General features: G+C 65.1%; 17 protein-coding genes, 2 other RNA genes and 2 pseudogenes. 7 read left to right on the top strand and 14 right to left on the bottom strand.

Annotation, left to right across the window (positions count from 1 at the left end):
- Window positions 1-903: 903 nt before the first annotated feature.
- The 5 genes from RN02_RS27060 to ffs (RN02_RS32845) form a co-directional block, all read right to left on the bottom strand.
- Window positions 904-10,101 (bottom strand): Ig-like domain-containing protein, encoded by a 9,198-nt coding sequence (locus tag RN02_RS27060; protein ID WP_043318253.1) that lies wholly within the window; start codon window positions 10,099-10,101, stop codon window positions 904-906.
- A 1,063-nt stretch (window positions 10,102-11,164) separates the two neighbouring features.
- A complete protein-coding gene (locus tag RN02_RS27055; protein ID WP_043318251.1) occupies window positions 11,165-14,239 on the bottom strand; it encodes an Ig-like domain-containing protein in 3,075 nt (1,024 codons plus the stop codon).
- Between the two features lie 267 nt (window positions 14,240-14,506).
- The gene (locus RN02_RS27050; protein ID WP_043318249.1) at window positions 14,507-25,612 is read right to left on the bottom strand and encodes an Ig-like domain-containing protein; all 11,106 of its coding nucleotides are present in this window, start codon (window positions 25,610-25,612) and stop codon (window positions 14,507-14,509) included.
- 336 nt (window positions 25,613-25,948) lie between these two features.
- The gene (locus RN02_RS27045; RefSeq protein WP_009619421.1) at window positions 25,949-26,578 is read right to left on the bottom strand and encodes a response regulator; all 630 of its coding nucleotides are present in this window, start codon (window positions 26,576-26,578) and stop codon (window positions 25,949-25,951) included.
- 325 nt (window positions 26,579-26,903) lie between these two features.
- Window positions 26,904-27,000: signal recognition particle sRNA small type (gene ffs, locus RN02_RS32845), an RNA gene on the bottom strand.
- Window positions 27,001-27,595: 595 nt separating this feature from the next.
- Between ffs (RN02_RS32845) and RN02_RS27040 the strand changes: the two genes are divergently transcribed.
- The 6 genes from RN02_RS27040 (at window position 27,596) to RN02_RS32840 (ending at window position 38,559) form a co-directional block, all read left to right on the top strand.
- Window positions 27,596-28,177, top strand: coding sequence for a recombinase family protein (locus tag RN02_RS27040; RefSeq protein ID WP_043318248.1), 582 nt, complete (start codon window positions 27,596-27,598; stop codon window positions 28,175-28,177).
- A gap of 150 nt (window positions 28,178-28,327) precedes the next feature.
- Window positions 28,328-31,576, top strand: a complete 3,249-nt coding sequence (locus RN02_RS27035) for a site-specific DNA-methyltransferase (RefSeq protein WP_043318246.1) — start codon at window positions 28,328-28,330, stop codon at window positions 31,574-31,576.
- Between the two features lie 10 nt (window positions 31,577-31,586).
- Window positions 31,587-34,472 carry a BPTD_3080 family restriction endonuclease gene (locus RN02_RS27030; RefSeq protein WP_043318244.1) on the top strand — a complete coding sequence of 962 codons (2,886 nt, stop codon included), beginning with the start codon at window positions 31,587-31,589 and terminating at the stop codon, window positions 34,470-34,472.
- A 1,471-nt stretch (window positions 34,473-35,943) separates the two neighbouring features.
- Window positions 35,944-36,564 (top strand): hypothetical protein, encoded by a 621-nt coding sequence (locus tag RN02_RS27025; protein WP_043318243.1) that lies wholly within the window; start codon window positions 35,944-35,946, stop codon window positions 36,562-36,564.
- Window positions 36,565-36,567: 3 nt separating this feature from the next.
- Window positions 36,568-37,512: a hypothetical protein gene (locus RN02_RS27020; protein ID WP_236695230.1), complete on the top strand. Its 945-nt coding sequence runs from the start codon at window positions 36,568-36,570 to the stop codon at window positions 37,510-37,512.
- A gap of 360 nt (window positions 37,513-37,872) precedes the next feature.
- Entirely contained in the window at window positions 37,873-38,559 is a 687-nt protein-coding gene (locus RN02_RS32840) for a BRO-N domain-containing protein (protein WP_082033903.1), read from the top strand.
- 28 nt (window positions 38,560-38,587) lie between these two features.
- Here the strand turns inward: RN02_RS32840 and RN02_RS27010 are convergent, their stop codons facing one another.
- From RN02_RS27010 to ffs (RN02_RS32835), 3 genes and pseudogenes are all read right to left on the bottom strand, one after another.
- Window positions 38,588-39,571: a site-specific integrase gene (locus tag RN02_RS27010; RefSeq protein ID WP_236695229.1), complete on the bottom strand. Its 984-nt coding sequence runs from the start codon at window positions 39,569-39,571 to the stop codon at window positions 38,588-38,590.
- A gap of 360 nt (window positions 39,572-39,931) precedes the next feature.
- Window positions 39,932-40,000: pseudogene (locus RN02_RS34780) on the bottom strand (hypothetical protein); the annotation flags it as partial.
- Between the two features lie 143 nt (window positions 40,001-40,143).
- An RNA gene (gene ffs / locus RN02_RS32835) (signal recognition particle sRNA small type) lies at window positions 40,144-40,240 on the bottom strand.
- 234 nt (window positions 40,241-40,474) lie between these two features.
- Here ffs (RN02_RS32835) and RN02_RS27005 point away from each other — a divergent pair.
- Window positions 40,475-40,849, top strand: a complete 375-nt coding sequence (locus RN02_RS27005; RefSeq protein WP_009619420.1) for a hypothetical protein — start codon at window positions 40,475-40,477, stop codon at window positions 40,847-40,849.
- A 41-nt stretch (window positions 40,850-40,890) separates the two neighbouring features.
- Here the strand turns inward: RN02_RS27005 and RN02_RS27000 are convergent, their stop codons facing one another.
- From RN02_RS27000 to RN02_RS33525, 6 genes and pseudogenes are all read right to left on the bottom strand, one after another.
- Window positions 40,891-41,268: a cbb3-type cytochrome c oxidase subunit 3 gene (locus RN02_RS27000; protein ID WP_043266688.1), complete on the bottom strand. Its 378-nt coding sequence runs from the start codon at window positions 41,266-41,268 to the stop codon at window positions 40,891-40,893.
- 12 nt (window positions 41,269-41,280) lie between these two features.
- A complete protein-coding gene (locus tag RN02_RS26995; protein ID WP_009619418.1) occupies window positions 41,281-41,559 on the bottom strand; it encodes an HU family DNA-binding protein in 279 nt (92 codons plus the stop codon).
- Window positions 41,560-41,592: 33 nt separating this feature from the next.
- Window positions 41,593-43,977: an NAD-dependent DNA ligase LigA gene (gene ligA / locus RN02_RS26990; protein WP_043318239.1), complete on the bottom strand. Its 2,385-nt coding sequence runs from the start codon at window positions 43,975-43,977 to the stop codon at window positions 41,593-41,595.
- A gap of 110 nt (window positions 43,978-44,087) precedes the next feature.
- A complete protein-coding gene (gene zipA / locus RN02_RS26985; protein ID WP_043266692.1) occupies window positions 44,088-44,984 on the bottom strand; it encodes a cell division protein ZipA in 897 nt (298 codons plus the stop codon).
- Between the two features lie 299 nt (window positions 44,985-45,283).
- Window positions 45,284-48,772 carry a chromosome segregation protein SMC gene (gene smc / locus RN02_RS26980; RefSeq protein ID WP_043318237.1) on the bottom strand — a complete coding sequence of 1,163 codons (3,489 nt, stop codon included), beginning with the start codon at window positions 48,770-48,772 and terminating at the stop codon, window positions 45,284-45,286.
- A gap of 10 nt (window positions 48,773-48,782) precedes the next feature.
- Window positions 48,783-48,897, bottom strand: a pseudogene (locus RN02_RS33525) (GntR family transcriptional regulator); the annotation flags it as partial.

Genomic DNA, 48,897 nt, shown 5'->3' with positions numbered 1-48,897 from the left:
AGGGGGGGAGGGGGGGAGCCTCGGCGCCCCCATGGGGAGCGGTGTTCTGGCCGGCGGCTCCAGGGGCGCATGGTCGTGGCGTGTCCCGCGTTCGTGGGAGTGACGAGGGGGCTGGGAGTTTCAGGATGACTCCGAATTCACCGCTCGCTCCGAACGGCCCCCTCTCCCGCTTGCGGGAGAGGGCTGGGGAGAGGGTGCTCTTTTGCAGAGCCTCAACCTTTGTCCCGACCTCAATCCCCGTCATTCCAGCGCAAGCGCTGTTCGCGATGGAGCCGCGTCCCGCGTTCGCGGGAATGACGAAGTAGAAGAATGGTGCCTGATTTCAACTCCGCTCAGGGCAAGCCCCCTCTCCCTTCAGGGAGAGGGCTGGGGAGAGGGTTGCGGACATCAACACACCTCCGGAGTTGAACTTGACGCCGTTGTTCGCAAATGGAGTTCTGTCGGAACGGCTTGGCGTGGCTTCGAAGAGCGCCCTCTCCCTAACCCTCTCCCTGAAGGGAGAGGGGACCGTTGGGCAGGGTCGGGTATTCTGGAGTCAGCCGGCAGCTCCAGCGGTTTCCAGCTGAAACCATTTCCTCTCTCGGCACGGACAGCCCCCTCTCCCTCCGGGAGAGGGTTGGGGTGAGGGCAACGGACTTCGCCGATGCTCCATCATTGAACCTCCGTCCGCCGGCCAACCATGGCGATGGGTATCGCTTCGCTCAACCCATCCTACGACAGTATTTTCCCAGCGCCGGTAGGAGCGGGCTCTGTCCGCGATTCGCGCGCAGGGCGCGCGCCTACAGGCCAGCTCGATAATGGGCGCAGCGTGTTTTTCAGGCGAAAAAAAACGGCACGGGCTTGCGCCCATGCCGCCTGAAAACCGGGCCGCCCGGCGCCGAAGCGCCGGACGGGCCGGGTCGGTCAGACCAGTTGCTGCTGTTGCAGCGCCAGCAGGTCCTGTTTCACCAGCATGCTGTCGGGCACTGGCGCCTCGGCTGCCGGCGGGGTTGCCGCCACGCCCGGAGCCTGTGCCCCGGCCGGTGCCTGCAGCAGGCCCTGCAACGACAGCGGCTGCGCTTGCGCGACCGGCTCCTGGTGCAGTTCCAGCGCCGCGAACAGCCCGGCCATCAGCGCTTCCTCGCCCCCCAGGGGCTCGGCCAGCACCTGCGGTTGCAGCACGCTGTCCTCGAGGAAGATGGTGAACGGACCGGTGGGCGCCAGCCCTTCGGCCTCGGCCACCAGGCTCACGGAACCGTCGGGGTTGGCCAGAAGGCTCAGGTCGCTGGTGGTGATGTACCAGTAACCATCCTCATCCACCGTCTGCGAGCCCACCGCTACGCCGTTGGCATAGAGCGTCACTGTGGTGCCCAGCGGCGAGGAACCCTTGACCGTCAGAGTCACGTCCTCGGTGAAGTCCTCCTTCTGCAGGTAGACGCCAGCGACGTCGTCGCGCACGTTGATGATCGACGGGTCGGCAGCGATCGGCAGGGCGATGGTGAAGTCCCAGGGCTCGCTGAGCGGGCCCACGTTGCCGGCTTCGTCCACCGCGCAGGCCTGCAGGCTGTGCTTGCCCGACTGCAGCGGCAGGCGCGGTTCGAACGCCCACTCCAGGGTGGTCTGGTTGACCGTGGCCGAGCCGAGGAACTTGCCATCGTCGTAGACGTACACGTACTTCACGCCGAAGGTGTCGACCTGGCCATAGAAGTTCGGCCAGGGGTCGTCGGTCTTCCCGCCCTTCGGCACATCGCCCCAGTCCGTCTCGGGGTTCGGTCCGATCATGTCGTACAGCCCCAGGTTGGTGACACGGCCCGGTGCGGTGACATCCACGGTGAAGTTCCAGCCGACGCTACGCTCGCCTTCGTTGCCGGCCTCGTCCACGGCGGCGGCGCTGAAGCGGTGCACGCCTTCGTAAAGCGCCTCCTCCGGCGTGAAGCTCCAGTTGCCCTCGGCGTCCACCGAGACACTGGCGATCAGCAGGCTGCCGTCGTAGATGTTCACCCACTTGGCGCCGATGGCCTGGCCGCTGAAGGTAGGCGTCGCGTCGTTGGTCAGGCCGCTCTGCTCGATGGTGCCGGTGATCAGCGGCTCGTCGTCGACCAGGTCCAGAGCCGTGACGGCCTCCGGTGCCTGGGTGTCGACGGTGAAGCTCCACTCCAGGCTTTCGCTCGGCGTGCCGCTGGCGGTTTCGGCCACCAGGCTCAGGCTGTACTCGCCGTCGGCCAGTTCCGGCAGCTCGAACTGCCAGTTGCCGTCGCCATCGACCAGTGCGCTGCCCAGCAGCGTCTGGCCGTCATGGATGAGCACCCGCACCGCGCCGTTGCCGGCCGTGCCGGAGAGCATCGGCTGGGCGTCGTTGGTCAGCCCGCCCTGGGCGATCTCGCCGAGGATGCCTTCGACATCGTCGTAGACCGAATCGAGGCTGAGGGTCGGCACCTGGGCCTGCACCGTGAAGTCCAGCGACTCGCTGGGCTCGCTGGCATTGCCGGCCGGATCGGTGACTACCACGCTGAGGCTGTGGTCGCCCTCCTCCAGCGGCTGCTCGGGAGTGAATTCCCACTGGCCGTTCTCGTCGATCACGACCGTGCCGATTACCTCACCGTTGTCGAGGATGCTGACGGTGTCGCCCGGCTCGCCCGAACCACTGAGGGTCGGCTGGGTTTCGTCGGTCACGCTGCCCGGCTCGATGGGACCGGTGATGGCGCCGGTGTTGTCCTCGGCGGTCACCATGCCCGGCTGTTCCGGCGCGGTGGTGTCGAGGATGACGCTGACCGCAGCGGTCTCTTCGCTGTGGCGACCAGCCGGGTCCTGCGCCTTGGCGGTGATGGCGTGCTCGCCATCGCCGGCCAGCGGCAGTTCGGCGCTCCAGTTGCCCTGTTCATCGGCGGTGGTGCTGGCGACCAGTTCACCGTTCACGTACAGCAGTACGAGGTTGCCGGCATCGGCGCTGCCGTTGACGGTCAGGCTGGTGTCGTCGGTGACATCGCCATCGTTCAGCAGGCCGGTGACCGAGCCCAGGTCGTCGCGGATTTCATCGATGACCGGCAGCTGCGGCAGCGGGGTTTCCTCGCCCACCACGGTGAAGCCGATGCTGTCGCTGGCCTCGCCCACTTGGCCAATGGCGTTCACCGGACGGGCGGAGATGCTGTGCTCGCCGCTCTCCAGTTCCGGCGCCTGGAAGCTCCAGTTGCCGTCGCCGTCCACCAGGGCGGTGCCCAGCAGAGTCTCGCCATCGTAGATTTCCACCCAGGCGGCTTCGCCTTCGACATGGCCCTGTACCAGCGGCGCGGCGTCGTCGGTGGAGTCACCGTTGACGATGGCGCCGGTGACGGGATCGACGTCGTCGATCAGCTCGATACGGTCGATGACCATGGCCGGTACGCTGCTGTCGACGCTGAAGTCCAGGGACTCGCCCGGCTCGCTGGCATTGCCGGCTGGGTCGGTGACTACCACGCTGATGCTGTGGTCGCCCTCCTCCAGCGGCTGCTCGGGAGTGAATTCCCACTGGCCGTTCTCGTCGATCACGACCGTACCGATCACTTCACCGTTGTCGAGGATGCTGACGGTGTCGCCCGGCTCGCCCGAACCGCTGAGGGTCGGCTGGGTTTCGTCGGTCACGCTGCCCGGCTCGATGGGACCGGTGATGGCGCCGGTGTTGTCCTCGGCGGTCACCATGCCCGGCTGTTCCGGCGCGGTGGTGTCGAGGATGACGCTGACCGGTGCAGTCTCGTCGCTGTGGCGACCGGCTTCATCCTGCGCCTTGGCGGTGATGGCGTGCTCGCCATCGCCGGCCAGCGGCAGTTCGGCGCTCCAGTTGCCCTGCTCGTCGGCCACCACGCTGGCAGCCAGTTCGCCGTCGACGTACAGCAGCACCAGATCGCCCGCGGCAGCGCTGCCGTTGACGGTCAGGCTGGTGTCGTCGGTAACGTCGCCGTCGTTCAGCAGGCCACTGACCGAACCCAGGTCATCGAGGATTTCGCTGATGACCGGTGCCTCCGGCAGGGCGACCTCCGGGCCCACCACTTCGAAGCGGATGCTTTCGCTGGCTTCGCCGGTCTTGCCGAGGGCGTCCACCGGTACGGCGCTGAAGGCGTGCTCGCCGCTTTCCAGCTCCGGCGCCTGGAAGCTCCAGTTGCCCTGGACGTCCACCGCGGCGGTGCCCAGCAGGGTTTCGCCGTCGTAGACCTCCACGTACTTCGCCTCGCCTTCGACATGGCCCTGCAGCAGCGGCGTGGTGTCGTCGGTCTTGTCGCCATCGGCGATCAGGCCGGTGAGCGGACCGAAGTCATCCACCAGCTCGATGCTGTCGATGACCAGGTTGGCCGCCGCGGTGTCCACGGTCAGTTCGAACGGACGGGTCGGCTTGCTTTCGTTGCCCGCGACATCGCTGGAAGTAACGGTCAGGCTATGGGCGCCATCGGCCAGTTCCGGCAGTTCCAGGCTCCAGTCGCCGTTCTCGTCGGCGAGGGTGCTGCCGACCAGGACGTCATTGTCATAGACCTTGACCAGGCCGTTGGGCTCGGCCTCGCTGCCCTGCAGGGTCGGGGTGGCGTCGTCGGTGGTGTCGCCGCTGGCCAGCGCGCCCTGGATCAGGCCGGCGTTGTCCAGCACGGCGTCGAGGATCGGACGGTCCGGGGCATCGGTGTCGATCAGCAGGCTGAACTCGGCCTGGGCGGTGGCGCCGGTGACGCTCTGCACCTCGGCGGTGTAGTGGTGCTCGTCGTCGGATTGTCCCACCGACAGGCGCAGGCTCCAGTTGCCTTCGGCATCGGCGACCACACTGCCGAGAACGAGCCCGGCCTCGGAGATGATCACCAGCGCGCCCGCGGTAGCGGTGCCCACCAGAGTCGGCTGCCGGTCATTGGTGATGCCGCCGTTGGCCACCTCGCCAGTGATGCTCTCGACCTGATCGAGGGCCATGTCGATGGTGACGAACACGGGCGTGGAATCCACCACGAAGTCCAGGGCCTCGCTGGGTTCGCCGACGTTGCCGGCGGCGTCGGTGATGACCACGCTGATGCTGTGGTCACCGTCCTCCAGCGGCTGTTCCGGGGTGAACGTCCAGTTGCCGTTCTCGTCGACGGTGGCGGTGCCGATCTCCTCGCCGTTGTCGAGGATGCTCACGGTATCGCCCGGCTCGCCCGAGCCGCTGAGGGTCGGCTGGGTTTCATCGGTCACGCTGCCCGGCTCGATGGGCCCGGTGACGGGGCCGGTGCTGTCCTCGGCGGTCACCATGCCCGGCTGTTCCGGCGCGGTGGTGTCGAGGGTGATGGAGACCGGGGTGGTCTCGTCACTGTGACGGCCGGCTGCATCCTGCGCCTTGGCGGTAATGGCGTGTTCGCCATCGCCGGCCAGCGGCAGCTCGGCGGACCAGTTGCCCTGCTCGTCGGCCACCACGCTGGCGGCCAGTTCACCGTTCACGTACAGCAGCACGAGGTTGCCGGCTGCGGCGCTGCCGTTGACGCTCAGGCTGGTGTCGTCGGTGACGTCGCCGTCGTTCAGCAGGCCGGTGATCGAACCCTGGTCGTCGCGGATTTCGTCGATGACCGGCGGCTGCGGCAGATCGGTTTCCTCACCCACCAGGGTGAAGGCGATGCTGTCGCTGGCTTCGCCGACCTGGCCGATGGCGCTCACCGGGCGGGCGCTGATGCTGTGCTCGCCGCTCTCCAGTTCCGGCGCCTGGAAGCTCCAGTTGCCTTCGGCGTCCACCAGGGCGGTGCCCAGCAGGGTTTCACCGTCGTAGATTTCCACCCAGGCGGCTTCGCCTTCGACATGGCCCACCACGGTCGGGGTGGCGTCGTCGGTGGAGCTGCCGTTGGCGATGGCGCCGACTACCGGACCGAAGTCGTCCTGCAGTTCGATGCGATCGATGACCATCGGCGCCACGCTGCTGTCGACGCTGAAGTCCAGGGATTCGCTCGGCTCGCTGGCGTTGCCGGCCGGGTCGGTGACCACCACGCTGAGGCTGTGGTCGCCCTCCTCCAGCGGCTGCTCGGGAGTGAATTCCCACTGGCCGTTCTCGTCGATCACGACCGTGCCGATTACCTCACCGTTGTCGAGGATGCTGACGGTGTCGCCCGGCTCGCCCGAGCCGCTGAGGGTCGGCTGGGTTTCGTCGGTCACGCTGCCCGGCTCGATGGGACCGGTGATGGCGCCGGTGTTGTCCTCGGCGGTCACCATGCCCGGCTGTTCCGGCGCGGTGGTGTCGAGGATGACGCTGACCGGTGCAGTCTCGTCGCTGTGGCGACCGGCTTCATCCTGCGCCTTGGCAGTGATGACCTGTTCGCCATCGCCGGCCAGCGGCAGTTCGGCGGTCCAGTTGCCCTGTTCATCGGCGGTGGCGCTGGCGACCAGTTCACCGTTCACGTACAGCAGCACCAGGTTGCCGGCATCGGCGCTGCCGTTGACGGTCAGGCTGGTGTCGTCGGTGACGTCGCCGTCGTTCAGCAGGCCGCTGACCGAGCCCTGGTCATCGAGGATTTCGCTGATGACCGGTGCGTTCGGCAGGGCGACCTCCGGGCCCACCACTTCGAAGCGGATGGTTTCGCTGGCTTCGCCGGTCTTGCCGAGGCTGTCCACCGGTACGGCGCTGAAGGCATATTCGCCGCTTGCCAGCTCCGGCGCCTGGAAGCTCCAGTTGCCCTGGGCGTCCACCGCGGCGGTGCCCAGCAGGGTTTCGCCGTCGTAGATTTCCACGTAGGCGGCATTCGTCCCTTCGACGTGGCCCTGCAGCAGCGGCGTGGTGTCGTCGGTCTTGCCGCCGTCGGCGATAAGGCCCTGGACCTCGCCGAAGTCGTCGACCAGCTCGATGCTGTCGATGACCAGGTCGGCCACCGCGGTGTCCACGGTCAGTTCGAACGGACGGGTCGGCTTGCTTTCGTTGCCCGCGACATCGCTGGAGGTGACGGTCAGGCTATGGGCGCCATCGGCCAGCTCCGGCAGCTCCAGGCTCCAGTCGCCGTTCTCGTCGGCGAGGGTGCTGCCGACCAGGGTGCCGTTGTCGTAGACCTTGACCAGGCCGTTGGGCTCGGCCTCGCCGCCCTGCAGGGTCGGGGTGGCGTCGTCGGTGGTGTCGCCGCTGGCCAGCGCGCCCTGGGCCAGGCCGGCGTTGTCCAGCACGGCGTCGAGGATCGGGCGGTCCGGGGCATTGTTGTCGATCACCAGGACGAAGTCGGCCTGGGCGAACTCGCCGGTGGCGCAACGGACTTCCGCGGTGTAGGTGTGGGGTCCTTCGGACTGGTTACGGTCCAGGGTGATGTTCCAGTTGCCCTCGGCGTCGGCGACCGCGCTGCCGAGCACCAGCCCGGCCTCGGAAAGGACCACCAGCGCGCCGGCGGTGGCGGTGCCCACCAGGGTCGGCTGCAGGTCATTGGTGATGCCGCCGCTGGCCACGTTCTCCAGGCCCGGCTCGACGTCGTCCAGGGCGTGGTCGATGCTCACCTGCGGCGCCTCGCTCCAGACGCTGAATTCCAGCGCGTCGCTGGGCTCGCTGAGGTTGCCGGCGGCGTCCTGGGCCTGCACGGTGATGCTGTGCGAACCGTCGGCCAGCGGCGGCTCGGGGGTGTAGCTCCAGTTGCCCTGGGCGTCGGCCACCACGCTGCCCAGGGGCATGCCGTTGTCGCTGATGATGACCGTGGAGCCCGGCTCGGCCTGGCCGCTGAATTCCGGGGTGTTGTCGTTGGTGGCGCCATGCTGGGTGATCGGGCCCTGCACCACGCCTTCGTTGTCGTCGGCGCCCACCTGTTCCGGCTTGTCCGGCGCGGTGGCGTCGAGGGTGATGGATACCGGAGCGGTTTCGTCGCTGTTGCGGCCGGCATCGTCCTGGGCCTTGGCGGTGATGACCTGTTCGCCATCGCCGGCCAGCTGCAGTTCGGCAGTCCAGTTGCCCTGCTCGTCGGCCACCACGCTGGCGGCCAGTTCGCCGTTCACGTACAGCAGCACGAGCTTGCCGGCTTCGGCGCTGCCCTTGAGCGACAGGCTGGCGTCGTCGGTGAGGTCGCCATCGTTCAGCAGGCCGGTGAATGTGCCCTGGTCGTCGAGGATTTCATCGATGACCGGCAGTTGCGGCAGCGGCGTCTCGTCACCCACCAGGGTGAAGCCGATGCTGTCGCTGGCTTCGCCCACTTGGCCAATGGCGTTCACCGGACGGACCGAGATCGCGTGTTCGCCGGAAGCCAGCTCCGGCGCCTGGAAGCTCCAGTTGCCTTCGCCGTCCACCGCGGCGGTGCCCAGCAGGGTTTCGCCGTCGTAGACCTCCACGTACTTCGCCTCGCCTTCGACATGGCCCTGCACGAGCGGGGTGGCGTCGTCGGTGGAGCTGCCGTTGGCGATGGCGCCGACTACCGGACCGAAGTCGTCCTGCAGTTCGAGATGGTCGATGACCATGGCCGGTACGCTGCTGTCGACGCTGAAGTCCAGGGACTCGCTGGGTTCGCTGGCATTGCCGGCCGGGTCGGTGACCACCACGCTGATGCTGTGGTCGCCCTCTTCCAGCGGCTGTTCCGGGGTGAATTCCCATTGGCCGTTTTCATCGACCACGACAGTGCCGATCACCTCGCCGTTGTCGAGGATGCTGACGGTGTCGCCCGGCTCGCCCGAACCGCTGAGGGTCGGCTGGGTTTCGTCGGTCACGCTGCCCGGCTCGATGGGGCCGGTGATGGCGCCGGTGTTGTCCTGGGCATCCACCATGCCCGGCTGTTCCGGCGCGATGGTGTCGAGGGTGATGGACACCGGGGCGGTTTCGTCGCTGTGGCGACCGAAGTCGTCCTGGGCCTTGGCGATGATGACATGCTCGCCATCGCCGGCCAGCGGCAGTTCGGCAGTCCAGTTGCCGTTTTCGTCGGCGACTGCGCTGGCGGCCAGTACCCCACCGACATACAGCAATACGAGGTTGCCGGCCTCGGCGTGGCCCTTGAGCGACAGGCTGGTGTCGTCGGTGACGTCGCCGTCGTTCAGCAGGCCGCTGACCGAGCCCTGGTCGTCACGGATTTCCTCGATGACCGGCGGCGACAAGGGCGGCACATCCGGCCCGGCCACTTCGAAGTCGATGGAGGCACTCTTGCCATAGTTCTCGGCGGCGTCCAGCGGGAAGACTTCGAAGCGATGCGCGCCGGAAGCCAGTGCGTCCGGGGTGTACTCCCAGTTGCCCTGCTCATCCACCGGCACCCGTGCCAGGACGTTGCCGTCGAGGCGGATTTCCACCCACTTGACGCCGTTGGCGGCAGCGTTCGCCACCTGGCCCTCGAGCCTCGGGGTGGTGTCGTCGGTCTTGCCGCCGGCGGCGATGACCCCGGTGACCGGGCCGAAGTCGTCGTGCAGGGTGAAGCTCACCACGGCATCGTCACCGGGCGGGGTCATGTCGAGCGTCAGTTCCAGTTGCTGGAAGGGCTTGTACTGCCCCCCTTCGGTATGCACGTTGCCGGCAGCATCGATCATGAAGAACTTGAGCGTATAGTCCCCCTGCTGCTCCGCCAGGCCCTCTGGCCAGTCACAGCGCCAGGAGCCATCACTGCCGATCTCGGCCGTGACAGTGACGAGTTGCGTGCCATAGTGAATTTCCAGCAGTACGGCATACATGTCCGCTACGCTGGCCTGGCCGGCGAACTTGCCCACGAAGCTCGGCTGCGCGTTGGCCTGCACCTGGCCACCGTCCATCGTCAACGGGCGCTCGCCGGCCAGCACTTGCAGGGGCTCTTCCAGCTCGACCGGCTCCGGCAACTGGCTATCGAAGGTCACCCGGTAGGGGTCGGAATCGACGCCGTCGACGGTGATGTAGAAATCGACCACGCCATCCTGGAACGGCATGTCGATGTCCAGGGCCCAGGTGCCGTTCTTGCGTACCACGGCGCTGCCCAGTTCCTGCACCTCACCGGATTCGAGAACGACGCGGATGAACACTTCCTGGCCCGGCGTGAGGTCCTTGCCCTTGAAGGTCGGCGTCTTGTCGTTGGTATATCCGCCCGACTCGACCACGCCCTTGAGCGTGCCGATATCGTCCTCGATGAGGAATTGGGGCTTGTCCGCACGCGGCGCGGGCGCGCCCTGTCCGGCGGATGCGTCCTGTGCAAAGGGCAGGCTGGCCTGCGGCCGGTCCTGATCGTCGTTCCAGTTCTTGTCGGTCATGCGCCGAGACTCCTTCAAATCGTCAATTGGCAGTCATCGCCACCCGGTGTGCGGGAGGCTGAAATCAGCGGGCAACGAACGCCGGCGCCGCCGGCGATGCCCCACCGGCGATCCTAGGCAAATCGCCAGCGACCTCCCTTCAGGAATCCCTTAAAGGCCGGGGCATTCAGGTGGATGTCTGAGGGGTGGGTGGAAGCACGGCGTGGCGGTACCCTGCCCCGTTTGCGGGGAGGGTTGGGGGGCGGAGTGCAGGTTTGGCGATGGAGTAGCGGCGGAGTCCGTTGCCCTCACCCCAGCCCTCTCCCGGAGGGAGAGGGGGCTGTTCGTGCCACCAGAGCGTCCGGCGTGGCCGGTGAATCCAATCGGATTTCCGACGGGGTTGCGACAGAGGTTGGGGCTCTGCAAAGAGCACCCTCTCCCCAGCCCTCTCCCGCAAGCGGGAGAGGGGGCTGTCCTGAGCGAAGGGAGAATCCTGAGTCATCCTGAAACACCTGCCCCCCACCTCGTCATTCCCGCGAACGCGGCAACCCAGTGACTGCGGGGTTCGCGAGCAAGCTCGCTCCTACGAAGAGCAAAAGCGCGTTTGCTCTTGGACTTCCAGAGAAATAGCCGAGCGCACCGGAGTGCCCCTTCAGAAGGCCGAGCGAAACCGGCGCTCAGGAGGTCATGCGACATGGATGTCGCGAGAGCCCCGATGGGCTACAGGGACGTACCCTCGGGGCGGGCCTCCGTGGCGGGGGAGTTCGTGAGGGTAGCCCGACTCTGTCGGGCCCGTATGTCGGGGCAAGCCTTTTTGGTTCCTTTTTGCGGGGGTGGCCTTCCACCGATTGACAAAAGGGACTCGCCCGAGGGGGCGAAACAAGAAACATCCGAGCACTCGGAGCGGCGCGCTACACCAAACCCCCAACCCAAAAGTCTCTGGGTTATTCCCCTTCGGGCCAGCGCACGCGAAGGGCAAGCCCTCACAAGGCCCGGAAAGCGCCCGCCGCGAACAAAAAAGGGCGCGAACCCAAGGTTCGCGCCCTTCGTGACGAACCCCGCCGCGGGCGGCGGGAGCCGGGCGTCAGAGCACCAGTTGCTGGCTGTGCTGCAGGCCGAGCAGGTCGAGGCGCTCGCCCGACGACAGCGGCGCGAAGACCTCGCCGGTGGGCTCGGTGATGTCCCGGGGCCCATCAGCCTCCAACTGGAACTGCCGCGGCAGCCGGATATCGGTCAGCAACCCGGCCAGGTCCGGCTCGGGGCCGGCCGGCAGCGCGCCCCCCGTGCCCACGGCCAGGCCGAGCACCTGCTGGATCAGCCCGGCGCCCTCGCCCTCCGCCACGCCCGGCTCCTGCGGTTCGTCCAGCGCCGATGACAACGAACGCAACTGCTCCGGCGCGGCGGGATCCTCCAGGTAGATGGGGTATGCCCCAGTGGGCGCCGGGCGGTCGCCACCCTCGTTATAGGAAGAGGCATAGAGGAACTTCATGCCATAGCCGCCATACTGGGCCAGGTCGTCGGACTCGATCTGCCAGTGGCCCTTCGCATCGATCACGGCCGAGCCCACCAGGTAGGCGGTTCCCAGATTCAGCGCGCCGCCCTCCAGTTGCAGGTAGAGCTCCATGACATCACCGGGACGCCCGGTGCCACGCACCACCGGCGTGCTGTCGTCGGTGAAGTCTTCCTTCTGCAGGGCGCCCTGTTCGGCACCGTAGTCGTCCCGGACGCCGGTGATGCTCGGTTCCAACGACGGCGGCACGTAGGTTTCATAGGACCAGGCGTCGCTCAACGGGCTCTCGTTGCCTGCCGCGTCCACCGCGATGACCTGCAGGCTGTGCTGGCCTATGCCCAGCGACGAGACGGGGGTGAAGGACCAGGTGCCGTCCGCGTTGACCGTGGCGGTTCCGATCGGCATGCCCTTGTCGAAGAGCTTCACGTAAGTCGCATCGCCACCCTCGACGCGGCCGCTGATCTCCGGCCAGAAATCGTCGGTCACGCCATTGGGTTCGATGTCGCCGTGCTGGCCCCCGAGGTTGTCGTAGACCCGCTCGATGACCGGCCGGGCCGGCGCCTGGGTGTCCAGGACGATCTCCACCACCTCGCTGCGCGGGCCGCTCGGCCCGCCGGCGCTGGCCTGGTCGGCGCTGATGCGCTTGGCGCCATCGGCGCCCAGGTCGGCGATGGCGATTTCCCACTTGCCGTCCTCGCCCACGGTCACGCTGCCCACGGCCTGGTCGTCGACGTACAGGGTCAGCAGGCTGCCCGGCACGCCGCTGCCGCCGACGATGGGACTGCGGTCGTTGGTGCTGTCCCCGGGTTGCAGTTCGACCACCAGCGGCTCCTGGTCGTCCTGGACCCAGTCGATGCTTGGCGCCTCGGGCGCATCGGGAAGCTCCAGGGTGAAGTCCCAGGGTTCGCTCTTGGCGCTGCGGTTGCCGGCGGCGTCCTGCAGTTCCACCTGGAACTGGTGGGCGCCCGCCGCAAGATCGCTTTCCAGGGGGAAGCTCCATTTGCCCGCGGTGACGGTGGCGCTGCCCAGCAGCGCGCCGTCGAAGTAGATGAAGGCCAGCACGGCATCGCTGTCGGCGCCGCAGTCGCCAATCACTTCGGGACGCGCGTCGTCGGTCACGCCGCCCTTGGCGATCTCGCCCGTCACCTCGCCGATGTCGTCGATCAGTTGCAGCCACTCGTGCCCTTCAGGCAGCACGGGCGGCAGCAGATCGGCCGGGTCGGTGATGGTCGGCGGGCTGACGTTGCCCGCGGGGTCGGTAATGGTGACGCTACCGGTCTCGCCGTTCTCCAGCGGGTTTTCCGGGAATTCCCAGTTGCCGCTTTCATCGACGATGGCCGTGACGGTGCTGCCGTCCGGTAGCTCGACGGTGACGATGCCTTCCGGCTCGCCGGTGCCGCCCAGGCCGTTGCCGTTATTCTCGGTGACTACGGGCGGTTCCGGCGCAACCACGTCGGCCGGCTCGGTGACGGTCGGCGGGCTGACGTTGCCCGCGGGGTCGGTAATGGTGATGCTGCCGCTTTCGCCGTTCTCCAACGGGTTCTCCGGGAATTCCCAGTTGCCGTTTTCATCGACGATGGCGGTCACGGTGCTGCCGTCCGGCCGCTCGACGGTAACGATGCCTTCCGGCTCACCGGTACCGCCCAGGCCATTGCCATTGTTCTCGGTGACCACCGGCGGCTCCGGCACTTCCAGGTCGGCCAGACCGGTATCGACGCTGCCGCTGGAGTTGCCGGCCGGGTCCACTTCCACCAGCGAGCCCGACTCGCCATTGCCCAGCGGGTTTTCCGGGAAGCTCCAGTTGCCGTTCTCGTCCACGACGGTGGTGACGGTGCTGCCATCGGGCTTGGTGAGGATGATGGTGTCGCCCGCCTCGCCGGTGCCGGACAGGCCATTGGCGTTGTTCTCGCTGACGACTGGGTCCTTCGGCGGCGTCAGGTCCGCCGGGCCGGTGTCCACCGCCGGGCTGGCGCCGTCGCCGTTGGACGCGGTGACGCTGCCGGACTGGCCGTCCTCCAGCGGGTTGGGCAGGAAGCTCCAGGTGCCATCGGCATTGGTGGTGGCGGTCTCGGTGCTGCCGTCCGGGCGGGTCAGGGTGATCAGGCTGCCGGGCTCGGCGGTGCCGGTCAGGCCCTGCTGGTTGTTGAACAGGATCTGCGGCGCGCCCGGCGCCTGTCCTTCCGGCAACGGGCCCACCGAGCGCGGGCTGCCGCCGCCACCGCCGTCGCGCTGGGTGAGCATGTTGCCCACGCCGATGGCGCCCAGCCCCGCCGCCGGCACCAGCAGGCCGAAGGCGACGTTGTGGTCGTCCGACTGCAACGCCAGCAGTTCGTCGACGGAGTCCAGGCGCGTCAGTTCCATGCCGTCCCACGGCTCTTCGTAGCCGGCCTGCCACAGCTGGCCGTCCGGCGCCTGCAGCACCAGGTCGTTGTGTACGCCATCGAAGCCCTGGAAGAAGTTCTCGACGGTGATGACCTTGCCGGTCTTCAGGCGCACCAGCAGGTGGTCGCCGTTGCGGCTGAGGGATTGGACGTCCTCCGGCGCCGCGGCGATCTTCACCACGCCGGGCCGCGACAGGCTCAGGGGGCCATTGCCGGTCACGGGGGTCACCTGCCCCGAGCTTTTCGCGATCAGTTCAATTGCGTCCATCTGGTAATTTCTCCCCGAAGTGAATGAAGTGACATCGCCCATGCGCCATGGGTACTCGCCACGAACCGCGGGCAGACTAGAGCAGCGGGCCGGCGCATGGGTTAGGAAACTCCCTAAAGCCGTAGGAACTTCGCCGCCCGGGACGGGCTTTTAGGAAATCCCTCAAGCCGCCCGCTGTTTTTCGGACTCGGGCCGGCGCGCCGGCCGCAATGAAAAACGGCGCGAACGAGGTTCGCGCCGCAGGTGGGAGCCAGCGCGCCGGGCCGCTCAGACCACGTACAGGCCCTCCTGGATCAGCAGGTGCGCATAGGACGCGCTCTTCGAGGTGTAGACGTCGTAGGTGACGGCGCCCTCGGTGACCTGCTGCGCCTGCCGAACCCAGTCCGCGAGGTCGATGTCGACGCTGTCGACCACGCCGTTCTGGCCGCTGTCGCCGGTGATCCTCAGGCTGTGCCGGGCCTCGCCGTCGGGCTCGGTGACCTTCAGCAGGTCGGCCAGGCTCAGCGTCAGCGACTGGCTCAGCCCTTCGCTCAGGCGGATGGCCTCGATGCCCTCCAGCCTGTCGGCGACCTGGCCCAGGTCCAGCGCATTGCGCGAGGCCCAGACCAGGATGTCGTATCCGGCGCCGCCGTCGATGTGGGCGAAGCCGGTGCCGTCGATGAGGATGACGTCGTTGCCCTCGCCGCCGCTGGCGGTGGTGTAGCCGCGGGCGTCGAGCATGTCGTCGGCGGCAGTGCCCACGGCGTCGGAGACCGGCAGGTAGTCGACGTGGGTGGCGCCGCCCTCGGCCACCGCCGGGGCCAGCCCGAGGGTCTCGTCCAGGTCCACCAGGCGGCCCTTGACGGCGCTGCCGCTGCCATCGCCGACGCCGCTGTCGGTCCAACTGACGAACAGCTTGCCGCTGTCGAGGAAGGTGGCGTCGACCTGCGTCTGGTCGCCGCTCACCAGTTGGTTGATGTGCAGTTCCTGGCCGACCTTGCGCCCGGCATCGTCGAAGAACTGGGCGTACACGCCATAGCTGCCGGAGCCCGGCGCCGCCTCGCTGCGCGACACGTAGACCACCACGAAGCCGCCGCCCTCGCGGGCCACCACCATGGGCTCGGACTGGTCGCCGGTGGTGCTGTTGGACACCAGGAACTCGCTGCCCAGCGCCGCGCCGGTGGCGTCGAAGATGCGCCCCCAGGTGCTGGTGCCGGACTGGTCCGGGCCGCTGTGGTCGTTGGAATCCCAGGTGACGATGAAGTTGCCGTTGGCCAGCCTCGACACCGCCGGCGAGGACTGCTTGTTGGCCGAGGTCTGGTTGGCGCGGATTTCCTCGCCCAGCAGCCCGGTCGCCGGGTCGTAGAGGCGGAAGTAGGACTCCACCCCCGCTGCGCCGCCGATGTCGCGGTTGTAGGCGATCACCACGGTGCCGTCCAGCAGGGTCGCCAGGGATGCCGCGTCCGGCCCCGCCGTGGTGTGGTAGGTGGCGTCGCCCACCAGCCGGTCGCCGCCCACCGGCGAGCCATCGGCGGCGTACTGGCGCATGAATATCTGCCACTTGCCACTGGTGCCGCTGATGTTGGCGCTCCAGCTGACGATGTAGCCGCCGTCTTCCAGCGCGGTGATGCTGGAGAAACGCTGCTGGCCGACGTCGTTGACGTTGACCCCGGACTCGCCGCCCTGGGGCTGCGCGCCGCTGATGTTGCCGTCGAGGTCGTAGGTGTAGCCGAACTTCTGCTGCATGATCGCGTCGCTGCCACCGGCATGGCTGGTCCAGCTGACCACGAAGCTGCCGTCGGCCAGCACCGCCACCGCCGGCTTGCCCTGGAAGTCGCCGGTCGTGGCGTTGACCACGAACTCGCCGCCCACCGGCATGCCGGCGGCATCGAACAGCTGGGCCATGATGCAGTCGCTGGAATCATCGCCCGTGGCCGATTCCCAGACGACGATGAAGCCGCCGTTGGGCAGGCTCGCGGTGGCCGGATGGTCCTGGGCGCCGCTCAGGGTGCCGTTGACGCGAAACTCGGAGAAATAGCCGGCGTCGATGTCGATCACCGTGCCCTCGATGCCCCAGCCGCTGCTGTCGGACTTGTCGCTCTGCCAGGTCACGTAGACGTTGCCGTCGGCCATCAGCGTCGCATCCAGCACGTTCGAGCCGGCCTCGTTCGAAGCCTGGTTGCCATCGGTGGTCGGGTTGACCAGGAACTCGCGGCCGACCTTGTTGCCCTGGGCGTCGTAGCGCTGGGCGAAAACCGCCGAACCGCTGCCGTCGCCGCCGGCCGCCCCCCAGATGACCAGGTAGCCGCCGTCGTCCAGCGCCACCGCGGTGGGCTTGTACTGGTCGCCGGCGATGCCGGTGTTGACGCGCACGTCGCCCGGGCCGATCAGTTGCACGGCGCCGGTGGCCGGGTCGACGCTGTAGTGCGCCATGTAGACGTCGAAGCCGCTGCTACCCGGCGGGTTGCCTTCCCAGACCACCACGAAGCTGCCGTCCTTGAGGACGATCACGTCCGGGTTGTTCTGGTCGTTGCCGGCGCCGGCGTTGACCTGGAAGTTGCTGCCCAGCGCGGTGCCGTCGGCCGCGTGGAGCTGGCCGATGACGCCGGTGCCGGAGGCATCGCCCGGGCCATTGCGGCCGCTCCACACGGTCACGTACATGCCCTGGTGCGCGGCATCGCCGAACACCGCCATGGCCGGAGCGCCCTCGGCGCCATAGGCCTGGCCGCTGCCCGCCAGCACATCGCCGGTGAGTGACTGGTTGTCGGCATCGAAGGTGCGCTGCGCCACCAGGTCGGTGGAGCCGGAGTCGGGGTTGCTCGTCCAACTGATGGTGTAGCCGCCGTCCGGGTGCGCCACAGCGCTGGGGTGGCGCTGGTCGCCGGCAGTGCCCAGGTTGACCGCGAACTCGTCGGTCAGCGGCGTTCCGTCGGCGCCATAGCGGCGCGCCATGATGCCGTCGCCGCTGGTGTCCGGGCCCGCCTGCCAGGACTCCCAGACCACCAGGTAGCCGCCATCGGCCAGGGCCACCACCTGCGGGCCGTCCTGGTCGCCGCTGTTGCGCTGGTTGACCTGCTGCTCGCTGCCGACGCGGGTCACCCCGTCGGCCTCGAACAGCTGCATGAACACGTCGGTGCCGGTGCCGCTCTGCCAGACCACGATGATCCGGCCATCGGCCAGGGTCGCCGCGCTCGGGTTGGTCTGCGGGCCGGCCTCGGTGCTGTTCACTTCCACGGTGTGGCGGTCCAGTTGGTAGTCGGCCAGGGCCGCGCCCTGGATGGCCACCGCCGGCGCCTGGTGGCCGGCCCCGTCATGGGCCGACAGGCTGCCCTGCTCGCCCTGGGCCAGCGGGTTGGGGTAGAAGTCCCAGCGGCCGTACTGGTCGGCGACCACCGTGTGGCTGACGCCCTGGGCGTCGACCACGCTGACGGTCGCCCCCGGCTCGGTGCGCCCGCCCAGACGCTCGGCGCTGTTGGTGTCCAGGCCGACGCTGAGCACGCTGATCTGCGGCGGGCTGGCCGGCACGTAGTCGAGGCCGGTGGCGCCCTCGCCCAGCGGCGGCGGCGGAATCAGCCCGAGGCTCTCGTCGAGGTCCACCAGGCTGCCCTTGATGGCGCTGCCGTTGCCATCGCCGACGCCATTGTCGGTCCAGCTGACGAACAGCTTGCCGCTGTCGAGGAAGGTGGCGTCGACCTGAGTCTGGTCGCCGCTCACCAGTTGGTTGATGTGCAGTTCCTGGCCGACCTTGCGCCCGGCAGCGTCGAAGAACTGCGCGTAGATGCCCCAGGTGCCGGCGCCCGGCGCCGCGTCGGTGGCCGACTGGTAGACCACGACGAAGCTGCCGTCCGCGCGCGGCACCACCACCGGCATGGCCTGGTCGCCCAGGGTGCTGGTGCTGAGCAGGAACTCGTTGCCCACCGGCACGCCGGCGGCGTCGAAGATGCGCCCCCAGATGCCGTAGCCGGACTGGTCCGGGCCGCTGTGGTCGTTGGAATCCCAGGTGACGATGAAGTTGCCGTTGGCCAGCCCCGACACGCTGGGCGAGGCCTGGCTGTTGGCGGTGGTCTGGTTGGCGACGATCTCGGGCCCGAAGCTCTGGGTGTTCGGATCGTAGATGCGGAAGTAGGCGTCGCCGCCGCCGAGGTTGCGCGCGTAGGTGAACACTACGCGGCCATCGGCCAGGGTGCTGATGGAGGCGCCGATGATGTCGCTGGTGTAGTGGGTGGCGCTGACCAGCAGGTCGCCGCTGGCCGGCGAGCCGTCGGCGTCGTACTGGCGGGCGTAGATGCGCCAGCCGCCGCCCTCCCAGGACTTCCAGCTGAGCATGTAGCCGCCATCTTCCAGCGCGGTGATGCTGGAATAGCGCTGGCTGTCGGCATCGTTGAGGTTGACCCTGGACTCGCCGCCCTGGGGCTGCGCGCCGCTGATGTTGCCGTCGAGGTCGTAGGTGTAGCCGAACTTCTGCTGCATGATCGCGTCGTTGCCGCCGGCGTAGCTGGTCCAGCTGACCACGAAGCTGCCGTCGGCCAGCACCGCCACCGCCGGCTTGCCCTGGAAGTCGCCGGTGCTGGTGTTGACCACGAACTCGCCGCCCAGCGGCATGCCGCTGGCATCGAACAGCTGGGCCATGACGCAATCGTTGGAACCATCGCCCGAGGCCGACTCCCAGACCACCACGAAGCCGCCATTGGGCAGGCTCGCGGTGGCCGAATGGTCCTGGGCGCCGCCGAGGGTGCCGTTGACGCGGAATTCGGAGTAGTAGCCGGCGTCGATGTCGATCACCGTGGCCTCGATGCCCCAGCCGCTGTTGTCGGCCTTGTCGCTCTGCCAGGTCACGTAGACGCTGCCGTCGGCCATCAGGGTGGCGTCCAGCAGGTTCTTCATGTCGACGTTGTCGCCGGCCCAGCCCTGGTTGCCCTCGGTGGTCGGGTTGACCAGGAACTCGCGGCCCAGCTTGTGGCCCTGGGCGTCGTAGCGCTGGGCGAAGATCGCCGAGCCGCTGCCGTCGCCGCCGGCCGAGCCCCAGATGACCAGGTAGCCGCCGTCGTCCAGCGCCACCGCGGTGGGCTTGTACTGGTCGCCGGCGATGCCGGTGTTGACGCGCACGTCGCCCGGGCCGATCTGCTGCACGGCGCCGGTGGCCGGGTCGACGCTGTAGTGCGCCATGTAGACATCGAAGCCGGTGCTGCCCGGCGGGTTGCCCTCCCAGATCACCACGAAGCTGCCGTCCTTGAGGGTGATCACGTCCGGGTAGTCCTGGTTGTTGCCGGTGCCGGCGTTGACCTGGAAGTTGCCGCCCAGCGCGGTGCCGTCGGCCGCGTGGAGCTGGCCGATGACGCCGGTGCCGGAGCTGTCGCCCGGGCCGTTGCGGCCGCTCCACACGGTCACGTACATGCCCTGGTGCGCGGCATCGACGAACGCCGCCATGGCCGGCGCGCCCTCGGCGCCATAGCCGGTGCCGCTGCCCACCACCACGTCACCGCCGAGCGGCTGGTCGTCGGCATCGAAGCTGCGCTGGACGATCCTGTCGGTGGAACCGCCATCGGGATCGCTGATCCAGGAGATGGTGTAGCCGCCGCCCGGGTGCGCCACCACGGAGACCGACAATTGGCCGCCGGCGGTCAGCTGGTTGACGGCGAATTCGTCGGTCAGCGGGCTGCCATCGGCGCCGTAGCGACGCGCCATGATGCCGTCGTTGCTGGTGTCCGGGCCGGCCTGCCAGGACTCCCAGACCACCAGGTAGCCGCCATCGGCCAGGGCCACCACCTGCGGGCTGTCCTGGTTGTAGCTGCTGCGCTGGTTGACCTGCTGCTCGCCGCCGATGCGCGTCACGCCATCGGCCTCGAACAGCTGCATGTAAACCTCGGCATTGTTGCTGGCGGTATCGCCGCCCTGCCAGACCACCGCTATCCTGCCGTCGGCCAGGGTGGTGACGCTGGGGTTGGCCTGCGGGCCGGCCTCGGTGGTGTTCACCTGGCTGGTGTAGCGCGTGAGGTCGTAGCTGGCCAGCACGTCGCCCTGGATGACGATGGGTTGCGATTGGTTGCCCGCCGCGTCCGCCACCGAGATGCTGCCGTCCTCGCCCCGGCCCAGCGGGTTGGGCTGCAGGCTCCAGCGGCCGTTCTGGTCGGCGGTGACGCTGTGCGCCGTGCCGGCCTTGTCGATCACCGTGACTGTCGCCCCCGGCTCGGTCTGCCCGGCCAGTTGCTCGGCGGTGTTGATGTCCAGGCCGACGTTCGGCGCCAGGGTATCGATCACGAACAACCAGGGCGCGCTGGGCTCGGTGACGTTGCCCACCGCGTCGGTGAGGGTCGCGGTGAGCGCGTGCGGGCCGTCGGCCAGCGGCTCTTGCGGGGTGAAGCTCCAGTTGCCGGTCTCGTCCACCAGCGCCGAGCCGAGCGCCTCGCCGTTGTCGTAGACCAGCACCAGCGAGCCCGGGGCGCCGCTGCCGGAAATGCTCGGCGTGGCGTCGCTGGTGAGGTTGCCGCAGACCTGGCTGGTGAAGGCCTCGGTCTGCAGCGCCAGCAGTTGCGGGGCTTCCGGCAACGCGGTGTGCAGCGCCACCGGGAAGTCCTCGCTGGGCGTCTCGCTCATCTGCCCCGAAGGGCTTTGCGAGCTGGCCCAGAAGTATTTCATGCCGTCGCCGCCGAACTGGGCAAGGTCGCCGGTGGCCAGGCTCCACTCGCCGTTGGCGTCGATGACGGTGGAGCCCAGCAGTTCGCTGGGCGCCTGCAGGTCGTCGCTCAGGCGCACGTAGAGGAACAGGGTGGCGCCGGCGCTGCCGGTGCCGCTGAGGTTCAGGCTGACGTCGTCGGTGCTGGCGCCCTTGTCGAGGTCGCCCTGCTGCGGGCCGAAGTCGTCCTGCACGCGGGTGATGCGCGGCGTCTCGGGCAGCGTGGTGTCGACCACGAAGTCCCAGGCCTCGCTGCGCGGGCCGAGGTTGCCGGCGGCGTCCAGCGCCTCGGCCTGGAAGCTGTGCGCGCCATCGGCCAGCGGCGGCTGCGGCTCGAAGCGCCAGTTGCCGGCTTCGTCCACGCTGGCCGTGCCGATCAGCTCGCCGTTGTCGTAGATGCGCACCAGCACGGCGCCGCCCTCGACATGGCCGCTGTAGGTCGGCGTGGCGTCGTTGCTCGGCTCGCCCTGGGCGATGTCGCCGAAGGCGCCGCCTTCCACGTCGTCGAGCAGTGCCAGGTCGGTGATGGCGCCCGGCGCGGTGGTGTCGACCACGAAGCTCAGCGCCGGGCCCTGCGCGCTTTCGTTGCCGGCGGTGTCGGTGGCCGAGGCGCTGATCGCGTGCTCGCCTTCGGCCAGCGGGGTTTCCGGCTTGTAGCTCCAGTTGCCGTTGGCGTCGACGATGGCGCTGCCGATCGGGCTGCCGTTGTCGTGGATGGTGATGAGGTCGCCGGGGTTGGCGCCGCTGCCGCTGATCACCGCGGCGCTGTCGTCGCTGGCGGCGCCCGCCTCCAGGGCGCCCTGCTGCGTGCCGACGTTGTCGGTCACCACGACCAGCGCCGGGGCGTCCGGGGCCTGGGTGTCGATGGTCAGTTCGAAGCGGGTGCTGGCCTCGTTGCCGTTGGCGGCGGTGGCCAGGATGTCGTAGACGTGGCTGCCGTCGGCCTGCTCCGGCAACTCCAGGCTCCACTGGCCGGCGGCGTCGGCGAGCACCGAGCCGAGCAGCGTCGAGCCGTCGAGGATGCTGACGATGGCGCCGGCGCTGGCGGTGCCGGCCAGGCTCGGGCGGTTGTCGTCGGTGAGTGCCTTGTCGGCCAGGTCGCCCTGCTTGGCGCCGACGTTGTCGCTGGCCTTGATCACGCTGACACTGATGGGCGCGGTGTCGACGCTGAACGCCAGCGCCGGGCCGGGCTCGCTGGCGTTGCCGGCGGCATCGGCGACCTGCGCGCGGATGCTGTGCTCGCCATCGGCCAGCGGCTGGGCCGGGGTGAAACTCCAGTCGCCATTGGCGTCGGCGGTCACGCTGCCGAGCACCTCGGCGCCATCGAAGAGAGTGACGATGGCCCCGGCCTCGGTCCTGCCGGAGAACACCGGCAGGGCGTCGTCGGTGACGCCGTCGGCGGCGATCGGGCCGCGGACCAGGCCCTGGTCGTCAGTGGCCACTACCACTTCCGCGGACGCCGGCGCGCTGCCGTCGATGGTCAGGCTGAATTCGGCGCTGCCGCTGTTGGCGCCGTTGGAGACGCTGGCGGTATAGCTGTGTTCGCCGTCGGCCTGTTCCGGCAACTGGAAACTCCAGTTGCCCTCGGCATCGGCGCTGACGCTGCCGATCTCGACGCCGCCCGCGGAGATGACCACGAGCGCGTCGGCGAGGGTCTTGCCGACCAGAGTCGGGGTGGTGTCGTTGGTCAGGGCGGCGTTGCTCAGGCTCTGGGTTTCGCCCACGTCGTCGATGGCCGCCTCGATGCTGACCACCACGTCGCTGGTGTCGACCAGGATCGTCAGCACGTCGCTCGGCTCGCTGACGTTGCCGGCCGCGTCGCTGGCGCTCACGCTGATGGCGTGCTCGCCGTCGGTGAGCGGCTGCGCCGGGGTGAAGCTCCAGTTGCCGTCGCCATCGACCGTGGCGGTGCCCAGCACCTTGTCGCCGTCCTTGATGGTGATGACGCTGCCCGGCTCGGCGTTGCCGCTGAAGGTCGGGGTGGAGTCGTCGGTCACGCCGTTGTCGATGGGGCCGGTGACGTCGCCCTGGTTGTCGACGGCGAGGATCGCGCCGGGTTTCTCCGGCGCGCTGCCGTCGATGGTCAGTTCGAAGCGGGTGCTGGCGCTGTTGGCGCCGTTGCTGGCGGTGACGCTGTAGAAGTAGCTGCCATCGGCCTGCGCCGGCAGCTCCAGGCTCCAGGCGCCGGCGGCATCGGCCACGACCGAGCCGAGCACGCTGGCGCCGTCCGTGACGGTGACCAGGGCGCCGGCGGTGGCGCTGCCCACCAGGGTCGGCGTGCGGTCGTCGGTCACCGCGCCGGTGCCCAGCTCGGCGGTCAGGCTGCCGGCATCGTCCAGCGCCTTGGCCACGCTGACCTGTAGCGGCCGGGTGTCGACCACCAGCACCAGCGCCTCGCTGGGCTCGCTGGCATTGCCGGCGGCATCGGTGACTAGGGTGCTGATGCTGTGCTCGCCCTCCCCCAGCGCCTCGGCCGGGGTGAAGCTCCAGTTGCCGTCGCCGTCGACGATGGCGGTGCCCAGCACGTTGTCGCCATCCTTGATGGTGACGGTGGCGCCCGGCTCGGCGCTGCCGCCGAATGTAGGGGTGCTGTCGTCGGTCACGCCGCCGGCGATGGGGCCAGTGACGGCGCCGACGTTGTCCAGGGCACTCGGCGCGTCCGGGACGGCCGGCGCGCTGGTGTCCAGCAGGATGTCGAAGCCGCCGGTGGCCGGGCTCCATTGCCCGGCCGAATCCACGGCCTTGGCGGTCAGGGTCTTCAGGCCGTCGGCGCCGAGGTCGGCCAGGTCGATCGACCAGTTGCCCTCGGCGTCGGTGGCGACGCTGCCGACCTCGCTGCCATTGACGTAAAGATGCACCACGGTGCCCGGCTCGGCTGTGCCCTTGGCGGTCGGGCTGCGGTCGTCGGTCTGCGCGCCCGGCTGCAGGTGGCCGCTGGTGATCGGCGCCTGGTCGTCGATGACGTGTTCGATGGAGGGCGCAGCCGGCGGCGTCAGCTTGAGGCTGAAGGGCCAGTCGGCGCTCTTCGGCCCTTCGTTGCCGGCGGCATCCACCAGCGCGGCCTGGAAGTTGTGCTCGCCGGCCAGCAGCGGCAGCGCCGGCTCGAAGCTCCACTGGCCGTCGCTGACGCTGGCGCTGCCGATCAGCACGCCGTTGTCGTAGACGTTCACGCTGACGATGTCGGCCGGTACGCCGCTGCCACCGAAAGTCGGCCTGGCATCGTCGGTCACGCCGCCGCGGACGATCTCGCCGGTGACGCTGCCGGCGTCGTCGAGCAGGCTCAGCGAGCCGCCCTCCTCCGGCAGCTCGACGGGCGCGAGGGTGTCGACGGTGAAGCGCCAGCCGTCGGCCGGCAGCATCGCGCTGACATTGCCGGCGGCGTCCATCGCGCTGGCCTGCAGGTTGTGCTCGCCATCGGTCAAAGGCTGGGTGGGAATGAAGCTCCAGCTGCCGTCGGCGGCGACCAGGCTGCTGCCGATCAGCTCGCCGTTGTCGTAGATGTTCACCAGCACGGCATCGCCGCCGACCAGTTGGCCCTTGAACTCGGGCTGGTCGTCGTCGGTATGGCCGCCCTGGGCGATAGGCCCGGTGATGGCGCCGACATCGTCGATCAGGCTGAGGCCCGCCTCGGCCTGGGAGATATCGGGGGCGGAGGTATCCGCGGGTTCGGTGATGGTTGGTGGGCTGACGTTGCCCGAGGGGTCGGTGATGGTGATGCTGCCGGACTCGCCGTTTTCCAGCGGGTTTTCCGGAAACTCCCAGTTGCCGTTTTCATCGACGACGGTCGTGACGGTGCTGCCATCCGGCAGCTCGACAGTGACGATGCCTTCCGGCTCGCCAGTGCCGCTCAAGCCATCGCCATTGTTGTCGGTGATGACCGGCGGTTCCGGTGCAATGACGTCGGCCGGTTCGGTAGTAGTCGGCGGGCTGACGTTGCCCGAGGGGTCGGTGATGGTGATGTTGCCGGACTCGCCGTTTTCCAGCGGGTTTTCCGGGAACTCCCAGTTGCCGTTTTCATCGACGACGGTCGTGACGGTGCTGCCATCCGGCAGCTCGACAGTGACGATGCCTTCCGGCTCGCCAGTGCCGCTCAGGCCATCGCCATTGTTGTCGGTGATGACTGGCGGTTCCGGCGCGATCACGTCGGCCGGTTCGGTCACGATCGGCGGGCCGACATTGCCCGGGGGCTCGGTGATGCTGCCGCTCTCGCCGTTTTCCAGCGGACTCTCCGGAAATGCCCAGTTGCCGCTCTCATCGGCGACGGTGGTAACGGTGCCGCCGTCCGAGCCACCGCCGCCACCGCCGCCTCCCGCCGCTGCGGCCAGGCCGCCGACACCCAGGGCGCCGAGGCCGGCAAGCGGCAGCACGCCGAAGACGGCGTAAGTGTCGTCGCTGCGTTCCGCCAGCAGTTGCTCGATGGAGTCCAGCTCGGTGGTCACCCAGGGCTCGTTCTGGTCCGCCAGCCACAGCTCGCCGCCGGGGGCCTCCAGCACCAGGTCGTGGCGCACGCCGTTCACGGCCTGGAAGAAATTGTCAATATTGATGACTTCGCCGTTCTTCAAACGGATCACCAGGCTGTCGCCATTTCGGCCGATGGACTGGATGCTGTCGGGCGCGGCCGCGATCTTCACCACGCAAGGGTGCGCCAGCGACAACAGGTTCTTGCCGCTGACATCGGTAACCTGCCCCGAACTTTTCGCAATCAGTTGAATTGCGGCCATGTGAGCTCCCGCCTGATAAGGCTATTTCTTCAATTTCGTGAACACGGGATGACTCGAAAAGGAATTGTCCCAGTGCCATGTAATATCCAGCCCGGGCCATTCAATAGCGAACTCGGAAATTCCTTTTCAGCGATGGGCAGTATTAAAAATTCATCACCGGCAATAATTAGGATTATCCTGAACCAACCCAAGCCGATAAATTCCGATATGCCATCGGAAAATTCTTAACCCATTCTGAAAATCAAACTGTCGCCACATCGCCACGGATGAAAAATGGAAATAAAAAAGCGGGCTGCATAGGCCCGCTTTTTCCGAGTGGCTGGAGGTTGTTGGCCATCAGTCGAAGAAATGCTTCTCCAGGCAGCAGGCCAGCAGTTCCTGGTCCGTGGTCACGCCGAGACGGCGCTTGGCCGATGCCTTCTGCGCGCTGATGGTCTTGTCGCTGCGCCGCAGCAGGCGCGCTATTTCACACACGCGCAAGCCCGAGACGAACAGCCGCAACACCTCGTATTCCTTGACCGAGAGCGAGGTCAGGCGGCTGTGCAGGTCGCCGCCGTCCCCCGTGCAGGGGTTGAGCACCCGGCGGCCCTTGCACAGGGCGTCCAGGGCCGACAGCAGCTGGGCCATGCCCGCATCCTTGCGCACCACGCCCTGCACCCCGAGCTCGCACAGGCGGTCCAGCACCAGGCGGTTGGACAGCATGGTGAAGACCAGGAACCTCACCTCGGGGAAGTTGCGCACCAGGTAGCCGATGAAGCGCACACCGTCCCCGTAGACTTCGTCCCCGGGCATGCTGAAGTCGATGATCGCGATATCGAAATGTTCCCGTCGCAATGCCTCGACCAACTCACCAGAAGTTCGCACCTCACATGCCACTTGATATTGCGGATGGCGCTCCAGAATCCCACGGACTCCCATCAATACGACTGCGTGATCATCCGCCAGAACGATCTTGATCTTTTTCAAGGAAACCTCACAAACGACGATAACTCGATACAACAGCAAACTTTCTCGGCTGCCTAATCTAATGGAAGCTCCTGAAAAACGGCACCTCAAAAGCGCCTATTCAATCAATATAAGAAAAATCCCACATGGCACCCAAGTACCAGTGGATGACGGAAAACAAGGCGGACCAAGGCCGACGCGCGGCTACGGGTTCGTTCAACAGGAACAGAGAGGTCGGCTATGCCGTAGGGAAAAATCAGACGAGCCCGAAGGCAAAAAGGGGGGAGGTGGAAGGCGTACACGGGGAATTGTGGCTAGGAAAAGCGCCCCCCGAAAATGGAGGTGGCCCCGCCAGCCACACCCCGGCACTCGATGTCACCGCTACGGCTGCTCCCTTCCGGGCCTGACCAGGTTAACGGGTAATCGTTGCGGGAAGGCCTGAAAGCCTCGCCATTCCTGACTTCTAGCGTTTTCTGCTCGTCGCACGACTATCAATCGGAGACCACATTCTATAGCGCTGGCATGAGCCTTTGGGAGCGCTTTGGATCACCGTTTCGGATCACTTCTGGATCCCTTTTGGATCACTTGGCCACACCCCACCGGCCATTTTTTGCAAAAAATGCGAGCCCCTATCCATCGAGCCGTCCCACTCGATTCCCCCCGGTACCCACCCCTCCTCGCCTGAATAAACAGGGCACCCCCTCCCCGATCAAACACGATGCTCAGGCTTCCCTGTCGACAGCGAGGGTGAGCCGGGGCACGACGACAACCCACGGGCCTCGATCTCACTTCCATGTGAACGAGTACCGCGCTCTGGCCAGAGGTCTCGATGGAAGGACAGATCAGCCCGCACGACCGCGAGATGGGTTCCCGTGCGTACTAAGGGGGTGGATCAGAAGGTAAACCTTCCGAGCCAGCTTGAGCCAAACGAAGCGCTGCGGCCTTCGACTGGATCAGAACTGTTGATTTCCACTGATCCATCCAATAGCATCTTGAGCCAGCTTTGTGATCCATCTAGCGCTCAAGGAGTTACAAGCCATGACCGCCACCATCGCCTACGTTCGAGTCAGCACCGAAGACCAAACCACCGAGGCCCAGCGCCACGCCATCAGCCAACGCTTCAATGTCAACGAGTGGTTCTCCGATGAGGCCACCAGCGGGGCCACGAAGGCACTTCAGAGGGAAGGCTTCAAGGCACTCCATGCCTACGCCAGGAAGGGAGACACGGTTGTCGTGGCAGCCATCGACCGCCTGGGCAGGGATACCATCGACGTACTGGAAACAGTGGAAGCACTGAAAGCCAAGGGCGTGACAGTGGTTTCGATGCGCGAAGGCTTCGACCTATCCAGCCCAGTCGGCAAGGCCATGCTCACAATGCTGGCTGCCGTAGCAGAGCTGGAGCGGGCCAACATCAAGGCACGTCAAATGGCTGGGATCGAGCGAGCTAGGGCGCAGGGGAAGAAGCTCGGCGCACCGAAGGTGATCGATGATCAGGCCGTGGCCATCTGGAGGAAAGAGAACGGAGCCAGCATTGCAGATACCGCCAAGCGTTGGGGGATCTCAACGGCTGCCGTGAAGCGGGCTTGCAGAGCATCTAAGGCTGCACATTCTTCAATGTAAGTCCTTGGTGGGACGGAATTATTTTTTCAGCTCCAGCAGCCTTGTGATAGCGGGATGCGTGATTTAGTAAGGAAATGCTGGCATTCTTGCGCCCTCGCACTGTGGGTGTAGCTGCACTCATCCAACCACCAAGGATGTGGAGTCCTTCGCATGACCGATCTGGCCCAACGCCTCAAGGCCACCTTCCTTTCGTTGCTTCCTGCAGATGGAGCCACGAAGGGCAACGGTGCTCTTCGCCGTGAGATAGAAGAGCAGCTCTCCAAGGAAGGACTGTCGATCACCGAGGAGCAATACTGGCAGGTTCACGCAGAGCTGATCGCCAGCGGTGTGGTTGCAACCGGCAAAGGTCGTGGGGGATCGGTACGTCTTGTGGATGCACAGCCGGACTCCTTCGGGCTGGCTACTCAGGTCGTCGAAGCCGAGGAACCTGCAGCAGCCACAAAGGACAAGCCGAAGGCTGCACCAACCAAGCCAACTGCTGGTCGTGCCAAGCCGGGTGAAGAGACACAAGTGCTTTCCTACCGCCACCAGGACAAGCGCAAGAACAACCCTGAAGTCGGCATGGTGACTCCGGCTACCGATCCTGATGCAGGGAAAACCAAGTGGGCCTATGACCCACACCTCGACCCTACCCTGAACTTCGATCCGCAGCGCGCCCGTATCGAGCAACTGATTGACGATGCCCTTGAGTCAGGTGACACCGAGCGGATGCGTCAGGTACTGAGGGAGCTGAAGCGTACCCAGTCCCCCTACCTGAACTGGGCGGGCAAGGCCGAGCGCACCACCTTTGAGGTGGATACCGTCAGCTTGCATGTGCATGAGCGGATCGACCCGGCGAGCATCCTGTCGGCTGTCCGCAAGGTGATGAAGAAGGAAGGCAAGGGCAAGGGAGCCGAGAAGGCATTCCAGCCGGGGCTGTTTGATGCGCCTTTCGAGAACCTGCCGCTGCGGGATGCCATCGACTTCTACCGCCATGAGCGTGGCTGGGCTAATCGGCTGATCGCGGGTGACAGTCTGCTGGTGATGAACAGTCTGTTGCAAAAGGAGAGCATGGCTGGCCGGGTACAGATGTTCTACTTCGACCCGCCCTATGGGATTAAGTACGGCTCCAACTTCCAGCCATTTGTGGGCAAGCGTGATGTAAAGGATCGCAACGATGCTGATCTCACCCAAGAGCCGGAGATGATCAAGGCGTTCCGTGATACCTGGGAACTGGGGATTCACTCGTACCTGACGTATCTGCGGGATCGCTTGCTACTAGCTCGGGAGTTACTCCATGAAAGTGGAAGTGTTTTTATTCAGATATCTGACGAAAATGTTCATCACGTGCGTGAAGTCCTAGATGAAGTTTTTGGTGTTGATTCCTTTGTTGCCCAGATCAACTTCATGAAAACAGGAGGACAGAGGGCAAATTTATTGGCCGGAGTTTGCGACTACATTATCTGGTACGCAAAGGACAAATCCAAGGTCAAGTACAACGCACTGTATCAAGAGAAAGAAGACGGGTCGGATGTTGCGGAATCGTACAGAACAATCCAACTCGAAAATGGTATGCGTCGAGCAATAACGGCTAAGGAAGCCAGAGGGGAAATTGAAATTCCTGAGGGCTCAAAGCGTCTTCAGGCAACCAGTTTGACCTCGCAAAATCCTGGCTCTCGATATGAGGTTGAAGTTTACGGCGAGGTCAAATCTCCCGGCGGAAATCAGTGGTGGAAGACAGACAAAGAAAGAATGGAAAGACTGGTAAAAGCCTCGCGAATCTCACCGACATCAGGTTCTTTACGGTTTGTAAGATATTTGGAAGATTTTCCAGCGTTCCCATACACCAATATGTGGGCGGATACTTCGGGTGGTGTTGGCGCGGATAAGGTATATGTCGTCCAGACGCATATCAAGGCTATCGAGCGATGCATGTTGATGTGCTCCGACCCTGGTGATCTCGTGCTTGATCCAACTTGCGGGTCCGGCACCTCAGCCGTCGTTGCCGAGAAGTGGGGGCGTCGTTGGATCACCTGCGATACCTCCCGTGTAGCCATCACTCTGGCCAAAAAACGCCTGATGACTGCTAGTTATGACTACTTTGAGCTGAAGTATCCGCACGAAGGCTTGAAGGGTGGCTTTATCTACAAGACAGTCCCACACGTTACCCTCAAGTCCATCGCCAACAACCCGGACATTGACAGCATCTACGAGCGGATGCATCCGGCCATCGAGAGTGCTTTAGCGGAGCTGAACAGAGCACTGCAGAACAACGTAGCGCCGGAATTCAAGGTCACTGAGGGCGGTCGCAAGGGCGAAGTCATTGTCTTCACAAGCGGCGGAGAACTTCTGGAATGGGAAGTGCCTTTCGATTGGCCTGAACAATGGCCTGAAGAGGCAATCCACGCTTTTGATGACTTCCATAAGCAGCGCATTCGTATGCAGCAGCAGATGGATGCGTCCATTGCCTCCCATGCCGACCAAGAGGTTCTCTTTGATCAACCAGCAGTGTCGAAGAACAAGCTGCGTATCACCGGCCCATTCACTGTGGAAGCTGTGCCGTTCCCCAGCGTCAAGTCTCTGGATGAAGCCTCTGGCCCCGATGAGGCCGATGCCAGCATTGCCCGCACAGGCGAATCCGGTCGTCAGCATCAGTGGTTGGCCGAGCTGCTGAAGACCGGCATTCGTGGGAAGGGTGGTCAGATCCTCAAGTTCGCCGACCTGGAACCACTGCCTTTCGACAAGGACATGCAGAGCCTCCACGCCTCTGGTCATCTCGACAGTGGTGAGCGTGTGGTTGTCAGCTTTGGCCCGGAACACGCCGCCCTAGAGCAGCGTCAGGTAGCCAATGCCCTTAACGAGGCGGGCAATCTATTCCCGCTGCCGAAAATGGTGGTGTTCTGTGCCTTCACCTTCGATCCCGAAGCAGCCAAAGACATCGACGCCATCAAGGGCATCACCGCGCTCAAGGCTCAGATGAACACCGATCTTCTCACCGAGGATCTGAAGAAAGCTCGCAGCAGCAACCAGAGTTTCTGGCTGATGGGTCAGCCGGATGTCGAGGTTCGCCAGCTCAAGGATGGTCGCTACGAAGTGGAGGTGCATGGCTTCGATTACTTCGACACTGCCAAGGGTGAACTGGCCTCTGGTGGTAAGAGCAAGATCGCCATGTGGTCGCTGGATACCGATTACGACGAGCGCAGCCTGTTCCCCCATCAGGTGTTCTTCCCGATGGCGGGTAAAGGCGAAGGCTGGGAGAAGCTGAAGAAGAACATCCGTGCCGAGCTGGACGAGTCGCGTTTGCACAAGTTCCACGGCACGGTCAGCCTACCGTTCGAGGCCGGAGATAACCGCAAGATAGCCGTGAAGATCGTCGATGATCGCGGCATCGAGTCGCTCAAAGTCATCGCGCTGAACTGAGGGGGGTACTATGAGCAAAGCCAAGTCCCTGATCATCAGTTCGCCCTTCGAGCGGCCTACGCACCACTGGCAACGCAAGAGCGACAACAAGCTGCAGCTGATGACCGGGCGTCGTCCTGCGGGCTACGAGATTTTCGACACCCGAGCTAACACGGTTCGAGCTGTTCAACTTGATCTGGTCAATCGCATCCGTGAGCGTGTCGATGCGTGGCGTGATGCTGGTTATCCCGGCGTCACCTCGGTGACCCGCAAGCTGCTTGAACACTGGTACGACCAGGAAAGCAACCGAGCCTATGCCTTCTACTTCTGCCAGTTGGAAGCCATCGAGACGCTGATCTGGCACGTTGAGGCTCCTGCCGACTTCAAGCAGGGCATTGCTATTCCAGGGGATGGTGGAGCCTGGGAGCGTCTGTGCAACAAGATGGCGACCGGCAGTGGCAAGACCACAGTGATGGCGATGATCATCACCTGGCAGGTGCTGAATGCGCTCACCTATCCGAAGCGCAACAAGGACTTCTCCCGCGCGATCTTCATCGTGGCACCGGGCCTCACCGTCAAGGAGCGTCTTCAGATCCTCCAGCCGGGTCACCCGGAGAACTACTACGATGCTTTCTCGCTGTGCCCCAACGAGGCGATGCGGCAGAAGCTGAACCAGGCTGAACTGCTGATAGAGAACTGGCACACCCTGATGCCGCTGAAGGAGCAGGATCGCTCCGTGGTCAAGAAGGGAGCCGAGAGTGATGAGGCTTACGTCAGGCGAATCCTGGGCAAACTGGCGGGCTACAAGGATCTGGTCATCATCAATGACGAGGCGCACCACGCCTACCGCAAACCTGCCGAGGTCAAGGTCAGCAAGAAGGACGCAGAGGAGCTAGGTATCGACCTTGAGGAGGCAACTCGCTGGATCGAGGGGCTGGATCGCATACATAAAATGCGCCGGGTCATCCGCTGCTTCGATCTGTCGGCAACCCCCTTCGCTCCCACGGGCAAGACCAGCACCGAGTCTGCCCTGTTCGAGTGGGTGGTATCCGACTTCGGCCTGAATGATGCCATCGAGGCTGGTCTGGTGAAGACGCCCCGAGTGGTCGTCCGTGACAACGCCTTGCCCAATGCCCAGACCTACAAGTCCAAGCTCTACCATCTTTATCGCGAACCCGACGTTGCTGAAGACCTGAACCGGCGAGGTGCCGAGCCCCACGAACCTCTGCCGCAGATTGTTCAGGAGGCCTACACCCTGCTTGGTGCCGACTGGCGAGAAGCGCTCAAGGCATGGCAGGAGAGTGGTCATGTGTCTCCCCCGGTGATGCTCACGGTGTGCAACCGCACTGAAACTGCTGCTCGCGTGGAGCACTACTTCCGTCAGGGTGATGCCTACTGGCCGGAGTTGAAGGCTCCCGAGCGCACGTTGCGAGTGGACTCGAAGGTGCTGGAGAAAGCTGAGATCGGCGAGACAGCAACCAGCAACAAGGAGTACGAGGCTGTCCTGCAGGAGATCTTGGAGGCTGCGAAGATCCCCGAGTCGAAGAAGGCAGAGCTGCGCACCCTAAAGAAAGAGCAGTTGCTGCGTGCCATCATCGATAACGTGGGCAAGCGCAACACGGCGGGCCAGGATCTGCAGAATGTCATCTCGGTGGCGATGCTCTCCGAGGGCTGGGATGCCAAGAACGTCACCCATATCATGGGATTGCGCGCCTTCACCAGCCAGTTGCTCTGCGAGCAGGTGATCGGGCGTGGTCTGCGTCGGGTCTCTTACGACACCGAGAGGGTGCTTTGCCCGGATGGAATAGAGCGCGATCTGTTCGTCCCCGAGTACGTCAACGTCTTTGGTGTCCCCCTGTCGATCTTCCAGGACACTGATGAGTCAGATCTCGGGGGGCGGCAGCCACCCAAACCCAGTACCCAGATCGAGTCCCTGAAGGAGCGCAGCGAGTTGGAGATCAGTTGGCCCAACGTATTGCGGGTCGATGTCACCGTGCAGCCGCAGTTGGTCGTGGACTGGTCACTGGTTTCTCCGCTGAAGCTGAACCCGGCAGAGATTCACATCACGGCTGATCTTGCCCCTGCTCTGGGTGGTGCGGCCGATCTGTCGAAGGCTGTATCCATTGACTTGGAGAGGCTGCCGGAGGAGTTCCGTCTGCAGCGGCTGCTGTTTGTCGCTGCCCGCAAGGCATTCGCCACTATGCAGCAGGGTTTCACCGGGAGCCGGGAAATCCTGATCCAGCAACTGATCCGACTGGTGGAGGAGTTCTTCAACTCGGCACAACTGGAGATCCCCTCGCTGTTCCACCAAGATCCGCTCCGCAAGCGCATCCTGATCGCGCTGTCCATCGACCGGATCGTGGCTCATGTGGTCACGCACGTTCAGCAGCAGAACTGCGAGCGGCTGGAACCGGTGTTCGACAGCGAGTTTCCCATCGGCTCCACCCGACTGATGCGTACTTGGTACTCGACCAAGCCATGCCTGGATACGGTCAAGTCCCAGATCAGCCATGTGGTGGCCGACAGCACTTGGGAGGCTTACACCGCCAATGTGCTTGAGAAGCGCAAGGAAGTGCAGTCCTTCGCCAAGAACGACCACCTCGGGTTCAACATCTACTACCTATGGCGGGGCAGCAAGCGGAAGTTCGTGCCGGACTTCCTCATCAAACTGGCCAACGGCAAGCAGCTGGTGCTGGAGATCAAAGGCGAGGACTCGGAGCAGAACCGAGCCAAGCGAATGGCTCTCGATGCCTGGGTGAGGGCTGTGAACTCCCGTGGCGGTTTCGGTACATGGTGCTGGGATGTGGTGAAGGGAGAGCCGGCTGGTGTCGATGATGTGATCGTTCACCACAGTCGAGATGCCGCCCATTCGGAGCCGATTGGTGAAGGTCTACTTGAGAGCCTTTTGACCGCTTGAAGGCTTGGGCGGTCGTCGTCCTCGGGCGATCCGCCACAGTTTTTCTGCAAGATCGCAGCACGTTCGACGAAGATCGATTACCACACTGTTATGGAGAGGAGAACGCGCAATCTCGCACGTTCGATCCTCAACCATGACGCTCGATCTTCGCCGCCGCAAACCGCCGGAGGGGCTGATCGAGCCAGGGAAAGGCAACAGCCCAGCGAGGCGACCGCCGAGTACCTACTGCTACTTTGAGCTTCAGGCGTACAGCCCCTCTCACTGCCCCGACCAATCGGCCAGCAGTCACGGGTGATGACGAACCTGACATAGCTGGCTAAGAGGTGATGGCACTTAGTCGAGGCTGGCTACCTGCGATGACTCGCGGGGTGTAGCGGTGGATGGCGAAGCCACTCTAAGAGTGTCTTTGAGCTGTCCTTCATCCATAGTCATTACCATCAATCCATCAATGAAGAATGAAGCAATGAGACAGCATCAAGCCTGTCTTGCGGAGGACACTGACAGATGCTCTTCAAGCTGCACCGCAAGTTGCTCTTGATGCCTCCCCAACTCTGCTGACACAGGATTGATGATCACCGATGACGATGTTGTCAGTGACCATCCCCGTCAGTGGCTGTCAGGAAGCCCAAGCCCCTCTGCCAGCCCACCTCCTGCTCATCTTCATGTACCTCCAGATGACTCCGCCCAGGAGTTTCCCCATTCGCCTCTGTCATCCATCAGCCCTGGCCTCAGCACAGTAGCGACCTAGGCAACCACTGCTGCCCAGGCTTTGGCCCATGGATGGCTTCCAGGCATCGGGGAACTCCTGGGCAAGTCACCAAGCATCAACCCTGCATCCCTTGCAGATCCCCCTCAAACCCAGCCCGTTTTGTCCAGCCGTCCGAGCCGTCCATGCTTCCCTTGTAGATGGGAGCTGGTGGCATGGATGGAAGGGACTCTGACGGCTGAACAAAAAGGATGATCTACGCCATGAGCTTGTACACCATCACCGCATCTACCCGAGTTGATCTTGTCCTTCTAGCAACCGGAGGCGGTTCGATATGCGACTGATGGAGCTGTTGTTCATAGTTGCCTTGACCATCTGGCTCTTCACGCCACTGGTCTACTTACTGCTTATTCGGTTCACCCTGGACGTGAAGCTCACAGCACGGAATAAGGCATCCCACGGAGGCCATACGCAGCAGGGTTGCAATCAATAGCGTACCCGTTCGGATCAGGCCGCACCCAAGGCGAAACCTGAGGACGCAGGATGGCTAGCAGCTCTGCCTCGGTATCTATCCCGATCTGTTATGACAGTGCAGCCTTCCCCGGAGGTTGGGCTTTTCTCAACGCTGAGACTGAAATCTGCCTCTAGCCCAGTAAATCTGGGGCCAGCAACTGCCCTTTCATGTAAGGAAAGGAGCTTCTCGCGCCTTCCTGCAACCCCCTGATTCATCCATTACCACCACAGACCACTAAGGAGTATGCCGCCATGCTTCTCTCGTTTATCCATTCACCCTCAGAACAAGTTGACCTGCCTTTGTGTGTTCCTGTGCGGACACGCGACGGACTCTTTGCCATCAACCCTGAAACAGGGTGTGTCATTGATCAGCAGGTAACTACATCTGCGCTCTCGAAGCGTCACGTCGAGGCCCAAGTTGGGATCGATACTCGCTACCCAGCCGAAGCAAGAAACCCTCAAGAGCTGTACCAGGCTTTATCCGTTCATGACCCGCATCTCGCGGATCTCAACGTCGAGTACGACCGGCTTCTCGGGCTGCTCGATGTCGGACACTCTGTCCTAGCGGTCAAGGTCTTCCGGTTCATCTGCGAGCGGCTCGACGGCTGGAACTACTGGTTCGGTCGAGTCGCTGACCTGCTGACAGCGTTAGATGGCTACGGTCGAGCAAGCGTTTATCGGGCCTGGTCTTCGCTTCAGCCGATGCTGCTCAGAGTTGAGCCCATCCGCAACCTCAGAACGCTTCGGGTGCGGGTCAATCCTTGGTATGCATGGCGAGGTGCTCGATACATCCAGAGCCCGGCAATCAGTAGCTGGTATGCGGCAGCCGCTGTGCAGTTGTCGTCGATTGAGCAAGACGTGAGGGAGGGCTGATCGATGACGCACGGACAAATGAAACAGGGGGATTCGACCGGCAAAATCAAGCAGCGCATCTCCGACGACGTGCGACAGCGGGTACTCGACCTGCGCCGAAGCCACTCCCTGCGAGAAGTAGCCGCAATGACCGGGCTGCCGCTCGGAACAGTGAAGACCCTGGTTTCACGATCAGGGAAATTCCGCGACAACGCTAAGCACCGAGAGCTATTCAGCTTGCCGCCGATCAAAGAAAGTGAGGAAACGCTGCCGAGTGTGCCGGAGTTGCCGCCTCAGGAGAACATTACCGGCGACAAAGAGGTGGATGCAGTCCTGTGGTTGCGACAGGTGATTGCTACAGGTGAAGCTGCGCAGATCAGCAGAGCGCTGGAAGCCGCGAAGCAGATCAAGACTCCCCTGAAGGAGCTGGAGGTTCGGTACGGGAAGTACCTCATGGAGGCGAGTGGTGGGAATGTGCTGGCCGGACTTGGCTCTGTTGGCTTTGCCGATCTTGAGGAGCTTGCTACCCGCTCAGTTGAGCGCAAGCGTCTCCGGGTTGAAGCGTTTGCCCGTTTTGGTGAGGCGCTGATGGAGGATACTCCGGCAGAGGCTTTCTGTATCGAGGCGCTGGCAGGTTTGGAGCTTACTGGTAGCTTGCTTGAATATGACACGGGCGAAGTTGCCGAGAGGTTCAAGGCTCGTTTCAAGCTGATGCCGCAGACGCTGGCGGACTGTCTGTATGAACTGGATTATTGGAGTCGCCTCTATAGCCTACGGCGAGCGGCTGATCAGGATTTCTATGATGGTCTACCAGAGGTAGAAGCAAGATCGAGTTTTGTATTCGCACTAATGGCAGAGATTCGCCCCCGAGATCGAGCTGAAGCGAAGGCAGTCTTGAGCTATCTGATAGAGAACAATTGCAAGGATTGGGCGGACACCGATGCCATCCTTGAAAACCTGATCGGATAGCATCTCACTGCACTTCGCCCAGCACCCGCAACCCCCAGTTTCACTCTCCCTTTCCCCTGCAGTTTCGCCACTGCACTTCAACTACTACCAGCCCGTTTAGTCCTGCCGCTTGTGTCCGTCTGCGCTGCCCTATGTGGTGGGCGCTGGTGGGCGTAGGCGGTGGCGACCACAGGCGGCAGAACTAAGAGGAACACCACATGAACCCTCAATTCGCATCAACTTGTCCAAACAGAAAAATTTGGTTGATCCCACCTTACCAGGGCGTAACTCGAGCACCTTCCAGAAAAGCACACTTCCCCCTACCAGCGAACACCCATAGCCCGCCTCTGAGCGGGCTTCGTCTTTTCTGGAGGACAGAACATGAGCAAGCACGAACTGACCAACTTCTTCTTTCATAACGGTAGCGCCGAGGCTAAGGCCATCCGCGTGGTCACGTTAAACGGTGAGCCCTGGTTCCACGCAACCGACGTATGCAATGCGTTGGAGATCAAGCACACACCAACCGCAGTTTCGCGGATCGCAGCGGAACGTAAATGTTGTTTGAACCTACATTTGCCCGGTCGCGCTCCCACTTTCGTTAGTGAGGCCGGTCTCTATGACCTGATCCTGCAGTCCCGCAAGCCCGAGGCCCGCGAGTTCAAGGACTGGATCACCGGCACCGTTCTCCCGGCCATCCGCAAGGACGGCGCCTACATCATGGGCGAGGAGAAGGTAGCGACCGGCGAGATGGACGAGGACGCCTTCGTCTTGAAGGCCATCGAGATTCGCCAGCGGAAGATCGACCGACTCAAAGCAGAGAACGATGCAATGAGCCAGGAGCTGAACGTCCTGACCGTCGACGAGTCCCGTGCTCTGACCCATCGCTACTTCACGCACAGCCAGAAGGTGAAGCTGGGTCAGGCGGCCGCCCGCATCCTCCGCGCCCAAGGCCAGGAGCCTCAACGCCAGGAGCGCACAGTCCGCTTCCACGGTGAGGAGCGCATTGTCCGGGTGAACCTCTACCCGCGAGCCGCTCTTGAACAAGCAGAGCGTGAACTGGCGGCATGAAGAGGAAATCCGCATCCATGGAACCGCATCACTTCATCCACTCAACAGCATTAAAGTCCACTGCCTCAATCACCGGAGCCAGCACCTCCGGCCTGAAGTCCTTACCGTAGCGACTGAAGGTAATGCCACCCGTCTGGTGCCCCAGCAGCCCACCTACCAGCGCCTCACTGAGACCCTTCTGCTTCAGGTGATCGGCGATGGTGTGACGGAAGCTGTGGAAGTCCTTCTGCCCTTCCCCATCCTTGAAGCCCAACTGCTCACGGACACGGGTGAACCACTTCGATGGAGCAGCCCCGTAGCCATGCTTCTTGTGGCAGGTCAGCTCAGGGAAGACCCGCTGATGCCCTGCTGCCCGCTGCTTCTGGACGAACTCGATGAAGCCCAGCTCCTTCAGCTTGGAATGGATCGGTACCAGCCGCTCGGAAGATGCAGTCTTGAGCTTCTGATCGGGTCGTGATGCTCGAATGTGGAGGCAGTCCACACCGTTGATGGTCACCACATCGTCGAGGTAGAGCTGACACAGCTCATTGAGCCTCGCTCCGGTGTACAGCCCCAGCAGCGGTAGCCAGTACTGATTCGGCTTCTTGGTGCTGGCCGAGGCGTACACCTCCTTCGAGAACAACCGGCGCAGATCCTTCTCGGTGAAGACACTGCGCTCCTCGCTGACCTTGCCCCGCTGCTTCACCCTCAGCCCATCGAAGGGATTGCGCTCGCAGTAGCCCTCACGGATGGCGTAGGTGAAGAAGGTGGTCAGGTTCTTCACATAGTTGTTGAACGTAGTGAGGCTGATCGTGCTGGTTGCCGTCTTGATGATCTCCTCCAAGGACTGGCCTTCGGGGAGCTGATTGAGACGCGGGGGCAGCTTGAGGGCTGTCTCGCGGAACTTCCTGGCATCCTGGCGGGTGATCAGGTCAATGGGCATGTCACCGATGATCCGCACCAGTAGGGATGCAACGGATCGCTTGTCGTCGATGGTCTTGGTCGAGACGCCTTCATGCTCCTGCTGCCCCAAGCACTCCTCGACCACCTTGGAGAAGCGAGGAGACCTACTGGGCGAATCTGGTACTAACCCCATGCCGTGACCTGAAGAAGCTCTTGTAGAGGCTCTGCGGAGCTTCTGAGAGCCTTCCGCCGCTCTACCTTGCCCCACATCGCCATTCGCTCCGGGCTGTCCCTGTGGGGGCACTCCAGCAGCCGCCATCTCGACCAACTGCTGCTGGCGGAGCCATGAGGCCCAACTGGCGACTCGCTTGCCTCCAGCCTCCCAGGCACCACGCAAGGCATCAAGGCAAGGACGAACACCCTGGAAGGCTTGGGTGTAGAGGCGCTGAACCTGCAGGAGCAACTCACGGCCACGGATCAAGGCTTCGCGCTTGCAGCGGGTCTGCAGGGAGCGACGAATCTCGGCACAGGGGAACAACGGACGAAGGACTTCTGGCACCACGATCCTGAAATAGAAGATCGAGTGTCGGGACAACCAGAGGTAGGAAGGTACGGAAGACACGGTGGATCACCCCTTGGATCACTTGCGTGCTAGGGAGCGAAAAACCGTTAGAAATCAATTACTTAAAGAAATGGAGGCGGCCCCACCAGCCACACCCCGGCACACGATGTCACCGCTGCGGCTGCTCCCTTCCGGGCCTGACCGGGTTCACGGCTGATCGTTGCGGGGGGACCGACAGGGCCACCATAACGAAGCCCGCCTAGGTGGCGGGCGGCGACATTGTACCGAGCCCAGCGCAAGTTACAAGCACTTCAAGCACTTACCGGTGAATTCCGCGATGGCATACACATAAATAGCATTTTGATATCACTTTGCTCCGCGACATGATGGCACACTGCCATGGCACTGGTGAGGTGGAGGGGAAGGACTCCCCCTCGGCGCTTCAGCCCTCAACGCTTTGGGAGAATTCCGATGATCAAGTCTGCTTTCGCTGTTCTGGCCCTGGGCCTGTCTCTCTCTTCCACTGCCTTCGCCAATGGCGGCACCATCAGCTTCAGCGGGCACGTCTACTCGCCGCCGTGCAAGATCATCGACTTCACCAGCCAGGCCAGCACGCAACAGGCACGCCTGGACCTGGCCGGCTGCGGCGAGACCTCGCGCCTGTCGTTCAGCGAACCGTCCGGGCAGGAAGCGGCCCGCCAACTGGCGGTGACCGACCTGGACGGCCGCAAGGTCGACCTCGGCGCCGAGAACGAGGCGCAGGACGGCGGCATGAACCTGGTGCTGCGCAACCTGGACGGCCGCAGCAGCGGGCGGCCGCTGATGCTGAACATCACCTACCTCTGAGTTTCCCCTCCCCCACTCGCCCGGCGGCGTGGGGGATAGCCTCATTCGGCGCGGATCATGCCGCCGGGAATCGGCTGGGTGGAGACCTCCAGGTTCGGCCCCAGGTAGAGGTCGCTCTTCTCGAAGCCGGGCCGGCTGCTGAAGCTGGCGTACTTCTCCTGCCCGCGGTGGAAGGTGAAGGCCACGCGGTAGTCGCTGCCGCGCAGCAGGCGCAGCGGGAAGTTCAGCACGGCGCCCGGCTGGATTTCCCCGGAGAGGGTTTCCTCGCCGTTCTCCTTGAAGCTGTAGCTCGCCGGCGCGCTGGCGTTGGCGTCGTAGTGCAGCTGGATCTGCGGACGCTCGGTCCAGGCCACGTAGAGGGCGAACAGCAGGACCAGGGCGATCAGCCCCGCGAGCCGCTGCTTTCTAGCCTTGTCCATCGCCGCCTCCGGTCAGTTGAGGCTATCGGCCAGGGCCTTGGCCGGGACGAAGCGCACCACCTTCTTCGCCGCGATCTCGATACTCTTGCCGGTCTGCGGGTTGCGCCCGGTGCGTGCGGCGCGCTCGCTGACCTTGAGCTTGCCGATGCCCGGCAGGGTCAGCTCGCCGTCGTTCTCCAGGCTGTCCTGGACGATCTGCGCCAACTGCTCGAACACGCCACGCACCGAGGCCTGGGTCAGGTCGAGGGACTCGGCGATGTCGCGTACCAGTTGTTCCTTGGTCATTGCCATGTGTTGCTTCTCCGAATGGTCTTGGGAATGGGTTCAGGCGTTCAGGCCGTGGTCGGCCAGCAGCTTCAGCAGCCCTTCTTCGTCCATGACGTCGACGCCGAGTTCCTGGGCCTTGGCCAGCTTGGAGCCGGCGCCGGGGCCGGCCACCACGCAATGGGTCTTGGCTGACACGGAGCCTGCGACCTTGGCGCCCAGGCTTTCCAGCTTCTCCTTGGCGACGTCGCGGCTCATGGTCTCCAGGGTGCCGGTGAGCACCCAGGTCTGCCCGGCCAGCGGCAGGCCCTCGGCCTGCTTCTTCTCGCTCGCCCAGTGCATGCCGAACTCGCGCAGTTGCTCCTCGATCTCACGGGTGCGCTTGGCATTGCCGGCGTCGTCGAAGAACTCGCGCAGGCTCTTGGCCGCACGTTCGGGCAGGCGCTCGACCTGGCGCAGGTCGAGCCAGTCGGCGTGGATGATGCCTTCCAGCGAACCGAAGCGGCTGGCCAGCTTTTCCGCGCCGGTGGCGGCGATGAAGGGGATGTTGAGCTTGTCGATGAAGCCGGCCAGGGTGGCGCAGGCGGCGAACTCGGCAGCCACCTCGCCCTCCTCCTGCAACTGCACGCCGTGCTCGGCGTCGAGCAGTTCGGCGATCACCTTGCGGTTGTGCTCGTCGGCGAAGAAGTTGTGGATCTCGTAGGCCACCTCGGCGCCGACGTCCGGCAGGTAGGTCAGCACTTCCGGCAGGGCCTTCTGGATGCGCGCCAGCGAACCCAGGGCGCGGGCCAGCAGCTTGGCGGTCTCCTCGCCGACGTCGGGGATGCCCAGGGCGTAGACGAAGCGCGCCAGGCTCGGCCGGCGGCTGTCGGCGATGGATTTGAGCAGCTTGTTGCTGGACACCTCGGCGAAGCCTTCCAGCTCGATCACCTGCTCGTAGGTCAGGCGGTAGAGGTCGGCCGGCGACTTGACCAGGCTCTTGTCCACCAGTTGCTCGACGATCTTGTCGCCTAGGCCGTCGATGTCCATGGCCCGGCGCGAGACGAAGTGGATGATCGACTGCTTGAGCTGCGCCTGGCAGAACAGGCGGCCGACGCAGCGGTAGATGGCGCCTTCGCTGACCGACTCGCGGCCCTTGGCGCGCTTGACCAGTTGCGTGCGCTCGACCTGCGAGCCGCACACCGGGCAGGTCTCGGGAATGTGCACCGGGCGCGCGTCGGCCGGGCGGCGTTCGACGACCACCTGCATCACCTGCGGGATCACGTCGCCGGCGCGGCGGATGATCACGGTGTCGCCGATCATCAGGCCCAGGCGCGCCACTTCGTCCATGTTGTGCAGGGTGGCGTTGGATACGGTGACGCCGGCCACCTGCACCGGCTTCAGGCGCGCCACCGGGGTCACGGCGCCGGTGCGGCCGACCTGGAATTCCACGTCGAGCAGTTCGGTGAGTTCCTCGCGGGCCGGGAACTTGTGGGCGATGGCCCAGCGCGGCTCGCGGGCGCGGAAGCCCAGTTCGCGCTGGAAGTCGATGCGGTTGACCTTGAACACCACGCCGTCGATCTCGTAGGCCAGGCTGTCGCGGCGCTCGCCGATGTCGGCGTAGTAGTCCTGGCAGCCCTTCACCCCGCGGGCCAGCTTCAGCTCGCGGCTGACCGGGATGCCCCAGGCCTTGAAGGCTTCGAGGATGCCGATCTGGGTGTCCGGCAGGCTGCCGCCCTCGACGCGGCCGAAGCCGTAGGCGCACAACTCCAGCGGGCGGCTGGCGGTGATCTTCGGGTCGAGCTGGCGCAGGCTGCCGGCCGCGGCGTTGCGCGGGTTGGCGAAGGTCTTGGCGCCGGCCTCCATCTGCCGGGCGTTGAGCGCCTCGAAGCCGGCCTTGGACATGAATACCTCGCCGCGCACTTCCAGCACCGCCGGCCAGCCCTCGCCGTGCAGGCGCAGGGGGATGTTGCGCACGGTGCGCACGTTGGCGCTGATGTCCTCGCCGGTGGTGCCGTCGCCGCGGGTGGCGCCGCGGGTCAGCCGGCCGTTCTCGTACAGCAGGCTGACCGCCAGGCCGTCGAGCTTGGGCTCGCAGCTGTAGTCCACCTCGGCGCCGCCGCCGAGCAGGTCGCCGCCCGGCAGCAGGTCGGCCAGGCCTTCGCGCACGCGGCGATCGAAGTCCAGCAGGTCCTGTTCCTCGAAGGCGTTGCCCAGGCTGAGCATGGGGATTTCGTGGCGGATTTCGCCGAAGGCCGAGGCGGCGGCCCCGCCCACGCGCTGGGTCGGCGATTCGGGGGTGACCAGGTCGGGGTGCTCGGCCTCCAGTTCCTTGAGTTCGCGGAACAGGCGGTCGTACTCGGCGTCCGGCACGCTGGGCTCGTCGAGCACGTAGTAGCGGTAGTTGTGCGCGTCCAGCTCGCTGCGGAGCTGGGCGATGCGTTGGGCGGCGGTCTGGGTGGTCATAGAAGAAGCCATAAGCGAAAGGCTGGAAGCTGGAAGCTAGAAGCTGAAAGCCAAAAAGCAAAGCCGGAAGGACAGGGGTCGCTTCCGGCTTCGGGCTTTAGGCTTCCAGCTTATCTTTTCTGCGTCAGCGCGCGGCGTTCGAACTCGATGATGCGCTGGCGGTAGTGCTCGATGGTCTGCGCGGTCATCACGCTGCGCTGCTCGTCCTTCAGCTCGCCGTTGAGCTCGTGGGCCAGCTTGCGGGCGGCGGCGACCATCACGTCGAAGGCCTGCTTCGGATGGCGCGGGCCCGGCAGGCCGAGGAAGAAGCTCACCGCGCGGGTGCTGAACTGGTCGATGTTGTCCAGGTCGAAGGTGCCCGGCTTGACCGCGTTGGCCATGGAGAACAGCACTTCGCCGTTGCCGGCCATGCTCTCGTGGCGGTGGAAGATGTCCATGTCGCCGAAGCGCAGGCCGCTCTCGAGGATGTTCTGCAGCAGGGCCGGGCCCTTGAAGCCACCCTCGTCGCGGCAGATCACGTTGATGATCAGCACTTCTTCCACCGGAGCCGGAGCGGGAGCGGCGGCGGGCGCCGGGCGCTCCTTGTCCTTTTCCTTGTCCTTCCTGCGTTCCTTGCCGCGGGATTTTTCCTTGGGCGCCTCGGCCAGGGGGTCGGGGAAGTCTTCCTCGTCCAGCGGGCCGAGCAGGTTCGGCGCCGGGTCGTCCAGGGCCAGGTCGCCCTGGCGCGGCTCGCCACGGCGCTTGCCGCGGGCCGGGTCCTTGGCGCTGACCTTGGGCAGGTCGTGCTCGTCCAGCGAAGGTTCGTGGTGCTCGACCACCCGCGAGGGGCCCAGCACCTCGGCGCTGCCGCCGTCGTCATCGTCGTCCAGTTGGTTGGCGAAGTGGCGGTCCAGCTTGAACTTCAGCTTGCCCTTTCCGCCCCGCATGCGCCGCCAGCCATCGAACAGAATGCCGGCGATCACGATAAGCCCAATGACGATCAGCCATTCGCGCAGACCGATATCCATCTAATCCCAGTGCCCCTGATAAAAATGATGATGAAAAAGGGATGTCCTATCCCGGTAAAACGCGAACCTCGAGTTGTATGTTCGCGCGTAACAAAGTGGGCATTAAGCTAGCATGCCCGACACAACTTTTACACCGTCTGCGGCTGTTGTCCGCAGCAATAATCGCAACTTTTCCCAGGCCCGCCCAAGATCAGGCTTACCCCAATCGAATCAAGGGGTTAGGCATATCCCCCAGTACAGCACAAGTCAGCGCCCGGCGCTGGCGAATACTGTACGAAATTTGTCCAGGAGGCACTTCGTCAGGCTTCCGCCAGTGCCACGGCTTCTTCCACGTCGACCGCCACCAGGCGCGAACATCCCGGTTCGTGCATGGTCACGCCCATCAACTGGTCGGCCATTTCCATGGCGATCTTGTTGTGGGTGATATAGATGAACTGCACTTTCTCGGACATTTCCTTGACCAGGCGGGCATAACGCCCGACGTTGGCGTCGTCCAGCGGCGCATCGACCTCGTCGAGCATGCAGAACGGCGCCGGGTTGAGCTGGAAGATGGCGAACACCAGGGCCAGCGCGGTCAGCGCCTTCTCGCCGCCGGACAGCAAATGGATGGTGCTGTTCTTCTTGCCCGGCGGGCGCGCCATGATCGCCACCCCTGTATCGAGTAGATCTTCGCCGGTAAGTTCCAGGTAGGCGTGACCGCCGCCGAACACCTTGGGGAACAATGCCTGAAGGCCAGCATTGATCTGGTCGAAGGTTTCCTTGAAGCGGTTGCGGGTTTCCTTGTCGATCTTGCGGATGACGTTTTCCAGGGTGTCCAGGGCTTCCACCAGGTCGTCGTTCTGCTCGTCCAGGTAGCGCTTGCGCTGGGATTGCTGCTGGTATTCGTCGATGGCCGCGAGGTTGATCGCGCCCAGGCGCTGGATGCGCCCGGCCAGTTCCTCCAGGCGGGTTTCCCAGACCTTCTCGGCGGCGTCGTGGGGCAAGGTGCCGAGCACCGTGTGCAGGTCGTAGCCGTCTTCGCCGAGCTGCTCCTGCAGCGCCTTGCGACGAACGGTCAGGGCCTGCCATTCCATGCGCTGCTGCTCCAGCTGGCCGCGCAGCAGCTGCGACTGCTGCTCGGCCTGGGTGCGGCGCTTCTCGGCGTCGCGCAGCTGGCGGTCGGCGTCTTCCAGGGTCAGGCGCGCGGTCTTGAGTTCCTCTTCCACGCCCATGCGCCGCTCCAGCAGCTCTTCCAGGCGCATGCGCAGTTCTTCCAGGGGCGCGGCGCCCTCCTCCAGGTTGAGGCTGAGCTGCTCGCAGCGCTCGACCAGGCGCACGGCCTGCACGTCGAGGCGCTCTAGGGCCTGGCGGGTGGATTCGTGCTGGGCCTTGAGCGAGCCGACGCGCACCGCCAACTGGTGGGCGTGGTCCTTGTGCTGGCGGGCTTCCTGGCGGATGCGGTCGAGGCGTTCGCGCAGTTCGTCGCGCTCGGCCAGCAGCGCCTCGCGGCGGCCGGTGTCCTCGGCCATGGCGTCCAGCGCCACCTGCAGGTGCAGGCGTGCCTCGCCCAGCTGTTCCTGCTCCAGGGCGCGCTGTTCGGCCAGTTCGGCCAGTTCCTCGTCGAGGCGGCGGCGGCGCAGAGTCAGCTGTTCGACCTTGGCCTGCTGGGCCGAGAGCGCGGCCTTCAGCTCGCCGTGGCGGCGGCCTTCCTCCTGGATGCGCCGGCGCAGTTGCTCGCGGCCGTCCTCGGCCTGGCGCTGGGCCTGGCGCTGGGCTTCCAGCTGTTCTTCCAGGGCGGCCAGGCGTTCTTCCAGTTCTTCGCGTTCGGCGTACAGCCGCTCCAGCTCCTGGCCGCGGGCCAGCACGCCGGATTCGGCGGAGTCGCCGCGGCGCACGCGCAGGAAGTGCTTGCCGACCCAGTAGCCGTCGCGGCTGACCAGGCTCTGCCCGGCGCCCAGCGAGGCGCGCAGTTCCAGGGCCTGCTCCAGGCTTTCCACCGGGCGCACCCCGGCCAGCCAGGGCGACAGGTCGTGGTCGGCGCTGACCTTGTCCAGCAGGCTGCCGGCGGCACTGGCGGCGCCGCGCGGCAGGTCGAGCAGGCGCAGCTCGCCCTTCTCCAGGCCGGCATAGGGCAGCCCGGCGAAATCCTCCAGCAGCACGGCGTGCAGGTCGGCGCCGAGCACGGTTTCCACCGCCAGCTCCCAGCCCGGCTCCACGCGCAGGCCCTCGGCCAGGCGCGGACGCTGCTCCAGGCCCTGCTCGCGCAGCCAGTCGGCGGCGCCGGCGCCCGGGTCCAGGGCGGCCTGCTGCAGGGCCTCCAGGGAGGCGATGCGGCCGTTCAGGCGCTGCAGTTCGCCCTGGGCCTGGTGCTGGGCGGCGTTGCCGTCCTGCAGGCCCTGGCGCACCTGTTCCAGGCGCTCGACCAGTTCCAGTTCCTCGGCCTGCAGCTCTTCCAGCTGCAGCTCGACAGCGGCCAGCTGTTCGCTCAATTCGAGGATGGCCGCGCCTTCCGGGTCGGCGGCCAGCTGCGCGCGTTCCTCGCTCAGGCGGCGTTCGCGCTCGCCCTGGCGTTCCAGGCTGTGCTCCAGGTGCTGGATGCTCGACTGCTGCACCTCGGCCTCGCGGCGCGGCTCGGCGCTGCGCTGGTTGAAGGCGTCCCAGCGCTGCTGCCAGTCGTGCATGCCGGCCTCGGACGCTTCCAGCAGGGCGCTGGCTTCCTCGGCGGCGGCGGCGCTGGTTTCCTGTTCGGGCGCGAGCATTTCCAGCTCCTCGGCCAGGGTCGCCAGCAGGGTGCGGTCGTGGCCCAGGTGCGATTCGGTTTCCTGGCGGGTGCGCTCGGCCTCGCGCAGGTCGTCCTGCAACTGGCGCATGCGCTGCTGGCCGTGCTGGATGCTCTGCTCGACGCGGGCGATGTCGCCGCCCACCGAGTAGAAGCGGCCCTGGACCTGGTTGAAGCGTTCGGACAGTTCGTGGTGGCCATCACGCAGGCGCTCGATGCTGGCGTCGGCGCTGCGCTGCTCGGCCACCAGGGCCTCGAAGGCCACTTCCTGGTCGCCGATCACCCGCTCCTTCTGCCCCACCTGCTCGTTCAGCTCGCGCCACTTCAGGGCGCCGAGCTGGGCCTTGAGCTGGCGCTCCTCGGCCTTGTATTCCTGGTACTTCTCCGCCGACTGGGCCTGACGGTGCAGGCGTTCGAGCTGGCGCTCCAGCTCCTCGCGCAGGTCGGACAGGCGCGCCAGGTTCTCCTGGGTGCGGCGGATGCGGTTCTCGGTCTCGCGGCGGCGCTCCTTGTACTTGGAGATGCCGGCGGCTTCCTCGATGAAGTTGCGCAGATCCTCCGGCTTGGCCTCGATCAGCTTGGAGATCATGCCCTGCTCGATGATCGAGTAGCTGCGCGGGCCCAGGCCGGTGCCGAGGAAGATGTCGGTGATGTCGCGGCGCCGGCACTTGGTGCCGTTGAGGAAGTAGGTGTTCTGGCCGTCGCGGGTGACGCGGCGGCGGATGGAAATCTCGGCGTAGGCCGCGTATTCGCCCACCAGGGTGCCGTCGCTGTTGTCGAAGATCAGCTCGATGGACGCCTGGGTCACCGGCTTGCGCGTGTTCGAGCCGTTGAAGATGACGTCGGTCATCGACTCGCCGCGGAGGTTCTTCGCCGAGCTTTCGCCCATCACCCAGCGCACGGCGTCGATGATGTTGGACTTGCCGCAGCCGTTGGGGCCGACCACGGCCGCCATGTTGCTCGGGAAGCTGACGGTGGTGGGGTCGACGAAGGACTTGAAGCCCGCCAGCTTGATGCATTTGAGGCGCATGCCGCTCTCCTCAGCGTTCGGCCAGGGCAGCCAGCACCAGCTGGCTGTTGTGGCGGCCGTAGTCCAGAAGCACCTCGCGGATGACCGCCTCGTCGCGGTCGATCACCGCCTGCAACAGGCGGGCG

Origin of the sequence: Pseudomonas sp. PI1 (assembly GCF_000812405.1) — a bacterium.
Classification (GTDB): domain Bacteria; phylum Pseudomonadota; class Gammaproteobacteria; order Pseudomonadales; family Pseudomonadaceae; genus Pseudomonas; species Pseudomonas citronellolis.
The sequence above is the reverse complement of the archived record's forward strand: the minus strand, read 5'-3'. Positions and strand labels throughout refer to the sequence as shown.

What these genes read in the sequence shown, in the direction of transcription:
- RN02_RS27035 (WP_043318246.1), top strand. Translation starts at nt 28,328, where the DNA reads ATGACCGATCTGGCCCAACGCCTCAAGGCCACCTTCCTTTCGTTGCTT.
- zipA (WP_043266692.1), bottom strand. Translation starts at nt 44,984, where the DNA reads ATGGATATCGGTCTGCGCGAATGGCTGATCGTCATTGGGCTTATCGTG.
- RN02_RS27060 (WP_043318253.1), bottom strand. Translation starts at nt 10,101, where the DNA reads ATGACCGACAAGAACTGGAACGACGATCAGGACCGGCCGCAGGCCAGC.
- ligA (WP_043318239.1), bottom strand. Translation starts at nt 43,977, where the DNA reads ATGACCACCCAGACCGCCGCCCAACGCATCGCCCAGCTCCGCAGCGAG.
- RN02_RS27050 (WP_043318249.1), bottom strand. Translation starts at nt 25,612, where the DNA reads ATGGCCGCAATTCAACTGATTGCGAAAAGTTCGGGGCAGGTTACCGAT.
- RN02_RS27000 (WP_043266688.1), bottom strand. Translation starts at nt 41,268, where the DNA reads ATGGACAAGGCTAGAAAGCAGCGGCTCGCGGGGCTGATCGCCCTGGTC.
- RN02_RS32840 (WP_082033903.1), top strand. Translation starts at nt 37,873, where the DNA reads ATGAGCAAGCACGAACTGACCAACTTCTTCTTTCATAACGGTAGCGCC.
- RN02_RS27040 (WP_043318248.1), top strand. Translation starts at nt 27,596, where the DNA reads ATGACCGCCACCATCGCCTACGTTCGAGTCAGCACCGAAGACCAAACC.
- RN02_RS27020 (WP_236695230.1), top strand. Translation starts at nt 36,568, where the DNA reads ATGACGCACGGACAAATGAAACAGGGGGATTCGACCGGCAAAATCAAG.
- smc (WP_043318237.1), bottom strand. Translation starts at nt 48,772, where the DNA reads ATGCGCCTCAAATGCATCAAGCTGGCGGGCTTCAAGTCCTTCGTCGAC.
- RN02_RS27030 (WP_043318244.1), top strand. Translation starts at nt 31,587, where the DNA reads ATGAGCAAAGCCAAGTCCCTGATCATCAGTTCGCCCTTCGAGCGGCCT.
- RN02_RS27005 (WP_009619420.1), top strand. Translation starts at nt 40,475, where the DNA reads ATGATCAAGTCTGCTTTCGCTGTTCTGGCCCTGGGCCTGTCTCTCTCT.
- RN02_RS27025 (WP_043318243.1), top strand. Translation starts at nt 35,944, where the DNA reads ATGCTTCTCTCGTTTATCCATTCACCCTCAGAACAAGTTGACCTGCCT.
- RN02_RS26995 (WP_009619418.1), bottom strand. Translation starts at nt 41,559, where the DNA reads ATGGCAATGACCAAGGAACAACTGGTACGCGACATCGCCGAGTCCCTC.
- RN02_RS27055 (WP_043318251.1), bottom strand. Translation starts at nt 14,239, where the DNA reads ATGGACGCAATTGAACTGATCGCGAAAAGCTCGGGGCAGGTGACCCCC.